The sequence below is a fragment of the Bittarella massiliensis (ex Durand et al. 2017) genome (assembly GCF_009876955.1).
Taxonomy (GTDB): Bacteria; Bacillota; Clostridia; order Oscillospirales; family Ruminococcaceae; genus Bittarella; species Bittarella massiliensis.
On the sequence record NZ_WWVY01000004.1, the window covers coordinates 111180 to 168850 of the forward strand.

Sequence of the window (57671 nt, forward strand, 5' to 3'; positions counted from 1 at the left end):
GCCAGCAACAGAGCCGTCAGGTCGTCGAGCCCCCCGTCGCTGTCGATGACCACCGGCACCCGCTCGGTGAGGGTGGTGTCGATGGGCGCGCCGGGGATGGCGCGGGCCACCCCCCACAAAAGACCCAGGCCCACCAGAGCGGCCACCGCCGCCAACAGACCCCGCCGCACTGCCTTTTTGCGCCAGAGCGCCCTGCCTCTCTCCCGCACAGCCGCCGCCCTCCTCTGCCGCCTGACGGCGGCCATCTCGCATTTTTCCTAAAATCATTTTAACATGATTGCTTTTCAGTAGCAATTTTCTAGCAAACTTGTAACCAATTGTAATCCTTTTTTAAACTTTGCTGTCTTTTGAAAAACCCCCGCTTTTCTTTTTGTTGAATAGTTATAAACTTTCCTATTTTTGAATATTTTTAGGGTTTTATACTGTATATACAGAGTAAAAACGATATTTTATACACAATTACCTCTTGCACCCTCCCACACAAAGAGGTATAATCATGCACATTGAATGAATAACTTGCAGATATCTGCAGCAGAAAGGCAGGCGGGCCAGACAGATGGCAGCTAACGGCATTCACAAGCTCTGGGGGGGCCGGTTCCGCGCGGGCGAAGAGGACCTGATGGAGCAGTTCAACAACAATTTCAAAGACACCCACTGGCTCTGCGACCCCGACATCGAGGGCAGCCTGGCCCACGTGGCCATGCAGGTCGAGTGCGGCCTCCTCACCGAGGGGGAGGGCGCCCAGCTCACCGAGGGGCTGCTGGGGATACAGGCCGACGTGCACAGCGGCGCCCTGCCCCTGGACGACCGCTACGAGGACGTGCACACCTTTGTCGAGGCCAACCTGATCGACCGGCTGGGGGAGGTGGGGAAAAAGCTCCACACCGCCCGCAGCCGCAACGACCAGGTCAACACCGACATGAAGCTCTACGTCAAGAGGGAGACCGCCCACGTCGTCGAGCTGGTGGAGGCGTTTTTGCAGACGCTGCGGAAAAAGGCGGACGAAAACCCCTACATCATGCCCGGCTACACCCACCTGCAGCGGGCCCAGGTGGTGACCTTTAAGTACCACCTCATGGCCTATCACGGGATGTTGCAGCGGGACCGGCACCGGCTGCAAAGCGCCCTGGAAAACATGGACCTCTCCCCCCTGGGGTGCGGCGCCCTGGCCGGGACCACCCACCCCATCGACCGGGCCTTCACCGCCGAAAAGCTGGGCTTTGCCGGGGTCTACGACAACTTTATGGACGGGGTCAGCGACCGCGACTACCAGCTGGAGGTCCTGGCCGCCTTCTCCATCTTGATGATGCACCTCTCCCGGCTGGCCGAGGAGATGATCCTCTGGGGCACCCAGGAATTTGGCTTTGTCACCCTGGACGACCGCTACACCACCGGCTCCAGCATCATGCCGCAGAAGAAAAACTCCGACGGGGCCGAGCTGATCCGGGGCAAGACCGGGCGGGTCTACGGCGACCTGCTGGCCCTCCTCACGGTGATGAAGGGGCTGCCCCTGGCCTACAACAAGGACATGCAGGAGGACAAGGATCTCTTTCACGACGGGCTGGAGACCGTCCTCCTCTCCCTCACCATGATGGAGCGGATGGTGGCCACCCTCACCGTCCACCCCGAAAAGATGCGCCGGGCGGTCTCCAAGGGCTTTCTCAACGCCACCGAGGTGGCGGACTACCTGGTGGCCAAGGGGGTCCCCTTCCGGGATGCCCACGGCATCGTCGGGCAGATCGTCCTCTACTGCGAGGACCGGCAGACGAGCATCGAGGAGCTGACCCTTTCAGAACTCAAGCAGTTCTGTCCCGCCATCGAAGAGGACATCTACCCCTATATCGACTACGAGAACATCCTGCACAAGGGCATCAAAAAGGAGATGCTCTAAAACCGCCGCCCTGGCGGAAAGGAGGAAGCGCAGGTGAAACTGAAATTCATCAACCCCGATTCGGGGATGAGCCGGGCCAAACTCGCCGCCCGCGAGGCCCTTCTCTCCCGGGCGGCGGGCCCGGACACCGCCATCTCGATGGACTGCCCCCAGCGCACCCAGGTCTGCATCGACTCCGACCTGGATGTGGCGGTGGCCGCGCCCGAGATCGTGCAGATGGCCCTGCAGGCGCAGGCCGACGGATTCGACGCCGTCTGCCTCTACTGCTTCTCCGACCCCGGCCTGTCGGCCTGTCGGGAGCTGCTGCAGATCCCGGTGGTGGGCGGGGCCCAGGCCTCCCTGGCCCTGGCGGCACAGCTGGGGCACCGCTTCTCGGTCCTCACCACCGCCGCCGGCCGCATCCCCCAAAAGGCCGCCTTCGTCCGCGCCCTGGGCTTTGGGAATGCGCTGGCCTCGGTGCGCAGCGCCGAGCACGGTCCCAACGAGGGGCGCAGCCCGGCCACCGACGGCGCCCTGGTCAAGAAGCTGGCCCAGACCTGCCGAAGATGCGCCGAGGAGGACGGGGCCGACACGGTGATCCTCGGCTGCCTGAGCTTTGCCGGGCTGGGGGCGCAGGTCTCCGCCCTGGCGGGGCTGCCGGTCATCGACCCGGCCTTCACCCTGGTGGGCATCGCGGAGCTGCTGGTGCGCCAGGGCCTCTGCCACAGCAAGCTGGCCTATCCCCTCCCACCCCGGGCAGTTCGCGCCTGGTCGGGCGGGACGATTGATTAAATAAAAAGAGAAAGAGAGAGGAAGCGACTATGAAACTGAAAAAAGTATTGGCTGTCGCCCTGGCGGGCGTCCTGACCCTGGGGGCCCTCAGCGGCTGCGGCACCGACAAGAGCGCTGGCGGCGACATCGGGAACGACACCAGCGGCAAACCCCTGGCGGGCAAACACTTCACCGTCGCCATGAGCGCCTCCTTCAAAAACTTCGAGACCGTCACCGTGGACGACAGCGGCAAGGAGGTCTACGAGGGGCTGGACATCGACTTCCTCGACCAGATGGCCGAGGACATGGGCTTCACCTACGAAATTTCCAACATGCAGTTTTCCGGCCTCATCGGCGCCCTTCAGTCCGGCCGGGCCGACTTCGTCCTCTCGGGGATGACCGCCACCGACGATCGCCGCGAAAATGTTGACTTCTCCATCGGCTACATCGAGAGCCGTGACGCCTTCCTGGTGAGCAAGGACTCGGGCATCAAGACGGTGGAGGATTTGAGTGGAAAGAAAGTCGCCTGCTCTGCCGGCACCTCTTACGAAATCACCGCCAATAAAGTCCCCGGCGCCATCGTCACCACCTTTGACGGGCAGCCCGCCGTGCTGGCCGAACTCAAGAGCGGCCGGGTGGACGCCATGTGCACCGACGGCTCCCTGCTGCAGGGCTTCATCAACGACAACCCCGACCTGGACGGCTTCATGATCCCCAAGGACAGCGAGATCAACAAGGACGTGGACAAGGAGTTCGCCATTGCCTTCCCCAAGGGCTCTGACCTGATCGAGGCCTTCAACACCGAGATCAAGGCCCTGCAGGACAGCGGCAAGATGGACGAGATCGTCACCAAGTGGCTGGGCGAGGCCTATATCGGCGAGTAGCCCCTTCCCTTCCCCCCTACACCAAAAAGGCAGACTACGGCGCCGGCCGCCGTGGTCTGCCTGCGCGAAAGGAGAATCCCCATGAATCTGGACTTCGGGATCATCCCCAAGTACCTGCCCATGTTTTTCCGCTCCATCGGCGTCACCATGCAGGTGACCCTGCTCTCGCTGCTGGTGGGTTTTGTGCTGGCCATCCCCCTCACCCTCTGCAAAATCTCCCGCAGCCGCATCCTCCGGGGTTTTGCCCAGTTTTACACCTCCATCTTCCGCGGGGTGCCCCAACTGGTGCAGGTCGCCATGGCCTACTTCGCCGCCCCCCAACTCTTTGCCTACAAAATCACCTCCCTGCAGGCGGCGGTGCTGGCCTTCGGGCTCAACTCGGCGGCCTTCCTCTCGGAAAACCTGCGGGGCGGCTTTGCCGGAGTGGATGTCGGCCAGAAGGAGGCCGCCCAGGCGCTGGGGGTCTCCTACCCGCGGATGATGTGGGACATCATCTTTCCCCAGGCCATCAAGAGCGTGCTGCCCAGCATCATCAATGAAATCATCAACCTCCTCAAGGGCACCTCACTGGTCTCCACCATCGGGATGGTGGACATCATGCGCACCGCCCAAATGGTGATGAGCGCCACCTTTCGCCAATTTGAGCCCCTCTTGGTGGCCGCCCTCATCTACTACGTCATCGTGACCATCCTCAACTTCATCGCCAAACGCATTGAAAGGAAGGTGCGCAAAAGTGATCAGCGTTAAGCATGTCAGCAAGGACTTCGGCGAGCTGGGGGTCCTCAAGGACGTCTCCCTGGACATCCAAAAGGGGGAGATCGTGGCCATCATCGGCCCCTCCGGCTCGGGCAAATCCACCCTGCTGCGGTGCATGAACCTGCTGGAAACCCCCACCTCCGGCCAGGTGTTCATCGACGGGGTGGACATCACCCAGAAAAAAGTCGACATCCTCTCGGTGCGGGAGAAGGTGGGGATGGTCTTTCAGCACTTCAACCTCTTTCCCCACATGACGGTGCTGGAAAACATGACCTACGCCCCCCGCAAGGTGAAAAAGGCGGACAAGAAGGCCGCCGAGAAAAAGGCGATGGAACTGCTGGAGCGGGTCGGCCTGGCCGACAAGGCGGGGGTCTACCCCGCCACCCTCTCGGGCGGGCAGAAACAGCGGGTGGCCATCGCCCGCGCCCTGGCCATGGACCCGGAGGCCATCCTCTTCGACGAGCCCACCTCCGCCCTCGACCCGGAGATGGTCAAAGAGGTGCTGGGGGTCATCAAGGGGCTGGCCGACACCGGCATCACCATGGTGCTGGTCACCCACGAGATGGGCTTTGCCCGGGAGCTGGCCGACCGCATCTGCTTTCTCGACGAGGGCCGCCTGATCGAGGACGCCCCGCCCGAGCGCTTCTTCTCCAGCCCCAAATCCCCCCGCGCCAAGGAATTTTTGGAGAAGGTGCTGTAAAAATCGCCGCACGAAAGGACGATCCATCTATGCAAATCAAATGGCCAAACGGCTGCAAAAGCGCCGCCATGTTCACCTTTGACCTGGACGGCGACATCATCTGGCAGAACATGTCCGCCGACGAGCCCCACGCCGACCAGCTCATCCGCGCCCGCTCCATCGGCCAGTACGGCCCCAACCGCTGCGTCGACATGATTTTGGACCTGCTGGACAAATACGGGGTCAAGGCCACCTTCTTTGTGCCCGGCTATGTGGCCGAACACAACCCGGCGGTCATCCAAAAAATCGCCGCGGCCGGGCACGAGATCGGCAACCACGGCTACACCCACGAGCGGTTTGTGGAGAAGAGCCGGGAGGAGCAGATCGAGATCATCGAAAAGACCCAGAAAATCATCAAAGAGATCACCGGCAAGGCCCCGGTGGGCTTTCGCACCCCCTCGGGCGACTGGGCGGTGGAGACCCCCTACCTGCTGGAGGAGCGGGGCTTCTCCTACTCCAGCTCGATGCGGGGGGACGACCGCCCCTACCACACCGTGCTCGACGGGCGGGTGACCGACTTCATCGAGATCCCCTCCAAGTGGGAGCTGGACGACTACGTGGCCCAGGCCTACAGCATCTACCCGGCCGAGCCCGCCGGTCTCGACCGCATCTCCTGCTACCGCAACGTGCAGGACACCTACCTGCGGGAATTCCGCGGCTACCACCGCTACGGCCTCTGCATCTCCTTTTTGATGCACCCGCAGATTTCCGGCGCCCCCGGCCGCAACCTGATCCTGGAGGAGATTTTGAAGGAAGTCACCTCCCACCCCGACGTCTGGATCGCCACCGGCGCAGAGATCGCCGACTGGTGGCGCGCCACCTACCCCACCGACCCACAATAGGAGGAATGGCAGATGTACACCGAGACAATGACCTGGCCCCAGGGCAAGCGCTGCGCCGCCCTCATCACCGTCAACCTGGACGCCGAGTACTTCTGGCTGCAGCTCGACCCGGCGGCCAAAGAGATGCCCAAGACCCTCTCCATGGGCCAGTACGGCATGCTGCGGGGGGTGGACCGGCTGCTGGACGTGCTGGCGCGCTACCAAATCAAAGCCACCTTCTTCTGCCCCGGCAAGGTGGCGGAGGAGTACCCCGACAAGCTGCGGCAGATCGCCGCGGCCGGCCACGAAATCGGCTGCCACGGGTACGAGCACGAAAACCTCTCCCTCTTCTCCGCCCAGGAGCAGCGCCGGCGGCTTGCGCGGGCGGTGGCCGCCATCGAGGCCGTCAGCGGCCGGCCCTGCCGGGGCTTTCGCGCCCCCGAGGGGGACCTGACCCTGGAGACCCTCGCCATCGCCAAGGAGTTGGGGATGGTCTATTCTAGCGACCTCTTTGACGACGACCGGCCCTACTACCTCCCCCTGGCCCAGCCGGGGGAGGAGATCCTCGAGATCCCCATGCAGTGGGCCAATTTCGACTTCCCCTATCTGGCCTTCAACTACCGGCCGGCCTTCCCCTTTGGGCAGGGGCGGGTGTCAAACTACACCAACATGCTCTCCAACTGGAAAGACGAGTTCCTCGGCCACTACAACCACGGTCTCTGCTACGTGATGCAGCTGGACCCGCAGACCATCGGCAACCCCGGCCGCACCGCCGTGCTGGAGGAGTTTTTCGACTACGCCACCGCCATGGAGGGGGTCTGGTTTGCCACCGGCAGCGAGCTGCACGCCTACTGCGAAGAGGCCCTCAAACAATAGAGCTCCCCCCAAAGAAAAGAGGGGCCGGGGAAGACATCTCTTCCCCGGTCCCTCTCTCGTTTTACCCCTTTACAGCTGTCCCTGAAAATAGGCGGCGATCTCCTCCATCCGGCTCTCCTGCTTGACGTGGAAGGGACAGCGGGCCTCGCAGTGACCGCAGCGCAGGCAGGCGTCGGCCTTCAGCGAGAGCTTTTGGTAGTGTCCCGCCGCCAGCACGTCCCCCGCCCGGGCCAGGTCGTAGTACTTGTTGATCAGCCCCACGTCGAGCCCCGCCGGACAGGGCTGGCAGTGGTTGCAGTAGACGCAGACCCCCTCGGCGTTCGGCGGGGCAAAGGCGCTGATGGCCGAGTAGTCCCGCTCCTGCGCGCCGGCGTCCAGGTAGGCCAGCACCGCCTGCAGGTCCTCCTCCCCCCGCACCCCGGGGAGGACGGTGAGCACCCCCGGCCGGTCCAGGGCGTACTGGATGCACTGGGTCTTGCTCAGGGCCCGGCGGAAGGGGGAGGTCCTCTCCCCCAGCAGCTGCCCGCCGCCAAAGGGCTTCATCACCGAGATGCCGACCCCCTCCCGCTCGCACTCCCGGTAGAGGCGGCTCCGGTTCTCGGCGCTGCCGATGCCGTAGGTGCCGGTGGAGTAGTCGTAGGCCGGGTTGATGCTGAACATCACCATGTCCACCAGCCCCGTCTCCAAAAAGCGGCGAACGATCTCGGGGTTGTGGGAGGAGAGGCCCAGGTGGCGGATCACGCCGGCTGCCTTGAGGGCTTTCATATAATCCCAGAGGCCGCCGCTCAGCACCTGGTCGCAGTCGTCCTCCTCGTCGATGCAGTGGACAAACCCCATGTCGGTGTAGTCGGTGCCCAACAGCCGCAGCTGTTCCCGAAAGCTCTCCTCAATTTTTGACTGCTCCCGGGTCCAGCCGTACCTGCCGCCCTCGTACACCGCGCCGAAATGCATCTGCAAGAGGAGCTTCTCCCTCCGCCCGGCAAAGGCGCGGGCATAGCAGGGGTATGGCTTCCCCTCCGAGGCGGCCATGTCAAAGTAGTTGATGCCCGCCTCGATGGCCCGGTCGACGGTGCGCTCGATCTCCTCCTCGCTGCCGGCGTGGATCGAGCCCATCCCCAGGCCGATGACGCTGATTTTTTCGCCGCCGTGAGGCAGCGCTCGGTACTGCATTGTTGCCATCTTCTGTTCCTCCCTGTGCAAAGGGCCTGTCAGGCCCGCACCTTTGCGGCGAAATCGGCCATCGCCTCAGAAATTTTGATTTGCTGGGGGCAGACCGCCTCGCAGCTCCTGCAGCCGATGCAGGCGCCCGGCTGCTTTTCCGCCGGCAGGGCCGACAGGGCCATGGGGGCCAAAAAGCCGCCCTCGGTAAAGCTGTGCTCGTTGTAGAGGGACAGCAGCGAGGGAATGTCCAGCCCCTGGGGGCAGTGGCTGGTGCAGTAGCGGCAGGCCGTGCAGGGCAGGACCTTGCGCTCGAGCAGGCCGTCGGCCACCTCCAGCAGGGCCTTCATCTCCCCCTCGTCCAGGGGCCGCTCCTGGGAGAAGGTGCGGATGTTCTCCTCCAGTTGGGCGGGGCTCGACATCCCCGACAGGGTCACCACCACCTCGGGGAGGGTCTGCAAAAAGCGAAAGGCCCAGGCCGGGACCCCCTCGTCGGGACGCAGGGCCCTCAGCCGCGCGGCGCTCTCCTCCGGCAGGGCGGCCAGCCGGCCGCCCCGCAGCGGCTCCATCACCCACACGGGGATCTGGTACTCCGCCAGCAGCGCCACCTTGCCCTTTGCATCCTGGAAGGTCCAGTCCAGGTAGTTGAGCTGAAGCTGGCAAAACTCCATCCCCTCACCGTAGGCCTCCAAAAAGCGGCGCATCACCGCGCTGCTGCCGTGGGCCGAAAAGCCCAGGTGCCGGATCCGCCCGGCGCGCTTCTGCGCCATCAGGTAGTCGTAGATGCCGTACTGCCGCTCCAGATAGGCGTCGATGTTCATCTCGCAGACGTTGTGGAAGAGGTAGAAGTCAAAGTACTCCACCCCGCACTTCTCCAGCTGCCGCTCGAAGATCTCCTCCACCCTGCCCATGTTGGCCAGGTCGTACCCGGGGAACTTGTCGGCCAGGTAGAAGCGCTCCCGGGGGTGCTTCTGCAGCGCCCGGCCCAGCGTGATCTCCGACTGGCCGTCGTGGTAGCCCCAGGCGGTGTCGTAGTAGTTGACCCCCTGTCCCATGGCAAAATCCACCATCTGGCCGGTCTGGGCCTCGTCGATTTTTCCGTCCTCCCCGCCGATGGTCGGCAGGCGCATGGCGCCCATCCCCAGCGCCGACAGTTGCAGGTCCCCAAATGCCTTGTAAATCATGGTCTCTCTCCTCTCAACAGGGCGGCCCGCCGCTGCCGGGCCGCTTTTTTTCACCTTACACCCTGGAGTCCACTCCAAGTCAAGGGGGGATCCCCCCTTTTTTTCCGCCGCGCCTTGACAGGCTGTCCCGGTGTGGGGTATGGTGAGAAAAAGCGCCCCTCTGGGCGCGAGAGGAGCAAACGAGATGCGCAAGACCGCCGTTTTGTTGATTGCCCTGCTCTGCCTGGCGCTGCCGGGCTGCACCAAGACCGCCAGCACCCAGGAGGAGATGGTGGCGCTGGCCCGCCCCCACCTCCCCATTGCCGAGAGCGAGGCCGCCACTCTGCGGGCGGTGGGGCAGGCCAACCGGGAGGGGATGTCCCTCCTGATCCTTGCTGTGGGGGAGGGGGAGGACACCGCCTACTTCCCCGTCAGTTTCAGCCGGAGCGGCAGCGGCTACGCCTTTTCCGCCCTGGAGGAGGGGGAGCTGACCCGGCGCGCCCCGGGCTGTTACAGCTACCGGTGGCAAAACGGGCTGGTGCTGCTGGTGGACAACCCCTCCTGCGTCCGCGTCGAGCAGACCGGAGGGACAAAGGGAACAAAGGTCTCCTCTACCGGCTTTGACACCACCCCCATGCTCATCTTCGACGCGGAGGCCTTCTCCGCCACCGACGGGGGCGGGAGCGAGCCCCCCTACCGCTGCCGCTTCCTTGACGCGCAGGGGAAGGAACTGCAGTGATTTTGTTCCACAGAGAAGGGCCCCACCGCAGTGGGGTCCTTCTCTCTCTTCTACTTTGCGGCGCCCTCGGCCGGCAGGAAGCCGCCCTTTTCCAGCCGCTGGCGGATGGGGTAGGCCACCAGGCAGGCGACGGCGATTCTTCCCGCATCTCCCGGCAGGAAGGGGACCACCCCTGCCGGCAGCGCCTGGCTAAAGAGGAGCTACATCTGCACCTCCCCCACGGTGGGGCCCTTCTCTCTTTTCTATTTTGCGGCGCCCTCGGCCGACAGGAAGCCGCCCTTTTCCAGCCGCTGGCGGATGGGGTAGGCCACCAGGCAGGCGACGACGATTTTTCCCGCGTCTCCCGGCAGGAAGGGGACCACCCCCGCCAGCAGCGCCTGGCCGAAGGAGAGGTGCATCTGCATCCCCAGCCAGAGACTGCCGAAGGCGTAACAGAGCAGGCTCCCCGCCACCATGGCCACCGGGTAGAGCCAGACCTTCCCCGGCGCCCGGTCCACCAGCCAGCCGGTGGCGGCGGCACAGAAGACAAAGCCGACGATGTAGCCCCCCGTGGGGCCGAAGAGCTTGTCCGCCCCGCCGGTGAACCCGGCAAAGACCGGCAGCCCCACCAGCCCCACGGCAATGTAGACCAGGGTGCCGACGGTCCCCCGCCAAAAGCCCAGGCAGGCCGAGCAGAGGACGACCGCAAAACTCGCCAGGGAGATGGGCACCGGGGTGAAGGGCAGGGGGACGGACAGGGGGGCCAGCAGGGAGATGACGGCTGCGGCCAGGGCGGTGAGCACCAGCTCTCTGGTCTTGGACGGTTGACGCATGGGAATTCCTCCTCAATGTAAACTTTATTTTGTATTTTAAGTATACATTGATTTTTCCCTCCGTTCCATCCGCAGATGAAACAGCCTTTCCCGCTCGCCTCTATTGTAAACTATTTATAGTATACAAAGTTTACATAAAGGATAAAAAGAGCGCCCCGCCGGGTTTGGCGGGGCGCTCTTCAGCTCAGGCGCCGTCAGGAAAAGAGTTTGTCCAGGTCAAAGGTCTGGCCAAAGGTGGGCAACAGCTTGGGGATCTCCCCGGTGTCCAGCAGCTCGGGGTGGTTGCCGTGCAGGGGGGCCACCAGCTTGGGGGAGGCCAGCTTCATCATCCGGGTGATCTCCCGGGGGATGGCGTGGCCAAAGGTGCCGTGAAAGTGGTAGCGCACCCCGAAGTCGTCCAGCCAGGCGTGCAGGATCTTGTCCCCCGCAAAGAGGGGGTTGCCGTCGGCGTGGAAGTAGTGGGAGGGGACGCCCTGCTCCCCGGTGCGCTCCAGCTCGGCCATGATGGGGGTCTTGGGGTAGATCAGGTAGAAGACGTAGTCCTTTTTGTGGTGGACGATCTCCCGCAGGCTGACCGTCTCGTAGGGCAGACCGCTGGGGTCCTCCCCCTCAAAGAGGCGGATGGCGCCGGTCTCCTCCAGCACCGGGTCCCCCTCCAGGTGGCTCAGCCCCTCGGTGGCGGCGGTGTGCCAGAGCAGGGCGGTGGCCCGGTCGAGCACCAGGGTTCGGCCGCACTCCTTGGTGACCTTGATAAAGTCCGCCACCCGCTCCACATTGCGGCAGAGGATGTTCAGATAGCACAGCCCCTGGGCCCCCTGCAACATCTCCCGGTAGAGGCCGGGCAGCTCCAACTCCTTCTGAGGCAGCTGCTTCTGCCAGAGGGTCTCCTCCTTGAGCTGGGTGGTCTCGGTGATGATCATGTCCAGGTGCTGGGCGGCCATGTCGGCAAAGAGCCGCTCCACATAGTCCCGGTGGCGGCCGTGGGTCCGCCAGTCGCCGGTGTAGAGGATCTTGTGCCCCCCGGCGGTGACCAGAAGGGCCGATGCGCCGGCGATGTCGTGGTCGGTCTCCCGCAGCTGGATGTGTAGCTGCTCGCCGATTTGGCGCTCCTCCCCGTCGGCCAGGCCGATGACGTTCGCCTTGGTGCCGTACCACTCGCCGCTGGCCACCACCCCGTCATAGACCGAGACCGAGTCCCTGTGCATGTACAGGTCCACCTGCTCCCCCAAAAAGGGGAGCAACTCCATGTGGTCTTGGTGGATGTGGCTGACAAAGGCCGACACCCGCTTGTAACGGGGGAACTGCATCCCGTCCCAGGCGTTTTGGATCACGTCCTCATAGGACAGATCCCCCAGGTAGTCCGGGTCGTAGAGTCCAAAGACCGGCGGGGCCTTGCGGGTCAGCAGGTGCTGGCGCAGCCCCCGGGGCAGCTCCATGTGCACCGCCGGGTTGAGCCAGTCGTAGTGGGCCGAGGGGCGGGCGCCGTAGTCAAAGAGGATGGCGTCCTCCCCACAGCCGATGAGGACGTGGGTGCCGCCAATGGTGTTGAGACCCGAGAAAAAGGTGATGGTGGGGCGCATGGCGTCTCTCCTTTCTGCCGCTTAGCGGGCCAGCTGGCGCAGGGTGTCGCAGAGCTGGTCGAGGGTGGTCAGCCGGGCGTCCCACTGCACGTTGTCGTGGATCTCATAGGGGGACATGCAGATGGTCTTTCCCCCGAACTTCTTGATGGGTGAGAGGTCGTTGAAGGTGTGGTCGCCGATGGAGAGCATCTCCTCCGGCCGCACGCCGGTCTCTTTTAATATCTGGGGCAGCAGGGTGTCCAGCCCGTAGGGCTTGTTGGTGCCGTACTTCACCTGGTACACTCTGTCCAAAAGCCCCAGCTTGCGAATAAAGCCCTCGGCCCCCACCTGCTGGGTGTTGGTGAAGATGTAGGTCTTTTTGCCGCTGGCGGTCACCTGGCCCACCGCCTCTTTGATGTCCTCGTGCAGGTGCATAGCAAAGGGGCCCTCCAGCATCTCCTCGCGCACCTTCAAAAAGCACTCGGTCCCCCGGGCGCGGGGGATCCCCATCCGCTCGCCGATGAAGAAGGTCACGCTCCAGGCGTCGCCCATGTAGGTAAAGTGCTTATTGTGGTCGAAAAACCGCTCCTCAAAGCCGTCGCTGCGCCGGTTTTCCACCGGGGTCACGGCAAACAGCTCCTCCACCGTCTCGCAGTGCAGGCTGGCGTCGGTCTCGTAAAAGTGCCCCAGTTTCAGGGGCAGCTGTCCCCGGATCAGTTCAAAGCACTTGGCGGTGATGTCGTCCTCCCGCCCCTGCCAGCGGGTCCCCTCGGCCAGATAGGCCACGTTGCGGGCGATAAAGCCCTCGTCCTGGTACAGGGTGCCGTCCATGTCCAGGATGACGACCTTGCAGTCCCCCAAAAAATCCATCTTCAAAGCGTACTCCTCCTCGCCGCCCCCGGCAGAAATCAAAGGAGCAGCCGCATCCGTCCCTCTAAAAGCCCCGTCTCCTCAGGCACAGGTCTCGCACATCTGCCGCTGCTCAGGTGAAACCACCAGGTGGTTTTGTATTGATTTGCCTTTATGATAAAACGTTTTTACAAGAAAAGCAAGGTCTCATTTGCACAAAGGCGATCCCCCTCTTTTGTCGATTTGGGGCAGCCGCGCCGCCCGCATATCTCCCCTGTGGGCGGGCCATACTCTCCCTGTAAATGAGCAAAAGGGGGAAATGGCCCGTGAAACGCAGCACCCGTCTTTTCTGGCAGAGTTTCAGCCTCACCTTCCTCGCCCTCATCGCGGTCTTTGCCCTGGCCTTTGGGCAGCTGGTGCAAAAGCCCGCCCTGGAGGAGCGGGAGAAGCAGGCCCAGGTGGTGGAGGCAAACTACGCCTCGGGCACCAATCTGCTGCTCTGCCTGCGGCCCGAGGAGCGCAGCCTGCCCGACGCCTTTTTGTTGGTGGGGATCAACGGGACCAAGCGGCAGTTGGCCCTGACCGTCCTCCCCCCCTGCTGGAAGGTGTCCTTTGCCAACCGGGAGGACAGCCTGCAGCAGTGCTACGGCTACGGCGGCGCCATGGAGTGCATCTCCTCCCTGCAGGCCCTTACCGGGCTGCGCATCGACTACTACGCCGACTTGACCGACCAGACCCTGGCCGCCATCCTCGACGAGGTCGGGGAGCTGCCCTACAGCGTGGCCGAGGACATCTACCGCTACGACGAGACAAGCGGCCTGCTCACCTTCAAGCTGCCCTACGGCCCCCAAGATCTCAGCGGCGATAAGCTCACCGGCTACCTGCGCTACACCAAATTGGAGGGGGACGAGAAGGAGACCCTGCGCCTAAACCTCTTCAAGGCCTATCTGGACCGCTATCTCACCGCCCAGTCGGTGGCGGGGATGTCCCAGTGGTTTGCCCGCTGGTCGGGCCAGTGCAAGACCAACATCACCTCGGTGGCTTGCCTGCAACTGCAAAAGGAGCTGACCGAGGCCCTCTCGGGCCAGCCCAAAACCATCACCGCCCCCCAGATCTTTTACAGCGGCGGGCGGGACTACGACCCCATCCAGGACGGGATGCTGCTGAAAAACTATTTCCGCTAGGCGGCTGGGAGAAGGGCCCGGACAGACATCTGTCCGGGCCCTTCTCCCCTGTGCGCTCACAGCAGATCGAGGCGGCCCACCACCGTTCCCAGGCAGCAAAACTGGCTGCCCTCCTCCACAGAGATATTGGGGAAAGCCCGGTTGAGCGCTGCCAGCCGCACCCCGCCGCGCACCTTCTGGTAGAGCCGGATATACCCCTCCCCGTTTAGGTTGAAAAGGCCGATCTCGTCCTGCCCGGCCGGGCGGTGGGAGAGCGCCAGCACCTCCCCGGCGTGGTAGGCGGGCTCCATGGCGCTGCCGTAGAGCACCACCGCAAAGTCGGCAGCCCGGGCCGTTTCGCTGTCTTTTACCGAGATGTGGCGGACGGCGATGGAGTTCACCGCCGTCTGCCCACCCTCTGCCCGGGTGGGGAGGTAGCAGGGCAACACCTGTCTTGCCGGGCTTCCGGGCCGGTGGAGGGCATCAAAGGTCTCCACCATGGTCAGGAGGATCCGCCGCTCCCTGCCGGTGATCCGCCGCAGGCTCCAAATCAGCTGGTACTCCTCCTCGGTGAGGAGGAGGGGCTGTTCCACCTCCTGCTCCAACAGGGCGGCGCGGCTCTGCCCGCTGGGGTAGACGTCGCAGAAATAGCGCATCGGCAGCCCGAAGAGCCGGGCCAGCCGCTCCACCGTCTTGAGGGAGGGGTCTTTGGTCGCCCCGCTGAGGATCTTGTTGAGGGTCCCCAGGGGAACGCCCGAGCAGTCCGCCAGCATCTGGGTGGTAAACCCCTCCCGCTCTTTCAGCAGCCGCAGCTTCTCCGAGAGCTCTCGGCCGCCGCCCTCTTCCCAAATATCCGCGCTCGGTAAATTTTCACCCATTTCCTGTAAAAAGCTCCTCCTTTTATTGACTTTGTCTCCCATCCTGATAGCATAGAGTACGCGGCATGTGGGTGCCGCAGAAGAAGGAATAAAAGGAGACATTGCGATGAGTAAGAACCACTATTTTGCGGTCATTTCCAACCCGGAAAAAAGCCGCTTTGGCATACAGGCGGAGGGCGGGATCGAGACGCCCCTCTTCTCCCCCGACCCCCTGCAGGTGGCCCGGCTGGCCTCCCTCTTCGAGCGGGAGGACCTGGACCCTGCCCACCTCTGCGACGTGGTGCGGGACATGTTCTGCGCCGCCGCCTTCCCCGACAGGGATTCCTACTTTCCCTCCCTCGAGTGGTGAACGGCTTTTTCATCCTTATTTTACCATTCCCAAAATTTCTTGAAAAGCACAGATTTTCGACAAAAACAGACACCCTTTTCAGATGTGAAAAGGGTGTCTGTTCTCTCTATTTGAGGGGTGGGTGCAGCTGCTGTGTCACAGCTCGCCTCGGTCGCGGCGGCGGGTGCGGCGGATCAGGTAGCTGCTGCCCAACAGCACCGCCCCGGCGAGGATCAGCAGCGCCGGGACGTCGAAACGACAGCCGGCAAAGACAAAGAGGGCCGCGCCCCCGCCCGCCACCAGGGTGAAAAAGAGAAAGTCACAGAGTTTCACGGTCTCGCCCCTCCTCTCGGTCCAACTGCCCCTTGCGAAAGAGGGTGTATCCGGCGACCAGCACCGCCAGCGCCAACAGCCCCCAGTGGATGCCGCAGGAACCGGTCTCCCGGCCCATCCCGCCGCCCAGCAGTCCGGTGCCCACATCCCCGGTGTTGGGCTGTCCACCGCCGGGCGCGGCAGTCTCCCCCTCAATCGACCCGCCGGCGGTCTTTTCCGCCAGCCGGTACTGCAAGAAGAGGGAGGTGCGGTTGCCGGAGGAGTCCTCCAGGGTGTAGGCGATGACGTATTCCCCGGGCTGGGTGGTGTCGATCCCCTCCACCGCCTTCCCATTTTGGGTCACGGCAAAGCGGATTTCCTTGAGGGCCCCGTCCGGCTGGGCCGAGGTGAACCGGTAGCGACCGGCAATCAAGTCGCGGATTTCTCCCTCGTCCAGCCAGCCGCCCGACAGGGGCGGGTCGGAGACCACCTGCACCAGCCGGTCCTTTACGGTGGCATACTTGGTGCCGTTCTGCCAGTCCTCCACCACCTCCGGGGCGTCGGGGCGGCTCCCCGGCTCCACCGTGGGGTCGCTGGGGTCGTACTCCACCACCGGCGGGGCCCCCTGGTCCACAAAGGTGTAGGTGAGATGGACGGTGGTCTGGTTGCCCTGGCTGTCGGTGACGGTTTGGGAGATGACACAGCTGCCGGGTTTGGCGGTGCCGAGGGGCACTTCCTTCCCCTCCACCGTCACGGTGACCGGGCCGTAGGTCAACACCCCGTCTCCCTGGGCGCTACCAAACTGGTAGCGGCCCTTCAGTATCTCCGCCGCCACCTGGGTGGTGAGTTTGCCGCCGTAGGCGGGGGATGTGCCCACCACCTCGGTGATGCTGTCGTAGAGGTGGGCGTGTTTCTTCCCGGTGGCCGGGTCATCCTTGACGGTCGGCTTGGGAAGGGGTTTCAGGGGGTCAAAGGAGGGGCCCACCGGCGGGTCGGGGTCCTCCCCCCAGTCCACTGTGGGCGGGGCCGAGCGGTCGATGAGGGTGTCGGTGAGGACCACTGTGGTGGTGTTGCCTTCGGCATCGGTGACCGCACAGGTGACGGTGAAAGCGCCGGGCTGGGTGGTGTCCACCCCTTCTCCGGTGACATCCTTGCCCCCCTGGGCGATGGTGTAGGCATAGGTGAGGTCGTTGCTTTCCGGCACATTGGAGGAAAAGCCGTAGCGGCCGTCAAAGAGGTCCTTGGCGTCCTCTGCCGTGAAGCGGCCGCCGTAGAGGGGGGCCTCCCGGTCGATGACCTCCTGCATGCTGTCCCGGATGGAGGTGTGGACCAGGCCGTTTTCATCGGTGGCCTTCTCCGAGTCGGAGGGGTTGACATCGGGGTCGCTGGGGTCGGCCGAGGGCGGGTCGTTGACGGTGACCGCCAAGGCAGGGGAGGCATTCCCCGCCGCGTCCACCGCCCGATACTTGCCGTTTTGGCTGGCGGTAAACGTCTGGCTGGCGGCGCCGTTGCCGTCGGTGAGGGAGAAGGCCTTGGCGCCGACCCAGCGGCCAGCCTTGACGTCATAGCGCTCGACCTTCCAGATGCCCGAGAGGCTGTCCGACAGGGTGAGGGCCTTCCCCGAGGCGCTGAGGGTGGGGGCGGTGGCGTCGATCTTCACCGCGTCCTCCACCGTGGTGGACAGCTCCCCCGTCTCGGTATGCTTTGCCTGGTAGGTCGTCTGGGTCCCCCCGGTCTCCTGGCTGTAACTGGTCTTGCGGTTGCCCTGGTCGAGGGTGGCGGTGACCGCCTCCCCCTCTTTGATGAGGAACTGGTTGAACTGGTCGGGGTAGAAGGTGATCTCCACCGGGCCGGCGTTCCAGCCGTTTTCATTGGCCGGGGTGCGGGTATAGTGGTAGTCCTTTCCCGCCGTCCCCTGCTCCTCCGCCGGTTTCTCCGGGTCGTAGGGCACCAGGGGCTTGGCGGGGATCAGTTCGTCCCCTGAATACTGTTTGGACTGAAAGAAGTCGTCCACCATCATCTGGCCGATGGTGACCGTCTTGCCCTCGGGGTTTGCCACCTTGGCCCGGTAGGTGATGACCGTTTCGGCGGGGGAGCAGTCAAAGGGGATGCCCCCTGTCGCCACATTGTCCCCCTGGGCAGTCACGTCCACGCCGTTCACGGTGATTTTTTGGCTCTTGCCATCCCCCCAGGCGGCGGGGTCAAAATGCAGCCCGGCGGTGGGGTACTCCTTGCTGTCCGACAGCTTTAGGCGGCTGGGGACGGTGCCCCCATTTTCCCAGTTGTTTTTGATTTTTGCCTGCACGGTGACGATGCTGCCGTCGGCGATCGGCGTCCCCGCAGGGATGGCCTGCCCGCTCTCGTCAAGCAATTTGGTCTCAAGAAAGGTGGGGCTGTAATCGGTATAGGCCATCCCCAAAAATGTTCCTTCCACCCGCCCCACAGCGGGGACGTCGCCCTTGTAGTCCATCAGGCCCCTGATTTGTACGGCCACCACGTCTTCGGTGAAGGGGTTGAGGTAGGTGATGCTCTTGCCGTTGTAAGACAGGGTAAAGGCATTGGCCGCCGCGTCAAAGGAGAGGCAGTAGGGCTTATCCTCCCCAAAGTCCGCCTCCGTCAGCGGCTGCTGCGGCTGCTCGTAGTCGTTTCCGTGGACGACGGTGAGCCGCTCGATGCCGCCCACCCGGCCGGCAGAAAACCGATAGTTGGTGGTGCTGCCGTAAAGGGCCACCTCCCCGTAATGGCAGTGTCCACTCCCGACAATGGTGAAGTTCGCCTCGAGTTTCCAGTTGGCTTTCAGCGAGATCTTCCCCTTGGAAAAAAGCGCCGTACTGCTCACGCCGTCCACCCAGTGGTCTTCATCCGCCAAGCGGACCCAGTTGCCGTCGACAAGGCCGACACCTGCGGTGGTGGTGCGTATGGCGAAAATTGTGTTCAGGTTTTTTTCCTCTACAAAGCTCCCTGCCGACTGCCCGGCGTGGACCGGCCGGTGGAGGGCGTTTGCGCCCCCCACCACCAGGGCGGCCGCCAGTCCCAGGGCTGTCAACCGCACCCCCATTTCCCGCCGCTTACCGTGCTTCATGGCGTTTTCCTCCCCTTCGTCAAGGGCGCATCTGCCCCTGTGCTTCAATCTGTTTCTAAATAGGTGTACGCCATCCTCAAAACGGCCAACCCCAAACGGCCAAACATCTTTAAAAATTTTCCAAACTCTCCAAATACATTGTTTTTCGCATGAAGATAGTGTACACTTTTCGACAGGATGCGGCAAGATTTGGAGGGGTGGAAAATGGAGGAAAAACGGACACACCGGCAGTTGGAAGCCCTTCTCCGGGCGGCCCGTCAGGGGGATGAGGAGGCTTTTGCCCAGCTCTACCGCGCCACCGCACCGGCCCAACTGGCCCAGGCAAAACTGCTCTTAAAAAGCGACGTCCTCGCCGAGGAGGCGGTGCAGGAGAGCTACCTCACCCTCTACCGAAAGATGGGCGACATCCGCGACCCCCGCTCCCTGGTGGCCTTTCTCAACAGATCCACCTTTCTCTCCTGCCAAAATATCCGCCGGGTGGAGAACCGGCGCGCGGGGAGCGGGGACGAGCTGCTGCCCGGCCTGCCCGACCGGGACCAGACAGGCCAACCCGAGCGCCGCGCCCTGCGCGAGGAGCGGGAGGCCGCCCTCCGCCGCGCCATCGCCGCCCTGCCGGAGCGCCGCCGGCAAGCGGTCGTCCTTCATTATTTTCAGGGCCACAAGGTGGGGGAGATTGCCGCCCTCCTCCACTGCTCTTCCGGCACCGTCAAGCGGGATTTGCAGTTGGCCCGGGCCCAGCTGCGGCGGGAGATGGACGGATTTCTCCCCGCCTTCCTCCCCGCCGGGCTGGCCCTCTCCGCGGCGGGGAGGCGGGCCGGGTTTCGCCCGCCGCCCCCGCACACCATTCCCCTTCCCGCGGCGGCCCTGGCGGGCATTGCCGCAGTGGGGGGATGCGCGGCCCTGGCGCTGCTGCCCGCCCCGCAGATCGACAGCGTGCAGAGCACCCCCGTGGGGGGCGGCGCCCAGGTGTCGATCCAGGCCGAGGGGGCCGGCCAGGTCTGGCTGGAACAGGGCGGTCGCACCCTCCCCTGTCGGCCCGGGGAGGGTGGCGTCTTCACCCTCTCCCCCGTGGCCCCCGGCCCCTACACGGCGGTGGCGGCCGGGGCCAACGGCCGCACCGTTCGGGTGGACTTTTCGGTGGGGGACGGCGACCTCTCCGCCCCTGTCCTGGCCGAAAGCTGGGGTGAAAACGGACTGGTGGCCCTGCGGCTGCAAGACCCCAGCGGGGTCGACTGGGGGACCCTCTCCCTCACCGGGGAGGACGGGACCACCCTCTCCCCCCGCCGGGTGGACGAGGCAGCGGAGGTGGCCTGGTTCGACGCCCCGGCCGGGCGCTACACCCTCTCGGTCTGTGACCGGCTGGGCAACCGGGGCAGCGGCCCCTTCTGGGTCGAACTGCCCCAGTGACAGACAACAAAAAAGGGGCCCTTCCCCGCGGGGAAGGGCCCCTCTCTTATTGTCAGCAAAACCACCGGCCCTGCCGGCAAGACCGTCCCGCAAAAAGCCCTCGCTGCAAGCGCCGGGCAAAAGTGGGTCGTCAACGGCAGGGGGACAGTCTAAGGGGATGTCTTAAACAGGCAAATTTGCCCGCTTTCAGGCCGGGCCGCAGCAAGGTGGACCGAAATTCCGCCGCGCCTTTGGCCGCCCGCGGGCACCAAGCCTTTATGGCCGCATCGCCCCCGACCCTGCCGGGGAACGCACCCCTATTTCAGCATCACCAGGGTGACCCCCAGGTTGTTTCGCCCCATGTCGCTGTCCCGGGTGACGAAGAAGTGGCGGCGCATCATCTGCTGGGTGTCCGGGTCAAAGAGGGAGAAGCGTTCCCCCGGCACCACCAGGGCCAGCTCCCCCCGCTCCCACTTTCGCTCCAGCTCCAGCCGCACCGCCCGGCGGATCTTTCCCCCCTTGCCGGAGGAGCCGTAGCCGTGGATGAACTTCACCACCTTGCAGCCGCCGCTCTTGGCCCGCCGCAGCGACTTTTCCAGGTGCTCCAGGGCCTCGTCCACATAGGGCATCCCCTCTTCAAGGTTGACGGTGTAGACCTCCACGCCGGACCCTCCTTCCCAGCCGCCCGTCAGGAAGCGGCCTTCTCAAAGTAGATTTGCAGGGTGAACTGGTCGGGGTTTTGGTAGTAGGAGTAGCGGTAGGCCACCGCCTCCCTCCCCAAGGTCTCGTTGACCCCGGAGATCAGCCGCCGCATCCCCCCGGTGCTCTCGGCCGCCGCCTGGATGGCCTGGGCATCCCCCAGCTGCATCTCCACCGAGTAGTCGCCCCGGCCGATGTTCTCCGCCGCCACGGCGATCACCCGCTCGGCGATCCCCCCGAAGTCGGCCCCCTGCAGCCCCTTCACCCGGTAGTAGTCCATCTCGGTGGAGTCGGCCGGGGGCAGGGGGTAGTTTTCGTCCCCGTAGATCTGGTGGTCGCGGGAGATGGCGGCGGTGGTGATGTTTTGGTAGCTGTGGTTGAGGATGACCTCGTCCTCCCCCATCCCCTCCACATAGAGGTCGTTCCAGGTGGGGTCCACGTGGTAGTAGCTTCCCCCCAGCTTTACCATCACCCAGCCGTGGCGCTCGCCCCGGCTCTCTCCCCGCACGTAGAGGCAGGGGTAGCCCAGCTTCTGGTAGAGCAGTTGGGCGGCCTTGGCGTACCCCTGACAGACGGCCCGCCCCTCCACCAGGGCGCCGTAGGCGGTGTAGGGGCTCTTCCCGCTCAAGTCGGTGTCGTAGCGCACCCGCCGGGCCAGCTCGTCGCTGACCCAGACGCTCTTTTCAAAGTCCCCGGGCAGGGCCGCGCCCTGGGCGGTCAGCTCCTCCACCCTCTGCTCCAGCTCCCCGTCCATCCGGGCAATCTCCTCCCGGGTGCCGATGTAGCGCAGCAGCACCTTCTGCACCCGGCCGCCAGGGCCGGTGACATAGCTGTACCCGTCCACCCAAAAGTGTTCGGGGCTGTCGGAGAAGTAGTAGCGGTAGACCGTCTCCAACTCCTCCACCGTGATGCGGCTGTCCACCTGGATGCTGTCCTCGGCCCGGGAGACGGCACAGTACAGGTCGTCGTAGAGCTCCCGCTGCAGCCCGTCGAGCTGGGAGCGGCCGTATTTCCCCTCCAGCTCCACCTGCTGCCGGGTGACCGGCTCCCCCCGGAACAGGTCGTTGCTCCCGGTGCGCAGCTCGTCCAATAGCGAGCAGCCGCAAAGGAGGGACAGGGTCAACGCGGCCCCCAGGGCCAGGGCGGCCCCGCGGCGAAATAGGCGGTGGATCTGCACAGGCGATCTCCTCTCTCTGGTCCGGGCCCGGCAGGGGCCCCAAAGTGCGGGCGGCCGTTTTTTCAAACCGCCTCAAAAAAGAAAAAACGGGACTTTCGCCCGTCTTTTCAGCGGGGGGCAGGTCTCCCCCCTTCGCGGCGCATTACGACGCCACGTATTTGATCTTTTTGGGGCTGAACTCCTTGACCGCCGCCTCGTTGTAGACGATCTCCAGCCCCTCTTCTGCGGCCTTGCTCTTTTCGGAGAACTCGCCCTCCTTCATCTCCACCAGCAGCGAGGTGCGGGCGGAGGTGAAGTCCGACTCGTTGGCGAGGGCGCTCTGGCGCTGGTAGACAAAGGTGTACTGGGCCGCCTCGTAGCGGTTGTAGTCCCCCACCCCGTCGGCCTTGATCTGGTTGATCATATTCATGGGGTAGGTGCTGTAATTCTCGGTGTCTTTGTTGATGAAGTCCTGCTGCACGAAGTCGGTCCCCTCGGCAAAGGAGTGGCCGCCCACCTCCAGCACCTGGGGCATGAACTCGTCGGCCACCTCTTTCATGGTGGCACCGTCTTTCAGCTTGGCGAGCATCTGCTCGGACAGGTCGTTGATGGTGGCGATCCCGTCGGAGGGGATGGCGTTTGACTCGCTGTTGAGTTTGGGCAGGGCCAGGAAGGAGATGTGCAGGTACTGGCTCTCAAAGTAGGCCTTGAGCTCGTCGTCCCCCACCGGGGTCAGCCCGTCGGCGCCGTAGTAGTGGTCGAAGAGTTTGCTGGACTTGAGGGCCGAGCGCACCAGGGTGCGGTAGGTGTCTTTGCCGATGCCGTTTTTCTCGAGGACCTTCTTCTGGCTGTCCCAGTTCTGGTTGACGTTGGCCTCGATCTGGGCCTCGTCCTCCTCGGTGACCTCCAGCCCCTCTTTGTCAAAGAGGTTTTCCATGGCCGCATAACTGATGCAGCGGGCCTTGGTCTGGTCTTTGATGTAGTCGGTGGCGCTCTGCTCGCCGATCTGCTCTTTCAAGACGGTCTTGACCTCTTTGGGGTTTTTCTGCGACTGCTCGGCCGCGTCCAGGTAGCTGGCGTACTGGTAGTAGAGGTAGAGGCCACTGGAGATCTCTACCTCGCCCACCTTGGCGGCGTAGTCAAAGCTCTTGCCCAGGGTGCAGCCGCTCAGCGAGGCCAGCACCCCCAAAGCGGCCAGGCCGGCCGCCAGCTTATGTTTAAAAGACATCGTCTTTCCTCCCATTTTCTTTTCGCGCCGCAGCGCATACAACTAGCTACGATTATAGCAATTTTTCGGGGGGCTGTCAAAAGGCAATTCCCCCTGGAAGGGGCGCTGGGCGCGGCGCTCCCCCTAGGCGTCGGACATGGCGTCGAGCACCGCCCGGATCCCGTCGATGGGGCGATGGGGATTTTCCAGCACCGCCGCCAGGAAGGGCTTCTCCCCGGCGTTGAAGAGGACGTTCTTGACCCCCTTCTTGCAGCCCACCGCCCGGGCCACCCGCTCCATTTCCAGGTGGACAAAGCGGATGTATACGGTGTCCTCCCGCTGGGTGATCTCCCCCACCCCCAAGTTGGCGGCCTGGTTGCGCAGCAGGGCCACGTCCACCAGCCCCACCACCGGCGCCGGCGGGTCGGAGAAGCGGTCGATGAGCTCGTCGAGGAGGTCGTCGGCCTCCTCCCGGGACTGGATGGCGGCGATCTTTTTGTAGGTGTCGATCCGGCTGGCCATGTCCTCGATATAGGCCTTGGGGATGTAGGCGTCCAGCTGGATGTCCACCAAGCACTCCTCGTTCTTGTAGGGCTTCTCCTCGCCCTTCTTCTCGCTCACCGCCTCGGAGAGCAGGCGCAGGTACATGTCGTACCCCACCGCCTCCATGTGGCCGTGCTGCTGGGCGCCGAGGATGTTCCCCGCCCCCCGGATCTCCAGGTCCCGCATGGCGATCTTGAAGCCCGAGCCGAAGCTGGTGAACTCCCGGATGGCCGTCAGCCGCTTGGAGGCCACCTCCGACAGGGCCTTGCCCCGCTTGAAGGTGAAGTAGGCGAAGGCCCGCTTGGCGCTGCGCCCCACCCGCCCCCGGATCTGGTAGAGCTGGGAGAGGCCCAGCCGGTCGGCGTCCTCGATGATGAGGGTGTTGCAGTTGGCCACGTCCACCCCAGTCTCGATGATGGTGGTGCACACCAGCACGTCGATGCTGCCCTCCAACAGTTGGGCCCAGACCGAGGAGAGCTCCCGCTCGCCCATCTTGCCGTGGGCCACCGCCACGTTGGCGTCGGGGGCCATCTGCCGCACCCGGGAGGCGCAGGCCTCGATGGACTCCACCCGGTTGTAGAGGTAGTAGACCTGCCCGCCCCGGCGCAGCTCTTTGCGGATGGCGTCCCCCACCACCAGGTCGCTGTGCTCGAGCACGTAGGTCTGGATGGGGTGGCGATCCTGGGGCGGCTCGTCGATGATGGAGATGTCGCGGATCCCGCTCATGGCCATGTTCAGGGTGCGGGGGATGGGGGTGGCCGAGAGGGTGAGCACGTCGATGCCCTTGAAGGCCTCTTTGAACTTCTCCTTGTGGGCCACCCCGAAGCGCTGCTCCTCGTCGATGACCACCAGCCCCAGGTCCTTGAACCTCACGTCCTTTTGCAGCAGCCGGTGGGTGCCCACCACGATGTCGGCCTGCCCGCTCCTGAGCCGGCGGATCGACTCGGCCTGCTGGGCCGGGGTGCGAAAGCGGGAGAGCAGCTCCACGTTCACCGGGAAGTTGCCCATCCGCTTGAGGATGGTCTGGTAGTGCTGCCAGGCGAGGATGGTGGTAGGCACCAGGATGGCGCACTGCTTGGAGTCGAGCACGCACTTGAAGGCCGCCCGCAGGGCCACCTCGGTCTTGCCGTAGCCCACGTCCCCGCAGAGCACCCGATCCATCGGCCGGGGGGACTGCATGTCGGCCTTGATCTCCTCGATGCAGCGCAGCTGGTCGTCGGTCTCGGTGTACTCAAAGCGCTCCTCGAATTCTCGCTGCCACTCGCTGTCCTCCGAAAAGGCAAAGCCCTTGGCCGCCGCCCGCTCGGCGTAGAGTTTGATGAGCTCGTCGGCCATGTCCTTGACCGAGGAGTAGACCCGCTGCTTGGTCCGCTGCCACTCGGTGGAGTGGAGCTTGTTGAGCTTGATCTTCCGGTCCTCCCGGGGGCCGATGTACTTACTCACCAGGTCCAGCTGGGTCACCGGCACAAAGAGGACGTCCTTGCCCGCGTACTGGATCTTCAGGTAGTCCTTCTTCACCCCCTGCAGGTCCAACTGGGTGATGCCGGTGAACTGGCCGATGCCGTGGGTCACGTGCACCACGTAGTCCCCGGGGGTCACGTCCTCCAGGGTGGTGATGGCGTCCTTCCCCCGCTTTTTCTTGGCTGTCCTGCGCTTTCCCTTCCCCTCTTGCAGGGTGTAGGAGATGACCCCCACCCGCAGTTCGGGGTACTCAAATCCGGCGGTGAGGGAGCCGGCCGCCACATAGACCTTTTTGGGGGAGAGGGTCTTGCCCGAGTCGGTGTACTGGGCGTTGTAGCCGTCTTTTTGCAGGTCGTAGGCCAAGGTCTTGGCCGCCTTCTCGGTCCCCGCCAGGACCAGGGTGCAGTAGTTTTGCTCCTGCTGGCTGGCAAGCTCCTCCAGCAGCAGGTTCATCTGCCCGCTCCAACTGGCGGTGGAGACGGCGGTGAAGTCCAGCAGCTCCTTTAAGGGGAATTCCAGCTGGCGGGAAAAGGTCTCCAAAAAGGCGGTGCGGCCCTTGCCCAGGCGGGCCAAAAAGGCCCCCTTCTCGTCGGCAAAGGCGGCCGCCTTTCCCGAGAGGAGCTTTTGCTCCAACAGCTCCTTTACATCCTCCCCCAACTGCCAGAGAAAGCCCTCCAGCTCCTGGGTCATCTCCTGCAGCTCGCTGGTGAAGACAAAGGCGTCCTCCAGGTAGTCAAAGAGGGTGGCCCGCTCGGGCAGGCAGAGGCTCAGGTAGCGGTCGAGCCCCGCCACCTCGGCCCCGGTCTCCAGCCGCTCGGCGTCAGCCAGCAGGGCCTCGGGCCCGTTTTTCCCCAGTTTGCGCAGCTTGGCGGCCAGGGCCGCCGGGTCGGCCACCAGCACCTCCCTGGCCGGGGTGATCTCCACCGCCTCCACCCCGTCGCCCCGGCGCTGGGTGAGCAGGTCGAAGGCGGCGATGGTGTCCACCTCGTCCCCCCAGAACTCCAGCCGCAAGGGGGCGGCCGCCTGGGGCGGGTAGAGGTCGACGATCCCCCCCCGCACCGAAAACTGGCCCGGCCCGTCCACCTGGGGGCGGCGGACATACCCGGCCTCCACCAGCCGGCGGGCCAGTTGATCGGTGGGACAGGCGTCCCCCGGGCGCAGCACAAAGGTGGCCTCCCGGTAGCGCTGGGGGGGCAGGGTGTACTGGCAGGCGGCGGGGGCGGTGGCCACGGCGATGGGGCAGCTGCCGTCGAGCACCCGGCCCAGCACCGACAGCCGCCCGTACTCAAACTCGCGGGAGGCCCCCTCCACCGGGTGGAAGACGTAGTCCTTCTGCCGGTAGAGGGCGGCCGCCTCCCCGCCGATCATGGTGTTGAGGTTGCGCACCATCCGCTCCCCGGCCCGCTCGTCGGGCACCAGCACCAGCATCTGGCGGCCGGTCTCGGCGTAGAGGGCGGCGATCAAGTTGGCTTTGTGCACGGTGGAGAGGCCGTAGCAGGCCAGGGGGACGCGGCCCTCTTCCAGGCTGCGGCGCAGGGTCTCGAAGGCGGGCACCCCCTGCCAGATGCGGGTAAAAAACTCCATCCTCACACACTCCTCTGCCCCCGGCGCGGGGGCGCTCTAGTTGTAGCGGTTCATGGCCTCGTTCAAGTTGTCCTCCAGCAGCAGCCGCAGGGTGTCCAGGCAGGGGCCGGCCAGGTCCCGCACCGTCTCCCACTCCTTGGGGGAGAGGGCGCCCAGCACCCAGTCGGCCAGGTCGTAGTCGGGGTGGGGCTTCTTCCCCACCCCGATCTTGATGCGGGGGTAGTTCTCGCTGTCCAGCGAGAGGGCGATGTCCCGCAGGCCGTTGTGCCCCCCGTGGGAGCCCTTGCGGCGGATGCGCATCCTCCCCACGTCCAGGGAGACGTCGTCGCAGATCACCAGCACCCGCTCGGGGGGGAGGCGGTAGTAGCTGGCCACCTCGTGCACGCAGAGTCCCGAGCGGTTCATAAAGGTCTGGGGTTTGACAAACAGCACCTTTTTGCCGTCCACGAGCCCCTGCCCGCAGGTCCCCTGATGCTTGAGCCGGCTGACCGACACCCCCAGCTCCCGGGCGATCTCGTCGACGAGCACAAAGCCCACGTTGTGGCGGGTGCGCTCGTACTTCTTGCCGGGGTTGCCCAGCCCCACCACGCAGAGGTCGATATTGGGTTTGGAAAACAGCATGTTCTCTCTCCTGGTCCGGGGCGGGCGCGGGCCCGTCCCCCTTTTTTTGCAAAATGGGCGCAACAGGTCGGGGCGGACCGGTGTCAGCCACCGCCCCGCTCAAACTGCCGCCCGCGCACTGCAAGCGCCTTTCATTATAGCCCATCGCGCCGCCCGGTTCAACACCTTCGGGGCGGTTTTCCCCCCTTCGGCCCGCTTCGACATTTGGCACAGGGAAAGGGGGGCTTTTTCTCCGTTTCGCAAATTGTTCTCCCCCGCCGTCCTGTGGTATCCTGTTAGGGAACGCCATACGCCCAAATGAGAAAGGGGGCCCCTCCCTTGCGAACCGTCCTCTCCTACCTGCGCCCCAGCGCCAAAAAGATGGCCTGGGGGCTGACCATCAAGTTCCTCGGCACCGTCATGGACCTGCTCCTCCCCTGGATACTGGCCTTTGTCATCGACACGGTGGTCCCCCGCCGCTCCCTCGCCCAGATCGCCCTCTGGGGCGGGGTGATGCTGCTGTGCTCGGTGCTGGCGGTGGTGGGCAACATCGCCGCCAACCGCTCGGCCGCCCGCATCGCCAGGGACGCCAGCGAGCGCATCCGCCATGACCTCTTCTCCAAGATCGCCCACCTCTCCTGCCGGCAGATCGACGGCTTCACCGTCCCCTCGCTGGAGGCGCGGCTCACCACCGACACCTACAACGTCCACCAGATGCTCAACATGATGCAGCGGGTGGGGGTCAGGGCCCCCATCCTCCTGCTGGGGGGCGTGGCGGTCACCCTGACGCTGGAGCCGGTCTTGACCCTGGTGCTCCTCTCGGTGCTGCCGCTGATCGCCCTGGTGGTCTTTTTCGTCTCCCGCAAGGGGGTGGGGCTCTTCTCCGCCATGCAGCGCTCGGTGGACGCCCTGGTGCGCACCGTCCGCGAGGACGTCACCGGCATCCGCATCATCAAGGCCCTCTCCCGCACCGAGGGGGAGAAGACCCGCTTTGACGGGGTCAACCGGGCGGTCTCCCGCCGGGAGACCGCCGCCTCCACCACCATGGCCCTCTCCAACCCGGCCATCAACTTCTTCCTGGGCGCCGGGCTCACCGGGGTCATTTTGGTGGGCGCTTTCCGGGTCGACAGCGGGCTCACCCAGCCGGGCACCATCCTCGCCTTCCTCTCCTATTTCACCATCATCCTGGGCGCCATGCTCTCCATCACCCGGGTCTTTGTCATGTACTCCAAGGGCGCGGCCTCCGCCGCCCGCATCCAGGAGGTGCTGGCCGCCGAGGGCGAGCCCGAGACCCTCGCCGCCGCGGCGTCCGACCGGGGGGCGGCCCGCCTCTCCTTCGAGGGGGTCACCTTCTCCTACGGTGGGGGGGAGCCGGCGGTGGAGGACATCTCATTTTCTGTGGGGCCGGGGCAGACCCTCGGGATCATCGGCGCCACCGGCAGCGGCAAGAGCACCCTCTGCAACCTGATGCTGCGCTTTTACACCCCCGACAAGGGGGTCATCCGCCTCGACGGGCGGGACATCCGCGCCATCCCCCTAAAGGAGCTGCGCAGCCGCTTTGGGGTGGTCTTTCAAAACGACCTCCTCTTCGGCCGCACCGTCGCCGAAAACATCGACTTTGACCGGGGGATCGCCCCCGACCGGGCCGAGGCGGCCGCCGGCTGGGCCCAGGCCGACTTTGTCGCCGGGCTGGAGGGGGGCTTTGCCCACCCGCTGGCCGCCCGGGGGACCGACCTCTCCGGCGGGCAGCGGCAGCGGCTGCTGGTGGCCAGGGCCCTGGCCGGCGACCCCGACATCCTCATCCTCGACGACGCCTCCTCCGCCCTGGACTACCAGACCGACGCTAAGCTGCGCCAGGCGGTGCGGACACACTGCGCCGACGCCACCTGTGTGGTGGTGGCCCAGCGGGTCAGCTCGGTGATGGGGGCCGACCTCATCCTGGTGCTCGACGAGGGGCGGCTGCTGGGCTGCGGCAGCCACGGCCAGCTGCTGGAGAGCTGCCCGCCCTACCGGGAACTCTACGCCCTGCAGATGGGAGAGGGGGCGGCGCAGTGAAGGGCTCTTACAACATGCAGACCCCCGGCGGCCACCGCCGCCCCTCGGGCAGCCAGGAGCGGCCCCGGGACACCCGCTACACCCTGCGGCGGCTCTGGGGTTACCTCTGCCGTCACCGCTGGATGCTGCTGGCCGCGGCGGCCCTCGCCCTGGCCAGCAACCTCCTGGCCCTGCTGGGGCCGATGCTCTCCGGCCTCGCCATCGACGCCATCGGCACCGTCCCCGGCCAGGTGGACTTTCCCCGGGTCTTTTTCTACGCCGGGTGGATGCTGGCCTTCTACCTCCTCTCGGCCCTGCTGGGCTACCTCTTCTCGCTGCTGATGATCCGCTTGAGCCAGCGGGTGGTGCGGCAGATGCGGGGGGACCTCTTCTCCCACCTGATGGACCTGCCGGTGCGCTACTTCGACAGCCACCAGACCGGCGACATCGTCAGCCGCATCTCCTACGACATCGACACGGTCAACACCTCCCTCTCCAGCGACCTGTTGCAGATCGGGACCAGCGCCATCACGGTGGTGGGCTCCTTTGGGATGATGCTGGCCATCTCCCCGGCGCTGCTGGCGGTCTTTGCCGTCACGGTGCCCCTCTCCATCCTCTGGACCCGCTACATGACCCGCAAGGTGCGCCCCCTCTTCTCCCGCCGCTCGGCCGAACTGGGGGCCCTGGGCGGCCTGTCGGAGGAGGCGGTCTCGGGGCTGCGCACCGTCAAGGCCTACTCGGGGGAGGAGGCGGTGACCGCCCGCTTTGACGCCCAGGACAAGCGGGCCCTGGACGCCCAGTACGCCGCCGACTACTACGGCACCATGACCGGCCCCTCGGTCAACTTCATCAACAACCTCTCCCTCACCCTGGTGAGCGTGCTGGGGGCCACCCTCTTCCTCTTTGGCAAGATCACTTTGGGCAACCTCTCCTCCTTTGTCCTCTACTCCCGCAAGTTCTCCGGCCCCATCAACGAGATCGCCAACATCGCCAGCGACCTGCAGTCGGCCTTTGCCGCCGCCGAGCGGGTCTTCCGCCTCATCGACGAGCTGCCCGAGCCCGCCGACGCCCCCGACGCCCTGCCTGCCGGGGCGGTGCGGGGCGAGGTGGAGCTGGACCGGGTGAGCTTCGGCTACGACCCGACCGCCCCCGTCCTCAAGGACTTCAGCCTGCGGGCGCCGCCGGGCAGCCTGGTGGCCATCGTCGGTCCCACCGGCGCGGGAAAGACCACCGTCATCAACCTGCTGATGCGCTTTTACGACCCCCAGTCCGGCGAGATCCGCCTGGACGGGCGGGAGACCCGCCGCATCACCCGCGACAGCCTGCGCCGCTGCTACACCCTGGTGCTGCAGGACACCTGGCTCTTCTCCGGCACCATTGCCGAGAACATCGCCTACGCCCGCCCCGACGCCACCCGAGAGGAGGTCGTGGCCGCCGCCAAGGCCGCCCACATCCACCGCTTCATCTCCCAACTGCCGCAGGGCTACGACACCCCCCTCACCGGGGACGAGGCGGCCATCTCCCGGGGGCAAAAGCAGATGCTGACCATCGCCCGGGCCATGCTCTTGCAGTCCAACATGCTCATTTTGGACGAGGCCACCTCCAACGTGGACACCCGCACCGAGCGCCGCATCCAGGGGGCCATGCGCCAGCTGATGGAAGGGCGCACCTGTTTTGTCATCGCCCACCGGCTCTCCACCATCCAAAACGCCGACGTCATCCTGGTGGTGAAGGACGGCCGGGTGGTGGAGCAGGGCGACCACGCCTCCCTGCTGCAGCGGGGTGGGGCCTACGCCGAACTCTACTGGGCCCAGTTTCAGTGAGGGGGCTGCCGGCAGACAAAAAAGGAGGCAGCCCCGAGCGGCCGCCCCACAAGGCGGGGCACCGCGTCTTTGCGAGAAAGGGGCGCAGCGTCCCGACGGCGGCACCGGCGCCCGCCCCGGCTGCCCGGCAGGGCCCTGCTCCCCCGCAACCGCCAGAGGGGGGTCAAAAAGCAAAACACTCTGTGGAGATGCGCCGTTTCATCTCCACAGAGTGTTTTTATATCGCCCTTCCCCTCGCGCAAACCGCTCGCCCGGCGATAGGTCCTCCCCCTCCAGGCCCCGTCCTCACGGCCTCTCCGGGGCCACCACCCGGTTTTTCCCCGCCGCCTTGCCCCGGTACATCTGCCGGTCGGCCAGCAGGATCATCTCCCGGGCGGTGAGCCCCTCTGCGCCGGTGCTGAAGCCGACGGTCAGGGTGATGTGCAGCCGCGCCTCCCCCCAGCGAAAGGGGTGGCCGGAGACGGCGGCGCACAGCCCCTGCAGCCGCTCCATCACCTCGCTTTGGACGAGGCCGCGAAAGAGGAAGATGAACTCCTCCCCGCCCCAGCGGCAGATCTCCACTCCGTCTCCCAGCTGCCGCCGCATGAGCTGGGCCAGTTCGGCCAGCACCGCGTCGCCGCAGGGGTGTCCCCAGGTGTCGTTGACGGCCTTGAAGTTGTCGACGTCGCCCAAGGCCACCGCCGCCAGGCCGCTGCCGTCCTCCACTTTGGCCAAAAAGGCCCGGCGGCTGAGCAGCCCGGTGAGGTCGTCGAAGTTGGCCAGAGCCTCCAGGCTGCGGTTTTCCGCCCGCAGCTCCTGCCGGCTGACCGCCGCCGAGACCTTGGCGGAGATCGCGGCAAAGAGGATGACGGTGAAGCAGGCGCAGGCGTTGTAGAGGTAGAGCCACAGCTCCCCCCTCCCCCGCAGCACCGGGGTGGCGATCCCGGCGGGGGCCGCGCACCTCAGGGCGAGAAAGAGCAGTATCTCCAACGCGGCGAAGAGGTAGACCACCCCTTTGTGCCGGAAGGGGCGAAAATAGGTCACCGAGAGCATCGCCACCAGGTAGAGGGCAAAGCCCGACCCCCACCCCAAGACCAGGGTGCTCACCGCGGCAAAAAGGCAGACTTCCAGGTGGACGCAGGTCACAGCCAGGCGGTAGCGGCCCCGCTCCACCACCAACAGCATGGCGCCGTAGAAGAGGGTGCTGCCCGCGTTGTAAAGGGAGAGGGAGAGTGGCCCCAACAGCCCGAAGAGCACCGCGTAGGAGAGGTGCGCGGCCGCGGCCAGCCCCACGATCTGGCGGTAGGCGCGCTTCACGTGGCCGCCTTCCCCGCGCAGGGCGTCTGTGCGCCCCGACCCCGCCCTCACCGCTCTGCCACCGGCCAGTACTTCTCCTCAAAGGCCTCTCTGGCAATGGGCCGGGAGACGTAGTACCCCTGCACGCTGTCGGCGTTCAAGGTCTGCACCGTCTTCAGTTCGTCGAGCTGTTCGACCCCCCTCGACACAGACCGAGATGCCCACGCTGTGGCAGAGTTGGATCACCGCGGCGATGAAGGCGCGGTTGAACTCGTGCGTCTGGTCGTTGATGAGGGAGATGAAGAGCCGGTCGATCTTCACAATGTCCGCCGGCATCTGGGTGAGCATCCCCAGGGAGGAGTAGCCTGTCCCAAAATCGTCCATGGCGATCTGGATGTGGGAGCCCCGCAGTCCCTGAAAGGCCTCTCTCAGGGCGGGCATGTCGGTGACAAAGCAGCTCTCGGTCAGCTCCAGCACCAGGTGCCGGGGGGCCAGCTCATACCGCTCGAGCAGGTCCAGCACAAAGGGGACAAAGGCCTTGTCCGCCAACTGCAGATAGGAGACGTTGACGTTCATGACAAAGTCTGGGCAGAGATCCAGCCAGCGCTTGCAGGTGGCCACCGCCTCCTCCAGCACCCACCGCCCCAGTTGGATGATGAGACCGCTGGATTCCAGCAGGGGGATAAACTCCACCGGCGACACCGGGCCAAAGGGCTCGCAGGACCAGCGCAACAGGGCCTCGGCGCCGATGAGCCGCAGGCCGCCGCCCTCCTCAAAGCGGACAAAGGGCTGGTAGACCAGTGAGAAGTGCTCCATCCCGCTGCGGACGCTCTGCTGCAGGCAGCTGGTCAGCTCCATCTTGCGGATGCGCTGCTTCAGCAGGTCGGGGGTGAAGGCGGTGCAGCGGTTCTTGCCGCCGTCCTTCGATGCCTCGAGGGCGCTCTCGGCGTATTTGAGCAGGTCCAGGTAGTTGTCCGCGTCCCGGCCGATCTGGGCGGTGCCGCCGGAGATGGTGCAGAAATAGGGGGTGCCGTCCACCTCCCGCTCCCGGTTGGCGCAGAGGTGGATGGTCCGGTAGAGCTGCTCCATCTCCTCCGGCGAGGCCCCCGGGCAGACGACGGCGAACTCGTCCCCGTCAAAGCGGTACGCCTCCGCCCGCGGGGGGAGCAGCCGCTGCAGGTCCTGGGCGATCTGGCGCAGCACCGAATCGCCGAAGATATGGTTTTTCAGGTTGTTGATCCGCTTGAAGTCGTCCAGCCCCAGCAGCAAGATGCCCCCCGGCGCCTCCGCCTGCTCCAGCAGGCGCTCGACCCGCTTGCGGCACTCGCCCTGGGTGAAGAGGCCGGTGGTGGGGTCGATCTTCCCCTTGTTGGCGATGGGGGCCACCACCCCCGCAAAGGTGACCGGCCGGCCCACCTCGTCCCGGTTGAGCAGGCCCCGGCAGACCACCCAGACATATTCGCCCCCGCGGTTTTTGACCTGGTATTCCACGTTGTGCTCGTCGGTGCGGCCCGCCAGCATCTCGTCGATGGAGTCAAAGTAGCGCTTTTGGTCCCGGGGGTGGACCAGTTCCCCCCAGAGGGGCACCAGCCCGGGCACAAGCCGCCCCGGCAGCGCAAAATCCTGCGCCATGTTTTCCGAGACCAGGGCGAGATCGGCGGACATATCCACAATGTAGATATAGTCCTCCGTGCTGTTGACAATTGCCTTGTAGAGCACCTGCGCGTCGATGGGAAACGACTGGATCGCGTGGGAGCTGATGTGCGGAGTCTCCATTGGTGGCCTCCTCGCCAGAGATCCCGGCGCCCTTTCAAGCGGGTGCTGAAAGTCTCTCTTTTTGTTTCCTTTTTATAAAGCAAACCTGCACAGTCAACTGTATTATAGCACGCCATCGCGCCGCCGGGCAATTATCCCTTTGATTTGCAATAAAATCCGCTTTTTCAAAATTCACTTAGGCGGCCTCGCCCCGGGGCGCGCGGGGGAAGGCCAGGGCCAGCAGGCAGAGCAGGGCCATCAGCCCGCCGGCGGCCCCGAAGAGCACCGGGTAGCTGCCCCCGGCCAGGGGCGCCACCAGGTAGGTGGGCAGGAGAAAGCCCCCCAGCATCTGCAGGGTGGCGATGATCCCCCCCGCCGCCCCGGCGTAGCGGGGGCCGATCTCGGGCAGGGTGGCGGGCAGGGAGAGCAGCAGGGGGAAAAACATCCCCAGGGCCACCCCGGTGACAAAGAGGACCGCCCCCATGACAAGGCCCTGGGGCAACATCCAGCCAAAGGCCGACCCCAGGCCAAAGACCGCCCCGGCCCCCACCAGGCAGCCCTTGAGGCTGCCGGTCTTTTGCAGCAAAACCGGCCCCAGCAACGCCCCGAAGATGTTGCCGACCGTCACCGCCGAAGCGGCCACCCCGGCGGCGGCCGCGGTCATCCCCCGCACCTGTTGCAGGGCGCTGGGCAAAAAGGCGTTGAGGAGGACGCAGGCCCCCATCAGGCAGGCCATACAGCCCCCCGCCAGCCAGACCGAACGGCTGCGGGCGGCCACCGCCACGCTCTCCTTTGCCGAGGGGGGCGCGGCCTCCTCTTCGGCGGGCGCGTCCGACGCCCCCTCCGGCCGCTCGCGCATCAGCAGCAGCCAGAGCAAGGCAGCTGCCGCGCAGACGGCAAAGGCCACCCAGTAGGCCGCCTTGGCGCTGGGGAGCAGGGCGGTGGTGGCCAGGGCCGCCGTCATCCCCACCGGGGAGGAGGTGAGCACCGCCCCCGCCACCGTTCCCGCCCGCTGCGGGGGGTACCAGTTCCCCACCACCTTGGCAGTGTTGGCGTTCAAAAAGGCCATCCCCACCCCCAGCAGCACCATGCTCCCCATCAGCCCCAGGTAGCTGCCGCAGAGGGGGCGCAGGGCGGTGCCCAGGGCGCTGACGGCCAGCCCCACCCCCGCCACCCGGCGCACCCCCCAGCGGTCGGAGAGGGCCCCGGCAAAGAAGGAGAGGAGGAAGGCCGGGATCATCGGCGCCGAGAAGGCGCTGGAAAACTGGGCGGCGTTCAGCCCCAGGGCGGCGGTGATCTCCGGCCCCAGGGGGGAGAGTTGGTACTGGGCGTAGTTGACCGCCAACAGCCCGAAAAAAAAGACCGCCATGGTGGCCGCGCCACGGCCGCCTGGCCGCTTGTTCTGTCTGTGCAAAAAAAATCGTCCCCTCTCTGGCACGCCAGCCGCGGGCAGGGCCCGCGATTGGCCGATAGCTGCATTGTATCACAGCCGCTTTGCCGGGTGATACCGGCAAAAGCACAGAAGAAAGGGACGAAATCCCGGCATTTTGCCGGAACCGGCCCTCCGGCGGCGAAAACGCGGGATGGCGCCCGGTCCAAAATCGTGCTAAAATAGGCAAAGATCGGCAGATTTCGGTCGCTTTTGGACCGTTTTGGACCATATCGTCCCGCGGCGGGACCTGCCAAAAAAGGAGGACGGACCTTTGCAGTCAAATCCCTCGCTCGCCCGGCGGATGACCGCCCAGTACGCCAGCTTACAGGGCGCTTACTGGATGGTCTTCTGCGCCGTTATGAGCTTTGCCTCGGCCTTTTTGCTCTCCCGCGATTTCGACAACACCCAGATCGGAGTGGTGCTGGCCCTCTCCAACGTGTTCGGGGCGCTGCTCCAGCCCGCGGCCGCCTCCCTGGCCGACCGGGCGCGCCGGTTCTCCCTGCGGCAGATCACCGCCGCCATCGCCTTTGCAGCGGCCGCCCTCTCGGGGGTGCTACTGGCCATCCCCCACTCCTTCTGGCTGACGGCCGTCCTCTTCTGCCTGGTGGCCACCGCCATGCTCACCGTTCAGCCCCTGATCAACGCCCTGGGGTTTGTCTACGAGCGGTGGGGGCTGCCCATCGATTTCGGCCTGGCGCGGGGGATCGGCTCCCTCTGCTATGCGGCGGTCTCGTTTTTGCTGGGGCTGCTGTTGGAGCGGTGGGGGGCCGACGTGCTGCCGGTGGGGTTTGTGCTGCTCTACCTCCTCATTGCCCTGCTGGCCTTGACCTTTCGCGCCAAGGGGCTGGCCGACGCCCCCGCCGCCAAGGCCGCTGAAGAGGGGGCGGGAGAGGGGGAGCGCCCCTCCTCCCTGCTGGAGTTCTTCCGGCAAAACCCCCGCTTCACCCTCTTTCTGGCGGGGGCGACCTGCGTCTTTGTCTTTCACACCATGCTCAACAACTTCCTGATGCAGATCGTGGTGCACGCCGGGGGGCAGAGCGCCGACTTCGGGGCCGCCCTCACGGTGGCCTTGGCCCTGGAACTGCCCACCATGGCCCTCTTTTCCCGGCTGGTGCGCAGGGTCCGCTGCGAGACCCTGCTGAAAATCTCGCTGGGGTTCTTCCTCGTCAAGGCGGTGCTGCTGTTTGTGGCCCGCGACCCGGGGGGCGTCTACCTGAGCCAGGTCTTTCAGGTGGGGGGCTTCGCCCTCTTCACCCCGGCAGCCGTCCACCACGCCAACGCCGTCATCGCCGGGGCCGACCGGGTGAAGGGGCAAGCCATGCTGGCGGTGACCAACACCCTGGGCGGGGTCTTCGGCTCGCTGCTGGGGGGCTGGCTCATCGACCGGGCGGGCATCCCCGCCATGCTGCTGTTCGGGGTGGGGATCACCGCCCTGGGCGGCGCGGTGGCCTGGCTGGCCCTGGGGCGCGCCCCGGCCCAAAAGGGCTGACCCGGCTCTTTTTTGGGACGGGTCCTGTGGCTTGGCGACGGGGATGGGTATCGGCGCCAGTGACCGGGGGGCAGCGGGGCAGACGGGCGGCAGGGAGGGATGTGCGCGGCAACCGGCATTCAGGTGCGCCCCTTTGACCCGCCGGGTGACGCCCTGCGCCGGAAAAATACCGCGGCGGCAGAGAAATTTCTGTGCTTGCCGGGTGGACGCCCCCGATGGATGGGGTTCTTTGCCTCGGGGGAGGGGATTTCCTGTGAGCGGGCCTTTACCGAGGAGGGCTGCCCGGACATCGCTCGGGGGGTGGGCGGAGATGGCCCGTTTCCTGGCCCGGCAGGTCGCCTCCCCCTGCCCAACCGCCCGCCTCTCGGTCTGCTCTGCTCCGAGCCACCTGATTGCCGAGACCGCCCCTCTGCGGCACCGACCATCGGGATGACCTGGCCCCCCCTGCGGCGGCCACATCCTCCCCACCTTTTGGGCCGGGGAAAGGACCGTCTGCGGTGCGGCCATCCGTCCAGAGAACTGGTGGGGATGGGCCCCGCCCTCCCCGGCCCTGGCGGGAGGGTGGAGAGGATACGCGATGGAGAGGCATTTTGTTCGCAGGCCCTACGGCCCGGCCGACGGCACCCTGCGGCGGAAAACTCCGCGGGCGGTCATCGGCCGCATGACCGCCGCCGGGAAGGACCTACTCACCCGCTGGAAGCTCTTTGCGCCCTCGGACGAGGTCGCCCAGGCACTGGATGTTGCCGCCCCACGGGGACCGGCCGTCAACCGGGGCATAAGCTATGCCCGCCGGACCAACGGGCCCTGCGGGCGGGATTTCCCGGCCGGTCGTTTCAAAGCCCGGCGGTGCGGCTGACCGGCGGCCCCACACCATCTTTGTGGAGGTGGACGGGGCCATTCCCCCTCTTAAGCCTGGGGCGGAGGAACGGGCCCCAGCCAGCAACTCGGCGCACCCGTTGCGCCGCTCCATCCGCAGAGGGGGAAAGGGGCTACACTGTGACGAGTTCGTGGACCCCATCGGCGAACTGTTCGAGTGGGGTGCCAGACGCCCAAAAGAGAGGGGGCCGTCCTGCGGGACGGCCCCCTCTCTTTTGGCTGGTGGCTAGAGCTCTTTGAGGAAGCAGACGATCCTCCCCACCTCTCGAAAGCCGGCGCGGCGGTGAAAGCTCTGGCTGGCGGCGTTGCCGAAATCGCAGTCGCTGGCGAACTGGCGGCAGCCCCGACCCCTGGCCCAGGCCTCGCACCGCTCCAACAGCCTGCGGGAGAGGCCCTGGCCACGGCAGTCCGGCTCCAGGTAGATGCCCTCCAGATACCCCACCGGGCCGGGGCGCGCCCCCTCGACGTAGTCGCGGCGCAACTGGCACTGGGCGTACCCCACCGGTCGCCCCGCCTGCCAGGCCAGAAAGATGGCCCCGTCGGGGCCGAAGAAGCAGGGGGCCAGGTCCTCCGCCAGCTCTTCCGCCCCGCTTCCCGGCCAGAGTTTGCCCGCCAGGGCGAGGGCGGCGGCCCGGTCGGCAGGACCCGCCTGCCGCACCTCGGCCCCCTCCTGGAGGCGACACTTTTCGGTGAGTCGGCGGCAGAGGTCGCAGGGGGTGTAGAGCCCCTCTTCCCCCACCTCGATCCCCCGTTCCCCGGCGTAGGCCCGGTAACCCGCCACCCCGCCCTGGAGGAGGGCGGCGATGTCGGGGCGGGCAAAGGGATCGTAGCCGTCGACGATCTCGTCGATCCCCTGGGAGCGCAGGTCGCCGATGGAGAAGGCGCAGAGGGCGACGGTCCCGTCGGGCAGGACCGAGAGGGTCTCGCCCCGGTCCAGGGGGGTGGTGTAGGGGGCCTGCCCGCAGCGAAAGGAGTCGTCGAGGGCGGCAGGGCGGGAGAAGTACCGCCCCAGGTGGCGGGCGGCGCTGCCCGCCGGGGCGATCTGGTTGCCGCTGCTGACCGCAAAGCCCTCGGCCACAAAGGTGGCCAGCACCCGGCGGGTCTCTTCGTCCCACTCGTTTTGCCCCTGCGGGCCCTGGAGCCAGGCCGGGTGGATGCGGAGCCGGCAGCGGCCGTCGGCGGCCAGACGGCGGGCAAAGTCCAACGCCGCGGAGAGGGGGATGCGCCGCTGGTGGAAGGCGTCGGCCGAGAGGAGCACCTCGGCCCCCACCTCCCCCAGCCAGCCGACCACCTGGGCCACCCGGGCGGGGTCGCGGGAGAAGTAGCCGTTGGTGATGACCTGCCGCCGGGGGATGCCGGCGGCCCTGGCCTCCCGCAGGAGGGCGACGGTGTCCTCCGGCCAGAGGAGGGGCTCGCCCCCAAAGCACATCGCCGAGCGCAGGGGGAAGCGCTGTGCCAGCCGGGTGAGCACCCCCTCGCAGAGGGCGTAGGGGAGGTGGCCGGGCGGGTGGTCGGACATCTCCCCCTGGGAGCAGTGGGCACAGCGGCCGGTGCAGTGGTAGGTCATGGTGAACTCGACCCGATCGAGGTTTAGATACATCTCTCTTCTCCCCCGTTGCGACAGTTTTTCCCATCATAGCACAGACGGGGAAAAAGAAAAAGCGGGGCGGCAGAGAGCCGCCCCGCCTGATTTTGCGGGCAGGGATCAGACAAAGAGGGTGGAGACCGACTTGTCGGAGTAGATGCGGGCGATGGCCTCGGCAAAGACGGGGGCCACCGGGAGGATGCGGAACTTGTCGAGCATCTTCTCGGGGGGGATGGGGATGGTGTCGAGGAAGACCAGCTCTTTGATGGGGGACTCCTTGATGCGCTCGATGGCGGGGCCGGAGAGGACCGCGTGGGTGGCGCAGGCGTAAACCTCTTTGGCGCCCTTGCCCATGAGGGCCTTGGCGGCGTTGCAGAGGGTGCCGGCGGTGTCGATCATGTCGTCGGCGAGGATGACGGTCTTGTCCTTCACGTCGCCGATGATGTTCATCACCTCGGAGACATTGGCCTTCTGGCGGCGCTTGTCGACGATGGCGATGGGCACGTCGAGCTTTTGGGCGAAGGAGCGCACCCGGGTGACCGACCCCAGATCGGGGGAGACCACCACCAGATTTTCCTTCTTGCCGGCGAACTTCTTCTCGTAGTAGGGCTCCAGCAGGGGGACGCCCAGCAGGTGGTCCACCGGGATGTCGAAGAAGCCGGTGAGCTGGGCGGCGTGCAGGTCCATGGTCAGGACCCGGTCGGCCCCGGCGGCGGTGATCAGGTCGGCCACCAGCTTGGCGGAGATGGGGTCGCGGGCCTTGCTCTTGCGGTCCTGGCGGGCATAGCCGTAATACGGGATGACGGCGGTGATGCGGCCGGCCGAGGCGCGCTTGAAGGCGTCGATCATGATGAGCAGCTCCATCAGGTGCCGGTTGACCGGCGCGCAGGTGGACTGAACCACGAAGACGTCGGAGCCGCGGACGGTCTCGTGGATGGAGACCGAGATCTCCCCGTCGGAGAACATCCCCACGTCCGATTTGCCCAGAGGCAGGCCCAGGTATTCGGCGATCTCCTCGGCCACCTTCTTGTTGGAGTTGGCGGAAAAAATCTTAATGTCCTTGCCGTGTACGTTCATAGCTTTTTAACTCCCCTATTTATCTGGCTGCCCCGCACCGGTGCGACGGCAGCGTTTTGCACCCTGCGGCGCTACCGTTCCTCTTCTTTTTTCTTTTTGGCCTTGGCGATGCGGCCGGCCAGCTTTTTGCCGGCCCAGTTCTCGATGGTCTTTTGGTACCCGCGCTCGATGGCCAGGGCGCCGTCGGGCACGTCCTCGGTGATGGTGGAGCCGGCGGCAGTGTAGGCCCCCTCCCCCACGGTGACCGGGGCCACCAGGTTGGTGTTGCAGCCGATGAAGGCGTTGTCGCCGATGACGGTGCGGTACTTCTGGCTGCCGTCGTAGTTGACGGTGACGCAGCCGCAGCCGAAGTTGACCCCCGAGCCCACGTCGCTGTCCCCCACGTAGGTGAGGTGGGCGACGCTGGTGCCCTCCCCCACGGTGGAGTTTTTGATCTCGACGAAGTTGCCCACCTTGGCGCCGTCTTGCACCCGGGAGCCGGGCCGCACCTGGACGAAGGGCCCCATCCGCACCCCGGAGCCGATCTCCGAATCGGTCACCTGGGAGGCGTTGAGCACGGTGCCGTCGCCCACCACCGCGTCGGTGAGCAGGGAGTTGGGGCCGATGGTGCAGCCGCAGCCCACCACGGTGTGCCCCTTGATGATGGTGCCCGGGAGGATGGTGGTGTCCGCCCCGATCTCGCAGTCGGGGGAGAGGACGATGCCGTCGAGGGTGACGAACTCGACCCCTTGGCGCATCTGCTTTTCAATGACCCGGCGGCGGGCAATCTCCCCCAGCTTGTAGAGGGAGAGGCGGTCGTTGGCCCCCAGCACCACATCCTCGCTCTGGGCGGTGTAGGTGCCGGCGCCCCTGCCGGCGCGCAGCAGGAGGGAGACGGTGTCGGTCAGGTAGTACTCGCCCTGGGCGTTGTCGTTTTGCAGCTGGTGGAGCACCTCCAGCAGGGCGGCGGTCTCAAACCAGTAGGCGCCGGAGTTGACCTCGCGGATGGCCCGCTCGGCCTCGGTGGCGTCTTTCTGCTCGACGATCTTGGCGATCTGCCCGCCGTCTTTGACGATGCGGCCGTAGCCGGTGGGATCGTCGAGTTCGGCGGTGATGACGGTGACGGCGTTGCCCGACTGGAGGTGGCTCTCCAGCGAGCGGCGGATGGTGTCCTCGTCGACAAAGGGGGCGTCGCCGCATAAAATAAGGGTATGCCCGTCCCGGTGGGAGTTGAGAAATGCCTCCCCCTGCAGCACGGCGTGGCCCGTTCCCAGCCGTTTGGTCTGCATGGCGACGGTAAACCGATCCCCCAGGACCTGGCATACCTCTTCACTGCCGTGGCCCACCACGACACAGATGTCCTCGATGCCCGCCCGCTCCAGCGCGTCGGTCACCCAGGAGATCATCGGCTTGAAGAGGACCTCGCAGAGCACCTTGGGTTTGCGCGAGCGCATGCGGGTCCCCTCGCCCGCCGCCAGGACGACGGCGTTGATGGCTGCTTCCATGTACTTGCCTCCTGTTTCCAGTTGTGTTCGGCATGGGGGAAGGCGCGCGGCCCCGCCCCGGCATATAAGCTACCTCGTTTTTGCACAGTGCCCTCCAGGCGCAAGAAAGCCCCTTTTCCCATGGGGGAAGCGGGGTCTTTTTGACGAATCGGCACACTGTTCTTTATATAATTATTACAACTTCCCGTCCCTTTTGCAAGCCCTTTTTCCGGCTCTGGGGAAAATCTATTGAAAATCACCAATAAAACGCAAAAAAAGCAAATTGGGTATAGCAAATACAGTCTCGATTTGCTATAATGGGCGCATAGACGGTGCGTCTGAACAGATTGGGGATGAGAGGACTATGTGGGCTCTTTCCGGCGAGGGGGGAGCGCGCATAGTCTTTGTGGTGTCCAAATCTGTTTACAAAAAACAGGAGGTAGATACCCGTGAGCACGAAATACGTGTACAAGTTTTCCGAAGGCAACGGAACCATGCGGGAGCTGTTGGGCGGCAAAGGCGCCAACCTGGCCGAGATGACCAACCTCGGCATGCCGGTTCCCCAGGGCTTCACCGTTACCACCGAGGCCTGCACCAAGTACTACGAGGACGGCAAGCAGATCAACGAGGACATCCAGAAGGAGATCTTCGAGAATCTGGCCGAGTTCGAGAAGCTGGTCGGCAAAAAGTTCGGCGACCCCGAGAACCCGCTGCTGGTGTCGGTCCGCTCCGGCGCCCGCGCCTCTATGCCCGGCATGATGGACACCATCCTCAACCTGGGCCTCAACGACGAAGTGGTGGAGGGCTTTGCCAAATTCACCAACAACCCCCGGTTTGCCTACGACTCCTACCGCCGGTTCATCCAGATGTTCTCCGACGTGGTGATGGAGCTGCCCAAACCCGAGTTTGAGAAGATCATCGACGCCAAGAAGGAAGAGCGCGGCGTGACCCAGGACGTGGAGCTGGACGCCGACGACATGAAGGACCTGGTGGTCCGCTTCAAGGCTTTCTACAAAGAGAAAAAGGGCACCGACTTCCCCGCTGACCCGAAGGTCCAGCTGATGGAGGCCGTCAAGGCCGTGTTCCGCTCTTGGGACAACCCCCGCGCCAACGTCTACCGCCGCATGAACGAGATCCCCTACGACTGGGGCACCGCCGTCAACGTGCAGATGATGGTCTTTGGCAACTCGGGCGACCGCTCCGGCACCGGCGTTGCCTTCACCCGCAACCCCGCCACCGGCGAGAAGGCCCTCTTCGGCGAGTACCTGATCAACGCCCAGGGCGAGGACGTGGTGGCCGGCGTGCGCACCCCCTCCCCCATCTCCCACCTGCACGAGGACATGCCCGAGGTCTACAACCAGTTCGCCGAGATCGCCAACCGGTTGGAGCAGCACTACCGCGACATGCAGGACATGGAGTTCACCATTGAAAACGGGCAGCTGTTCATGCTGCAGACCCGCAACGGCAAGCGCACCGCCGCCGCCGCCCTGAAGATCGCCGTCGACCTGGTCGACGAGGGGATGATCACCGAGGACGAGGCCGTTCTGCGCGTCGAGCCCAAGCAGCTGGACTCCCTGCTGCACCCCCAGTTCAACGCCGACGAGATGAAGAAGGCCGAGTGCATCGGCAAGGGCCTGGCCGCCTCCCCCGGCGCCGCCTGCGGCAAGGTGGTCTTCACCGCCGAGGACGCCAAGGAGTGGGCCGAGAAGGGCGAGAAGATCGTCCTGGTCCGCCGCGAGACCTCCCCTGAGGACATCGAGGGGATGAACGTGGCCGAGGGCATCCTGACCGTGCGCGGCGGCATGACCTCCCACGCGGCCGTCGTGGCCCGCGGCATGGGCACCTGCTGTGTCTCCGGCTGCGGCGAGATCGTCATCGACGAAGAGGCCAAAGAGTTCTCCCTGGGCGGCAAGACCCTGCACGAGGGCGACTTCCTCTCCATCGACGGCTCCACCGGCAACATCTACTACGGCGCCATCCCCACCAGCCCCGCCGCCATCTCCGGCGACTTCGGCCGGTTCATGGGATGGGCCGACAAGGTCCGCAAGCTGAAGGTCCTGACCAACGCCGACACCCCCCGCGACGCCAAACAGGGCCGCGAGTTCGGCGCCCAGGGCATCGGCCTGTGCCGCACCGAGCACATGTTCTTCGAGGAGAGCCGCATCAAAGCCATGCGGGAGATGATCGTGGCCGAGAACACCGAGGACCGCAAAAAGGCCCTGGCCAAGATCGAGCCCTATCAGCAGGGCGACTTTGAGGCCCTGTACGAGGCCATGGAGGGCGACCCTGTCACCATCCGCTTCCTCGACCCGCCGCTGCACGAGTTCCTCCCCACCAAGGAAGAGGACATCAAGGAGATCGCCGACGAGCTGGGCATCACCGTTGCCAAGCTCAAAGAGGTCATCGCCTCCCTGCACGAGTTCAACCCGATGATGGGTCACCGCGGCTGCCGTCTGGCTGTCTCCTACCCGGAGATCGCCGAGATGCAGACCACCGCCGTCATCAAGGCTGCCATCAACGTGACCAAGAAGGGCAACTTTGCTGTGAAGCCCCAGATCATGATCCCGCTGGTCGGCGAAGTCAAAGAGCTGAAGTTTGTCAAGGACGTGGTGGTCGCCACCGCCGACAAGCTGATCGCTGAGTCCGGCATCGACCTGGAGTACGAAGTCGGCACCATGATCGAGATCCCCCGCGCGGCCCTGACCGCCGACGAGATCGCCACCGAGGCCGAGTTCTTCAGCTTCGGCACCAACGACCTGACCCAGATGACCTTTGGGTTCAGCCGCGACGACGCCGGGAAGTTCCTCGATTACTACTACGACAACAAGATCTACGAGTCCGATCCCTTCGCCCACCTGGACCAGAAGGGTGTTGGCAAGCTGGTTGAGATGGCCGCCAAGCTGGGCCGCCAGACCAGACCCGACATCCACCTGGGCATCTGCGGCGAGCACGGCGGCGACCCGACCTCGGTCGAGTTCTGCCACCGCGTCGGCCTGGACTATGTCTCCTGCTCCCCCTTCCGGGTGCCCATCGCCCGGCTGGCTGCTGCGCAGGCCGCTCTGAAAGACAAATAAGCCATTTGAGAGCTGATGAGAGCCCCGTCGAGGCGCGAAAGCGCCCGGCGGGGCTCTCTTTTTGGATTTTTCTGGGAAGGGGGAGTTGTTTGGTGGGAGGAGGTCAGCAGGGCGAAAGGGCTTTCGGCGAGAGAGAGACTCGGGGGGAAGGCGGTCCGGTGGAGAGGGAGGTCTTCGGAGAGAGAGCTCGATGAGGAGGGGGTTCGGTAGGAAGGGATGCCTCCGGCGAGGGGGGGTCTTTGGCAAGAAGGGGCGGTCTGGCAAAAGGGGACCTCGGCAGGGAGGAGCTCCGCCCCGATAAGGGGAAAGCCCGGTGGAGGGAGACTCGGTGAAGAGGGCGCTCTGGTAAAGAGGAGGCCCAGTAGAGGAGGGGGCCTGGTGAAGCTCGACAGAAAAGGGGCCTTGGTGGAGAGGAGCCCTGGCAGGAAAGGGTCTCGGCGAGGGGCAATTCGGTGGAGAGGGACTTTGACAAGGCAGGAGCTCCGGCGGGGGAGAAGGCCCCGGCGAGGAGGGGGCACGGTGAAAAGAACGCCTCAGTGAAGAAGGGGTTCGGCGGAGAGAGGCTCCCAGTGAAGAGAGGGCCTTCAGCAAGAGGAGGAGGCCTGGCTGCGAGGGGCCTCGACAGAGAGTGTCTCTGATGAAAGAGGAGCCCTGGCGAGGAAGGGGGCCAGTGGGAAGAAGGTCTTGGCGAGGAGGGGGCCCGGTGAAGAGGAGGGCCTCGGCAGGGAGAGGGTCCTGGCGAGGAAGGGCCCCGGCAGAGAGGGGCCGTTCATCTGTCTGTCACAAAAAAGCAGTATACTATTATTTTACTGCGGGCCGGTGGAAAGCCGGCCCAGCTCCCCACCGGAAAGGATGCTTGCCATGTTTTCGCTCTCTCCCCACGGCCGACAGCCCCGACGGCTCGGCCGCAGTCCCGGACGCTGGAAAAAGGTCACTGCCCTCTCCCTCGCCCTTCTCCTCGCCTTTGGCGGAGGGGTGGCGCTGGAAGGGGCGCTGGGCCTCTTCTCCCCCTTTGGCGCACAGGGATACCGCAAACTCACCGCCAGCTATCGGGCCCTGCGGGACCGGTGGTACTTTGGCGGCGAGGTGGAGGATCTGTCCGGCCGGCTGACCGACCAGGCCCTGGCGGGGATGGCGCAGAGCGAGTTGGACAGCCACACCGGCTACCTTCCCCCCGCCCTGCGCACCCGGAGCGAGAAGAGCCTGGCCGGGGCGTCGGTCGGGATCGGCGTGGTCTACCAGCAGGCGGACGGCGGCTTTTTGGTGGTGCAGGTGGTGGACGGCTCACCGGCCGCCGAGGCGGGCATCCTGCCCGGAGACCTGTTGGTGGCGGTGAACGGTGTCCCCTTCTCCCAGCTGGAGGATCCGGCGGCGGAGATCGCCGGGGAGGAGGGCACCGCCGTGCGGGTGACCGCGGCGCGAAACGGGGTGGAGACCGAGTACGCCCTGGAGCGGCGAACAGTGGACAACTCGGCCAGCGGGCGGGTGGTCGACGGAGTGGGGGTGCTGACCATCCGCTCCTTCACCAGCACCCTGGGCGCGCGCACCGGCGAGGTGTTGACCCAGTTGCAGGAGGCCGGCTGCACCGAACTGATCATCGACCTGCGGGGCAACGGCGGCGGCTATGTGGACGCCGCGGTGGAGGTGGCCAGCTACTTTCTGCCCGAGGGGGCGGTGGTCTACAAGGAGGAGAACAAGGCCGGCAAGGTGCGCGAAATCACCGCCGACCGCGAGACCGAGCGCCGCTCCTTTGGGCGGATCGCCGTGCTGGTGGACGGGGACACGGCCAGCGCCTCTGAGATCCTCACCGCCGCCCTGAAGGAGCAGCTGGGGGCGACGGTGGTGGGGACTGCCACCTACGGCAAGGGGACGGTGCAGTCCACCCTCCTCTTCGGCGATGGGAGCGGGCTCAAGTACACCCGCTACCGCTGGCTGACCCCCGGCGGCGGGTGGGTCAACGGCCAGGGGATCGCCCCCGACCTGGAGGTTTCACAGCCCGGCGCGCTGGAGACCCCCGCCCCGCAGATGGCGGAGGGGGAGACCACCTCCCCCGACCAGGTGGGAGAGGCGGCCGGCCCGGTGCAGACTTACCTGGCCTTTTTGGGCTACCCGGTCGCCCGCCAGGACGGCTACTACGCCCCGGGCTCCGCCGCCGCCGTGCGGGCCTTTCGGGCCGACGCGGGGCTGCCCGAGGGGGAGGCGATCGACAGGGACCTCTGCCGCGCCCTCACCCAGGCGGTGACGCTGAAGTGGTACACCCAGCAGAGCGAGCTGGATGTCCAGCTCGAGCGGGCGGTAGAGGCGATGAAATAGTAAATATTTCACAATGATGTACAGAAAGCTTTGAGCCATATTTTCTAGTCGCTCTCCTGGCTCTGCTGGGCGGGGCGGCAGTTCTGACGCTGCGCAAGAAAGCGCAGTAATTCCCGTCAAATAGCCATTCAAAAAGAGCGCCCCTTGCAAAGATGCAAGGGGCGCTCTTTCATGGGGCGACAGATTGTGGCGGGGGGCTCTATCCAAAAGCCGCAGGGAAAAATCAGCCCGCCCCCTTATGGCTGTGCCCTGTGGAGCGGTAGAGTAGCTCCCCTCCCTTCAGGGGAGAGGTGGCATAAGAGACGCTCTGCCGGAGCTCGGCATTTTGTTCCTTTTGCCGGCGGCGGGCCAACAGGCAGACGGTGGCGGCAAAGACCGCCGCCCCGAAGAGGGCGCTGTAAAGGACGTGACGGCGGTGACGCCACGAAATGGGGTGGTAGCGGCCCTTATCACTTGCCAACTGCAGTTGGGCCGTCAAATCGTCGATCATCGCAAACGCCAGCTCATCATAGGTAAAGGCGGTCCCGTCACCGGGGGAAAAGGAGTCAAACTGCCCCCAAACACCCAGTTCACAGGTGCCCTTCCTGGCATTGATGAACATCACCGCGGCATCGATACGCTTGTAGGAACTGTATCCGTAGCGCTGCCTCAACACCTCCTCCAAGTGGTGGTCCAAATCAGGAGGGGCGTAGGTGCTGTTGTCATATTGACTGATGATTATCAGGTCGAACTCGAACTCGTCAAACAGGGCGGCACAGCGCTTCTCCAGCGCCGAGGGGTCCTCTAAGCACTGGGCCGAATCGAATACGTGGGCTCCCCCTTTGGTGTCCTCCCAGGGGTCGGCGCCAAGCGCCAAAGCACTGGTGCCTACAAGGGAGAAAAGACAGCAGGCCAGCAGGGCGGCCATCCACTTCCAGCGGTTCTTTACCATATCAGCACCCCCAAAAAGGTCGCCAGCCCACCGGCAATCAGTCCCAGCACCCAGGGGGCGGGGGTGAGCATGCTGGAGAAAAAGCCCGCTTTAACGGAACCGGCGGTCCTGCCGCTGACCCCGTCCACCCAGACGACGCTGCCCTTTCCCCTGCCGGACAGGCTGCACTTCCAGATGGGATAGAGGACACAGTCGGCGCTACAGCTGAGGAGGGAGGCCTTGTACTGCACCTTTTGCCCCTCTTTGCAGTGATTTTCCTGAAAGAGGGCGCTGTACAGCCGGTCTTTTGCCTCGCTGCCGGCGAGGAGGGCCGACCGCTTCAAATCGGAGGGGCAGCGCTCCACCTTGACCGGGTCCCCCTCCTTTGCCCGGTCGAGGGGAAAGGGGGCAAACCGCTGCCAGAGCAGTCGCTCCTCCATCCCCTGCAGGTCGGCGAACTGTTTTCCCAAGAGGGCCAGTTCCCCCCGGTGGATCTCCGCGCTGAGGCCGGTGGAGGAAACGGCGGCAATCGCTCCGGTGGCGGTGGCGTCGGCGCACCAGACGGGGAACCAAACCTGCTCCAGGTGGGGGAGGAGGCCCTGTGGCCGGCGTGTCCAGAGGGGGGAGCCCTTGACCCGCTTACAGTAGTCGCAAACAGCCTGGGCCGCCTCCTCCTGGGGGATGGAACAGGGGACCTTTTTGCTCACCCGCAGGGGGTCGGTGGGGGGGAAGATGGTCACCTCTCTGTCCGCCCGCTGAAAGTCGGCCAGCCAGTCCTTGCGTGGGTCCACCGTCGGTTTGGGCGGCACAAAGGGCGCCGGCGGCCGCTTTTTGGCATCCTGGACGGGGGACTCCGTCTCCTCCCAGTGCAAAACGGTGTCGCAAAAGGGACAGGTGTATCCCCCGCCGCCCGGCATGGGGGTCAGCGGTGCCCCACAGCTGGGGCAATTGCGCTTTTTTAGCTCTCTCACAATCTCTCTCCCCTCTCTGTCGGGTCAAGTGGACTCATCTCTTCTCGGCCGGCTGGCGGTCGCTCTGCTGAAACGTCCATTCAAACGCCGCCGTGCAGAGGGGGCCTCCCCGCATCGTCATCTCGCAGAGGCGGCTTTGCCGCCACCGCCCCTCCTCCGCCTGCGGCCCAAGGGGAGGATTGCCATCTACCCAGCCGGTGCAGCCATTGACCAGCAGCCGGTAGGGTCTCCCCTCCCACGCCCCTTCCAGGCACCAATAAGGGGCGAGGTAGAGATGGGCCACCGCTTCGGTGATGGAGAGGGCGATGCTGTGCCAAACGCCATTTTCAAAACGCCCCCCACCGAGCGGGCGGGGAAGGCATTTTTGCAGCTGCCATTTGGCCTGTTCCCGCCAGCGCTCATCTCCGGGGAGGGCGGTGTCCCCCAAAATCTCCCACCTGCCCTGCTCTTCCAAATCGCAGACAGCAGCTTGTTGCAGGTCACTGCGCAAAAAGACGGGGGAGGCCAGAGGAGAGTAGAGCAGCTCCTCGGCAGAGAAGAGACAGCTCTGGGCCACCCGGTACCCAGCGGTGGGGGGAAGGTGCGGTCTCTCCGCCCAAATCCCCTCCATGGCGGCAATGCCCCGGCAGGCAATTCGCCACAGGGGCAGGCGCACCTCTCTCACCGCCTGGAGGGCAGAGAGAGAAAAACAGGCTTTGACCGCGCCCTTTGGGGCTGCCTGCCGGAGGATGGAGATGGCCTGTGAGCGGTCAAAGCGCATCGGCACAGCGCGCACCGCCGTATTGCCCGCGCACAGAGGGACATCCTTCCCCTGCGCGCAGGCGAGGATCTCCGCCCCCCGATAGGGCGCCTCGGCCCGGCTGTCGGGGGGTGGGTCCCCCTGCCGGTCAGCGGGCGGTGACGGCGGTTTTTCCGCCCCATTTTCGCGGTAGGCCCCGCCACAGAAGGGACAGTACCAGTCCGCCCCCCTGCGGCTGAGGGGTGCGCTGCAATTGGGACACTTCATCTCCTCGATGGTCATCCCCTCACTCCCCTTCCTTTAAAAGCTGCGGCCGCCGCCCCCGTGGGACACCCCGCTGGAGCCCGAGTGGGTGGAGGAGCCGCCGCCCCCGCCGCCGCTGCTGGAGCTCTTGGGGATGGCGGTGCGGGAGGTGTGGGTGGTGACAAAGTTGTCCTCCTTGCGGGAGAGGCGCACCCCGTTGGTGCCGGTGTAGGCCCGGGCCAGCTGGGCGGGATTGGGCAGCTTGTTGTGGCTGCCCGCCAAGCAGCCCGCCACGATCCCCCCCACCAGGAGGGAGCCGCCCAGGGCGATGGCAGTGTAGAGGACCGGGTGGCCGAGGAAGGGGCCCTCTCCCCCGTCGTACTTGATGTAGCGGGAGGCCCGGTCGAGAAAGGCCTGGGCGGCGCCGTAGTAGTCGCCCTTTTCCATGTGGGGCATGACCTCATCGTCGAGAAGGGTGTCGATGTGGTCATCGGTAAAAAGGTCGATGGCCTTCCCGGTGGTGGTGATCCAGACCTTGCGGTTGTCCATGTCGATGAGCAGCAGCAGGCCGTCGTTTTTCTCCCCGCAGCCGATGCCGTTGTAGTCGTAGAAGTCGTCGGCATAGGACATGGCCGACTTGCCCCCGGCGTCGTCGGTGGTGACCACGGCGATGTCCATGTGGTAGGTGGTGGCGGTCTCGGTGGCCTTTTTGGTGAGGGTGTCCCGCTCCTGCTGGGTGAAGAGGCCCGCCTGGTCAAACACCTTGGTCAGGCTGCCGGTGGCGGTGCCCGCCAGGGCGCAGAGGGGGGCGGCGCACAGCAGGAGGGCGGCCAACGCCAGGGCGGCCCACCCCTTTTTTCGGGTCCTGTTTGTATGTTTGCTCACTTGATCAGCCCTCCGATCAACATCGACACGGCAAAGAGGATGCCGCTCACCCCGCCGAACCAGGCGGCCAGCCGCCCTTTGCTCATGGGCAGGCGGCCCACCATCTTGCCGGTCTGGCCGTTCATGGCCAGGTGGTAGGTCTCCCCCTTGTACTTGGTGTTGAGGAGCCAGACCGGCAGCATGGCGTAGTCGGCCCGCTCGCTGCGCATCGACACCGAGCAGTTGCCCGGGCTGACGTTGGTGTAGCCGGCCACCGTGTCCCGCAGCAGCATCCGGCTGGTGCTCTCGATGCGCTGGTGGACCCGGGCGGCCAGGTCGCGGGCGCTCTCGTCGTAGCGCTCGGCCAGGTAGCCCGAGAGGTAGGCCATGGAAAAGGGCTTGATCTGGCCGAAATTGAAGGGTTCCAGCGCCTGCATCATGCTGTCGTCCAGCCCCTTGGAGCCGTCGGCCGGCAGGTGGCTGAAGGAGATCTCCCCCGCCCGCTCGATCTGGTAGACGTCGGTCTTGGTGTAGCGGTAGCTGGAGTCGCTCCAGCTGGTGATCCGCTCGGCCCGGGCCGAGAGGGAGGCGTCCACCTGGCAGTCAAAGAGCCAGAAGGGGGCGTAGAGGCCGCTGAGCTTTTCGATGTGGTGGGTGGAGGTGAAGTCCCGGGGCAGCAGCGGCTTTTTCTTGCAAAGCCCCTCCAGCGCCTGGAGGGCGTGCTCCTTTTTGAGCACAAAGGGGAGCACGTAGGCCGGGCGAAACGCCCCCTCCAACCGGCCGGCGATGACGGCGGGGTTGTGGCAGAAGACGCAGAAGGTGGCGGTGGTGTTCTGGTCGGTGAGGATCTGGGCACCGCAGCTGGGGCAGGTGTAGACGGTGACCTCTTCGGCGTGGTCCTCCCCCGCCCCCTCGCACTGCTCCAGGGGGTCGTCGACCTGGGCGGCCTGCTGCTGCCGCAGGATCTCCTCCATCTCCTCGGCGGTGAAGGAGCCGTTGCAGAAGGCGCAGTCCCACTTTTGGCTGTCGCTGTTAAACGAGAGGGCGGCGCCGCAGCGGGGACAGTCGTAGGTGAGGGTGGTCTGGGTCTCTGGCATGGCGTGTCTCATCCCTTTCTCCATTTGGGTGGTGGCCACAGGGCCGGGCCCCTGCAGAGCGAGGCGCGTCCGCAGGGGCCCAATATCCCCCTCCCCCCCTCTGCCAAGGCGGCAGGGGGGAAAATCAGGGGGCAATTACTTGAGTTTTTCGCCGCAGGACGGGCAGAAGTTGGCGCCGGGCTCCACCTCTTTGCCGCACTTGGGGCAGACAGAGGGGGCGGCCGGGCGGGGTTTGCCGCAGTTTGAACAGAAGTTGCCGCCGTTTTCCTGGCCGCACTCGCAGGTCCAGGTCTCCGCCGGGGCGGGCTGGGGCTTGCCGCAGTTTTGGCAGAACTTGCCGGTGTTTTGCTGCCCGCACTCGCAGGTCCAGGCGCCGGCAGCCGCCGCGGCCGCGGCCTGGGCCGCCGCATCTTCCTTGGCAGCCTGCTTTTCGGCCGCCTGCTGCTGCATCTGGTTTTGGTTAGTGGCGCTGAAGGCGCCCATGGGCCCGCCCGAGGCCTGCATGCCGATGCCCATCCCCATAAAGGCCTGGGCGGCCCCGGCCGAGTTGGAGCCGGCGGCCTTGATGCCCTCGGCCACCGAGCCCTGGACGTAGCCCTCGCGGACGGTGGCGTCCGAGAGCATGGCGCCCTTGTTGCGCAGGTTGATGAGGTTCTTGGAGTCCTCGTCGTAGGAGATGCTGTTGATCCCCACCGACTCGATCACCATGCCGCGGCGGTCGTTCCAGTCGTCGTCGAGGACGGTGGACATGTACTGGGCCAGCTTCTGGCTCTGGGAGGCGACGTAGGAGATGCGCTCGTGGTCGGCCGACATCTGGTTGATGGCCGCCTGGAAGGCGGTGAGGAACTCGGACAGGTAGAGCTTGTGGATGTCCTCCACATTGACGTGCTGGGCGTCGCGGGGGATGGCCTCGCGGTAGAACTTGATGGGGTCGGTGATGCGGATGGAGAAGTAGCCGTGGGCCCGCAGATAGAGCTCGGCGTTGTAGAACTCGTCAAAGTAGTTGACCGGGTTGACGGTGCCAAAGGCGATGTTCTTGATCTCCTGCATGTTGATGAAGTAGATCTTCTGCTGCAGGGGGGTGGAGCCGGAGAACTTGAAGCGCTCCCAGGTCTCCTTGACCGCGTCGCCCAGCTGGCCGTTGAAGACCGACGGGGCCGTGGAGTTGTCGACGGTGTAGTAGCCCGGCTCGGCGGTGTAGCTGACGATCTTGCCGCCGTCGACGAGGAGCATGCACTGGTTTTCGTTGACGATGATCTTCGAGCCGTTGGAGACCACCTGGGCGGTGCCCTTGTAGTTGCTGTCCCGCCGGTCGCCCCGGCGGAGTTTGACGCCGGGGGCCATGACCGTGGTGTCGCCCATGTCGCCGGCCTCAAACGCCTCCAGCCACTGGTCTGCCAGGGCGCCGCCGATGGCGCCGGTTGCCGCTTTGATAAGACCCATATTCATTCCCTCCGCTTATTTTCCCGGCGGCCCGCCCGTGGCGGGACGCCTGATTTGTAGGTAAACTGATACATCCTGCCGGCGCGGCGGACGGCCACGGGTGGGCAAAGGATGTCCGCCCATCCGCCCGGCCGGCCCGATCGGGCGCCCGCTCCGCGACGGACCGCACTGCTTCTACCGCAAGCGCTGCGCGCGCAGCGGGATCTGGCCGTGGGGCGGGGAGCAAATGGCGTTTGTACACTCCCCCAGCCAGGCCCGGTATCGCCGCCGTTTCGTGCCTATTATACCACAAATTTCGACAACCGCCCACCGCCGACACCCCTCTTTTCCCCCTGCAAGGGGGCAAATTTTTGAGCCGTCCTTTGGGCATTTCGCCGACGGACGGCCGTTCATTTGTGGCGATTTTGATTCTATGCCGGAGGAGGGGGCCTATGGTATACTACCATTGTATGTGCAACCACCCCCGGCCAACCCCTTTGTGGGGGAAGGGCCGGGGCAGAGAGGAGGATGCGGGCGATGCAACGGGAGGACAAACTGCTGGGCTGCCTGGCCGGAGCCGCCATCGGCGACAGCATGGGCGGCCCCACCGAGGAGCGGAGCACCGAGATGATTTTGGAGGACTTCGGCGGCTACGTGACCGATTTTCGCGACGCCCCCCTGGACACCTGGGCCTACGGGGCCAAGGCAGGGATGGTGACCGACGACTTCTCCCTGGCCTATTTCACCCTGGAGGCCGCAGTGGAGGCGGGGGGACAGGTCACCCGGGCGGTGGCCGAACAGGCCCTGCTCAAATGGGCCCAGTACCCGGCCTACTTCGACTACAACGTGGGCCCCACCACCAAGGCGGCGGTGCGGGCCCTGCGGGGCGAGCCGGCCCCCCCGCGGGACATCCCGGTGCAGGTGGTCTGCGAGAACGGGCGCGCCTCCAACGGGGCGGCCATGAAAATCGGGCCGGTGGCCCTGCTCTCGGGGGGAGATGTGGACCGGGCCATCGCCGACGCGGTGGAGGCCTGCCTGCCCACCCACCCCTACGACATCCCCCTGGCGGGGGCTTGCGCGGTGGCGGCGGCGGTGGCCAAGGCGATGCAGCCGGGCGCGGCCCTGGACGATCTGCGGGACGCCGGTCTCTACGGCGCCCGGGAGGGGATGCGGCTGGGCGCCCTGCGCGGGCGCCGGCTGGCCGGGCCCTCGGTGGAGCGGCGGATCGCCTTGGCCTGGGAGATCGGCCGGCGGCACGCCGGCGACTGGCGGGCGGGGATGGCGGAGATCCGCGATCTCATCGGCAACGGGCTGGCCACGGTGGAGGCGGTGCCCGCCGCCTTCGGCCTGCTGGCCGCCGCCCAGGGCCGGGTGATGGAGACGGTCTACGGCGGGGTGAACATCGGCGGGGACACCGACACCATCGCCACCATCGCCGGGGCCATGGCGGGCGCCTTTGCCGGGGCCGGGGAGATCCCCCCGGCGCACATCGACCTCATCGAGAGACAAAACCAATTCGACCTGCGGGGACTGGCCCAAAAAGTCGCCCGCTGCCTGGCCGGGGAGCGGTGAGCGCCCGGCCCATCACAACGGATAACGGAAAGGGGAACCAAACCATGAACGAGGCAATCGTCAATCCCGAGCGCTATGTGGTCGCCGTGGGGGACGGCGGCGTGGACCACTACTACGCCCTCTCCCGCTGGCCCGACCTGGGGGAGCAGATCCTCTGCCGGCCTATGGGGGACTATGTGGGGGGGATGATCTCCAACGCCAGCTCCACCCTGGCCGGATACGGCCGCCACACCTACCTCATCGGCACCACCACCCACTCGCCCGAGGGGGATTTCATCCTCAAGACCCTGGGGGAGGCGGGGGTGGACCTGAGCCACCACAACTACGACGACGACTACACCATTGTGGTCTGCAACATCTACCTGACTGACAGCGGGGAGCGGACCATCTTTGTGGGGCTGGACGAGGGCTGCACCTTCCGCTTCACCCCCGAGCAGCAGAAGCTGCTCAACGGGGCGGCCTTTATCTACACCACCATGAATAAGATCGAGCTCTACGAAAACGGCTACGAGGCCATTGCCGAGGCCCGCGAACACGGGGCCCTGGTGACCTATGACCTGGAGAGCTATGAGGACGACGAGCGCCACCAGAAATACCTGGGGCTCTGCGACATCATCTTCGTCAACGACCACGACTTTGCCCACATGGCCCACGGCAAGGAGGAGGCAGTCTACTGCAAGACCCTGCTGGAAAACGGGGCCAAGATGGTGGTCATCACCAAGGGGGGCGAGGGCTGCTCGGTCTACTCCAAGGAGATGATCGTCAACCAGCCCGCCTGCCCGGTCAAGCCGGTGGACACCACCGGCGCCGGGGACACCTTCAACTCCTCCTTTGTCTACGGGCTGACCCAGGGCTGGTGCCTGCCCAAGGTGACCGCCTTCGCCACCGCGGCCGCCGCCCGCTGCGTCACCATGGTGGGCAGCCGCAGCGGCATCGCCACCCTGGAGGAGGTGGAGGCCTTTGTCAAGGAGCACCCACTGCCGCCCCAGCGGTGACGGCCGCGCCGCGGCAAGGGGGACAGCGGTGACAAACCGGGCGAGGCGGGGGGCCGCCCTCCTCCTGGCGGCGGCCCTCCTCCTGGGCGGCTGCTCCGCCGAAAGGGAGGCGGGGACGGCCGCCTGCCCGACCGCCCCCGCGGCGGTGGCGGAAGTCGAGAGGGAGGGGCCCCCCGACGGAGGGGGGACCGCCCCGGAAGAGCCCCTCGCCCCAGAGGGGGAGAGCGCTGTTGCGGGCCCGAGCGCCCCGGCGCAGACCGGCGGCGCGGCGGAGAAGACCTCGCCGGAGACCGACACCCCCTCCCAGGCGCAAAAGGTCCCCTCCCAGGGGGGGAGTTCCGCCGGCCAGCCGACACCCGCGCCCCAGCCGGAGCCGGGACCCACCCCCGCCCCGGAGCCAGCGCCCGAGCCCGAACCCGAGCCCGAGCCGGTCAAGTCCTACGACATCGACTACTTTGTGGCCTACGCCAAGGAGTACGGCCAGCGCATCGGATTGGAGCTGGACCCGGACGGGAACCCGGACAACCGCTCCTGGGACACCCCCATCACCGCCACCTTCCCCATCACCGAGCAGTGGAAGGTGGACTACAAGAAGCAGGACATCGAGGGGTACTGCCAGCACATCAAGCGGGAGGGAAACACCTCCTACTGGGTCTACGCCCAGAAGCTGACGGGCGGGCGGTACCGGCTCTACATCGGATATTGACCCCCTGCCCCACCGGGCGGGGAAGGGAACCAAAAGCGAGGAGGACATTGCAGATGACCCTGAACGAACGCATTTTGGGCGGCCTGGTATTGGCCGCCGCCGGAGACGCCATCGGCGCCGCCACCGAGACCCGCTCCACGGCGCTGATCGAGGAGCGCTTTGGCGGCCCGGTGCGGGACTTTATCGACGCGCCCGAGGACACCTTTGCCCGCGGGGCCAAGGCCGGCACCGTCACCGACGACTTCTCCCTGGCCTGGTGCACCGCTATGGCCATTGCCGAGCGCGGAGGGGTCATCGACAAGGCCTGCGCCAAGGATGCCCTGGTGCGCTGGCACGGCCTGGGGGACTACTTCGAGCGGTACGCCGGCCCCACCACCCGCGCCGCGGTGATGGCCATGCTGGGCACCCCCATGGAGGCCCCCCTCTCCTTTCTGGCCTGCGACAACTCCAAGGCCTCCAACGGCGGGGCCATGAAGATCGAGGCGGTGGGCTATGTCAACCCCGGCGACTGGGACCGGGCGGTGGAGGACGCCATCACCATCTGCCTGCCGACCCACCCC

General features: G+C 65.7%; 47 protein-coding genes (2 of these 47 cut by a window edge). 21 read left to right on the forward strand and 26 right to left on the reverse strand.

From position 1 onward, the window contains the following. Nucleotides 1-209, reverse strand: partial view of a nucleoside hydrolase gene (locus GT748_RS06540; protein WP_052537578.1) — the start only. Its footprint begins 1018 nt before the window's first position; the window shows 209 of its 1227 coding nt (coding positions 1-209); its start codon is at nucleotides 207-209; the stop codon falls past the left edge of the window. 347 nt (nucleotides 210-556) lie between these two features. Here GT748_RS06540 and argH point away from each other — a divergent pair, with 347 nt between their 5' ends. The 7 genes from argH (at nucleotide 557) to GT748_RS06575 (ending at nucleotide 6717) form a co-directional block, all read left to right on the forward strand. Then, a complete protein-coding gene (gene argH / locus GT748_RS06545; protein WP_021658125.1) occupies nucleotides 557-1891 on the forward strand; it encodes an argininosuccinate lyase in 1335 nt (444 codons plus the stop codon). A gap of 33 nt (nucleotides 1892-1924) precedes the next feature. Beyond that, nucleotides 1925-2662 carry an aspartate/glutamate racemase family protein gene (locus tag GT748_RS06550; protein ID WP_161213555.1) on the forward strand — a complete coding sequence of 246 codons (738 nt, stop codon included), beginning with the start codon at nucleotides 1925-1927 and terminating at the stop codon, nucleotides 2660-2662. Between the two features lie 29 nt (nucleotides 2663-2691). Continuing rightward, nucleotides 2692-3525: a transporter substrate-binding domain-containing protein gene (locus GT748_RS06555; RefSeq protein WP_021658127.1), complete on the forward strand. Its 834-nt coding sequence runs from the start codon at nucleotides 2692-2694 to the stop codon at nucleotides 3523-3525. Nucleotides 3526-3606: 81 nt separating this feature from the next. Beyond that, entirely contained in the window at nucleotides 3607-4272 is a 666-nt protein-coding gene (locus GT748_RS06560) for an amino acid ABC transporter permease (RefSeq protein WP_021658128.1), read from the forward strand. Continuing rightward, nucleotides 4259-4981 carry an amino acid ABC transporter ATP-binding protein gene (locus GT748_RS06565; RefSeq protein ID WP_021658129.1) on the forward strand — a complete coding sequence of 241 codons (723 nt, stop codon included), beginning with the start codon at nucleotides 4259-4261 and terminating at the stop codon, nucleotides 4979-4981. Before GT748_RS06560 ends, GT748_RS06565 begins: the two co-directional genes overlap by 14 nt. A 29-nt stretch (nucleotides 4982-5010) precedes the next feature. Next, nucleotides 5011-5862, forward strand: coding sequence for a polysaccharide deacetylase family protein (locus GT748_RS06570; RefSeq protein ID WP_021658130.1), 852 nt, complete (start codon nucleotides 5011-5013; stop codon nucleotides 5860-5862). Nucleotides 5863-5874: 12 nt separating this feature from the next. Then, on the forward strand, nucleotides 5875-6717 hold the full coding sequence (locus GT748_RS06575; RefSeq protein ID WP_021658131.1) for a polysaccharide deacetylase family protein: 843 nt from the start codon (nucleotides 5875-5877) through the stop codon (nucleotides 6715-6717). A gap of 69 nt (nucleotides 6718-6786) precedes the next feature. Here the strand turns inward: GT748_RS06575 and GT748_RS06580 are convergent, their stop codons facing one another. Continuing rightward, nucleotides 6787-7896, reverse strand: a complete 1110-nt coding sequence (locus tag GT748_RS06580; protein WP_243148128.1) for an aldo/keto reductase — start codon at nucleotides 7894-7896, stop codon at nucleotides 6787-6789. A 29-nt stretch (nucleotides 7897-7925) separates the two neighbouring features. Further along, nucleotides 7926-9059 (reverse strand): aldo/keto reductase, encoded by a 1134-nt coding sequence (locus GT748_RS06585; protein ID WP_161213554.1) that lies wholly within the window; start codon nucleotides 9057-9059, stop codon nucleotides 7926-7928. Between the two features lie 184 nt (nucleotides 9060-9243). Here GT748_RS06585 and GT748_RS06590 point away from each other — a divergent pair, with 184 nt between their 5' ends. Beyond that, on the forward strand, nucleotides 9244-9777 hold the full coding sequence (locus GT748_RS06590) for a hypothetical protein (RefSeq protein ID WP_044991764.1): 534 nt from the start codon (nucleotides 9244-9246) through the stop codon (nucleotides 9775-9777). A gap of 242 nt (nucleotides 9778-10019) precedes the next feature. On the opposite strand, the gene GT748_RS06595 is transcribed toward GT748_RS06590, so the two are convergent. The 3 genes from GT748_RS06595 to GT748_RS06605 all read right to left on the reverse strand — a co-directional run bounded on the left by GT748_RS06595 (nucleotide 10020) and on the right by GT748_RS06605 (nucleotide 13018). Further along, nucleotides 10020-10589, reverse strand: coding sequence for a biotin transporter BioY (locus GT748_RS06595; RefSeq protein ID WP_021658136.1), 570 nt, complete (start codon nucleotides 10587-10589; stop codon nucleotides 10020-10022). Nucleotides 10590-10783: 194 nt separating this feature from the next. Continuing rightward, nucleotides 10784-12169, reverse strand: coding sequence for a hypothetical protein (locus GT748_RS06600; protein WP_021658137.1), 1386 nt, complete (start codon nucleotides 12167-12169; stop codon nucleotides 10784-10786). Between the two features lie 21 nt (nucleotides 12170-12190). After that, nucleotides 12191-13018 (reverse strand): HAD family hydrolase, encoded by an 828-nt coding sequence (locus tag GT748_RS06605; RefSeq protein WP_242861739.1) that lies wholly within the window; start codon nucleotides 13016-13018, stop codon nucleotides 12191-12193. Nucleotides 13019-13323: 305 nt separating this feature from the next. Between GT748_RS06605 and GT748_RS06610 the strand changes: the two genes are divergently transcribed. Next, nucleotides 13324-14181 carry an LCP family glycopolymer transferase gene (locus GT748_RS06610; RefSeq protein ID WP_044991768.1) on the forward strand — a complete coding sequence of 286 codons (858 nt, stop codon included), beginning with the start codon at nucleotides 13324-13326 and terminating at the stop codon, nucleotides 14179-14181. Between the two features lie 56 nt (nucleotides 14182-14237). Here GT748_RS06610 and GT748_RS06615 read toward each other — a convergent pair whose 3' ends face one another. After that, the gene (locus GT748_RS06615) at nucleotides 14238-15038 is read right to left on the reverse strand and encodes an XRE family transcriptional regulator (RefSeq protein WP_052537579.1); all 801 of its coding nucleotides are present in this window, start codon (nucleotides 15036-15038) and stop codon (nucleotides 14238-14240) included. Nucleotides 15039-15144: 106 nt separating this feature from the next. Between GT748_RS06615 and GT748_RS06620 the strand changes: the two genes are divergently transcribed. Further along, the gene (locus GT748_RS06620; RefSeq protein ID WP_021658142.1) at nucleotides 15145-15387 is read left to right on the forward strand and encodes a hypothetical protein; all 243 of its coding nucleotides are present in this window, start codon (nucleotides 15145-15147) and stop codon (nucleotides 15385-15387) included. A 135-nt stretch (nucleotides 15388-15522) separates the two neighbouring features. Here GT748_RS06620 and GT748_RS06625 read toward each other — a convergent pair whose 3' ends face one another. Together GT748_RS06625 and GT748_RS06630 are read right to left on the reverse strand one after the other, a co-directional pair. After that, a complete protein-coding gene (locus tag GT748_RS06625) occupies nucleotides 15523-15699 on the reverse strand; it encodes a hypothetical protein (protein ID WP_021658143.1) in 177 nt (58 codons plus the stop codon). After that, nucleotides 15686-18760 (reverse strand): hypothetical protein, encoded by a 3075-nt coding sequence (locus GT748_RS06630; RefSeq protein WP_161213553.1) that lies wholly within the window; start codon nucleotides 18758-18760, stop codon nucleotides 15686-15688. Before GT748_RS06630 ends, GT748_RS06625 begins: the two co-directional genes overlap by 14 nt. A 204-nt stretch (nucleotides 18761-18964) precedes the next feature. On the opposite strand from GT748_RS06630, the gene GT748_RS06635 reads away from it, so the two are divergent. Next, complete coding sequence (locus GT748_RS06635; RefSeq protein WP_073261194.1) at nucleotides 18965-20167, forward strand: RNA polymerase sigma factor; 1203 nt, start codon at nucleotides 18965-18967, stop codon at nucleotides 20165-20167. A 296-nt stretch (nucleotides 20168-20463) separates the two neighbouring features. Here the strand turns inward: GT748_RS06635 and GT748_RS06640 are convergent, their stop codons facing one another. The 5 genes from GT748_RS06640 to pth form a co-directional block, all read right to left on the reverse strand. Continuing rightward, nucleotides 20464-20808 (reverse strand): Smr/MutS family protein, encoded by a 345-nt coding sequence (locus GT748_RS06640; protein ID WP_021659481.1) that lies wholly within the window; start codon nucleotides 20806-20808, stop codon nucleotides 20464-20466. A gap of 26 nt (nucleotides 20809-20834) precedes the next feature. After that, complete coding sequence (locus GT748_RS15960; RefSeq protein ID WP_021659482.1) at nucleotides 20835-22022, reverse strand: transglutaminase domain-containing protein; 1188 nt, start codon at nucleotides 22020-22022, stop codon at nucleotides 20835-20837. 142 nt (nucleotides 22023-22164) lie between these two features. After that, on the reverse strand, nucleotides 22165-23229 hold the full coding sequence (locus GT748_RS06650; protein WP_044992589.1) for a hypothetical protein: 1065 nt from the start codon (nucleotides 23227-23229) through the stop codon (nucleotides 22165-22167). 123 nt (nucleotides 23230-23352) lie between these two features. After that, complete coding sequence (gene mfd, locus GT748_RS06655; RefSeq protein WP_021659484.1) at nucleotides 23353-26796, reverse strand: transcription-repair coupling factor; 3444 nt, start codon at nucleotides 26794-26796, stop codon at nucleotides 23353-23355. Between the two features lie 36 nt (nucleotides 26797-26832). After that, on the reverse strand, nucleotides 26833-27417 hold the full coding sequence (gene pth / locus GT748_RS06660) for an aminoacyl-tRNA hydrolase (RefSeq protein ID WP_021659485.1): 585 nt from the start codon (nucleotides 27415-27417) through the stop codon (nucleotides 26833-26835). Between the two features lie 318 nt (nucleotides 27418-27735). Here pth and GT748_RS06665 point away from each other — a divergent pair, with 318 nt between their 5' ends. Both GT748_RS06665 and GT748_RS06670 read left to right on the forward strand, forming a co-directional pair. Beyond that, nucleotides 27736-29451, forward strand: coding sequence for an ABC transporter ATP-binding protein (locus tag GT748_RS06665; RefSeq protein ID WP_205301330.1), 1716 nt, complete (start codon nucleotides 27736-27738; stop codon nucleotides 29449-29451). Beyond that, nucleotides 29448-31253: an ABC transporter ATP-binding protein gene (locus tag GT748_RS06670; protein ID WP_021659488.1), complete on the forward strand. Its 1806-nt coding sequence runs from the start codon at nucleotides 29448-29450 to the stop codon at nucleotides 31251-31253. The genes GT748_RS06665 and GT748_RS06670 overlap by 4 nt, the downstream gene beginning before the upstream one ends. 285 nt (nucleotides 31254-31538) lie before the next feature. Here the strand turns inward: GT748_RS06670 and GT748_RS06675 are convergent, their stop codons facing one another. From GT748_RS06675 to GT748_RS06685, 3 genes are all read right to left on the reverse strand, one after another. Then, entirely contained in the window at nucleotides 31539-32549 is a 1011-nt protein-coding gene (locus tag GT748_RS06675) for a GGDEF domain-containing protein (protein WP_244273535.1), read from the reverse strand. 78 nt (nucleotides 32550-32627) lie between these two features. Beyond that, nucleotides 32628-34304 carry a bifunctional diguanylate cyclase/phosphodiesterase gene (locus GT748_RS06680; protein WP_021659491.1) on the reverse strand — a complete coding sequence of 559 codons (1677 nt, stop codon included), beginning with the start codon at nucleotides 34302-34304 and terminating at the stop codon, nucleotides 32628-32630. A gap of 175 nt (nucleotides 34305-34479) precedes the next feature. After that, nucleotides 34480-35697 (reverse strand): MFS transporter, encoded by a 1218-nt coding sequence (locus tag GT748_RS06685; RefSeq protein WP_073261192.1) that lies wholly within the window; start codon nucleotides 35695-35697, stop codon nucleotides 34480-34482. A 289-nt stretch (nucleotides 35698-35986) separates the two neighbouring features. Here GT748_RS06685 and GT748_RS06690 point away from each other — a divergent pair, with 289 nt between their 5' ends. Both GT748_RS06690 and GT748_RS06695 read left to right on the forward strand, forming a co-directional pair. Beyond that, complete coding sequence (locus tag GT748_RS06690; RefSeq protein WP_052537599.1) at nucleotides 35987-37204, forward strand: MFS transporter; 1218 nt, start codon at nucleotides 35987-35989, stop codon at nucleotides 37202-37204. Between the two features lie 577 nt (nucleotides 37205-37781). Then, nucleotides 37782-38060, forward strand: a complete 279-nt coding sequence (locus GT748_RS06695; protein ID WP_044992020.1) for a hypothetical protein — start codon at nucleotides 37782-37784, stop codon at nucleotides 38058-38060. Between the two features lie 246 nt (nucleotides 38061-38306). On the opposite strand, the gene aac(6') is transcribed toward GT748_RS06695, so the two are convergent. From aac(6') to glmU, 3 genes are all read right to left on the reverse strand, one after another. Further along, nucleotides 38307-39680, reverse strand: coding sequence for an aminoglycoside 6'-N-acetyltransferase (aac(6'), locus tag GT748_RS06700; RefSeq protein WP_021658497.1), 1374 nt, complete (start codon nucleotides 39678-39680; stop codon nucleotides 38307-38309). 105 nt (nucleotides 39681-39785) lie between these two features. Then, nucleotides 39786-40742, reverse strand: coding sequence for a ribose-phosphate pyrophosphokinase (locus GT748_RS06705; protein ID WP_021658498.1), 957 nt, complete (start codon nucleotides 40740-40742; stop codon nucleotides 39786-39788). A gap of 71 nt (nucleotides 40743-40813) precedes the next feature. Next, a complete protein-coding gene (glmU, locus tag GT748_RS06710) occupies nucleotides 40814-42226 on the reverse strand; it encodes a bifunctional UDP-N-acetylglucosamine diphosphorylase/glucosamine-1-phosphate N-acetyltransferase GlmU (protein ID WP_021658499.1) in 1413 nt (470 codons plus the stop codon). A gap of 428 nt (nucleotides 42227-42654) precedes the next feature. Here glmU and ppdK point away from each other — a divergent pair, with 428 nt between their 5' ends. Both ppdK and GT748_RS06720 read left to right on the forward strand, forming a co-directional pair. Then, on the forward strand, nucleotides 42655-45279 hold the full coding sequence (gene ppdK / locus GT748_RS06715) for a pyruvate, phosphate dikinase (RefSeq protein WP_021658502.1): 2625 nt from the start codon (nucleotides 42655-42657) through the stop codon (nucleotides 45277-45279). Between the two features lie 861 nt (nucleotides 45280-46140). Beyond that, nucleotides 46141-47592: a S41 family peptidase gene (locus GT748_RS06720; protein ID WP_044992021.1), complete on the forward strand. Its 1452-nt coding sequence runs from the start codon at nucleotides 46141-46143 to the stop codon at nucleotides 47590-47592. Between the two features lie 223 nt (nucleotides 47593-47815). On the opposite strand, the gene GT748_RS06725 is transcribed toward GT748_RS06720, so the two are convergent. The 6 genes from GT748_RS06725 to GT748_RS06750 all read right to left on the reverse strand — a co-directional run bounded on the left by GT748_RS06725 (nucleotide 47816) and on the right by GT748_RS06750 (nucleotide 53859). Further along, a complete protein-coding gene (locus tag GT748_RS06725) occupies nucleotides 47816-48523 on the reverse strand; it encodes a hypothetical protein (RefSeq protein ID WP_021658505.1) in 708 nt (235 codons plus the stop codon). Continuing rightward, on the reverse strand, nucleotides 48517-49473 hold the full coding sequence (locus tag GT748_RS06730; RefSeq protein ID WP_044992023.1) for a hypothetical protein: 957 nt from the start codon (nucleotides 49471-49473) through the stop codon (nucleotides 48517-48519). Before GT748_RS06730 ends, GT748_RS06725 begins: the two co-directional genes overlap by 7 nt. 34 nt (nucleotides 49474-49507) lie before the next feature. Next, the gene (locus GT748_RS06735; protein ID WP_021658507.1) at nucleotides 49508-50494 is read right to left on the reverse strand and encodes a hypothetical protein; all 987 of its coding nucleotides are present in this window, start codon (nucleotides 50492-50494) and stop codon (nucleotides 49508-49510) included. 18 nt (nucleotides 50495-50512) lie between these two features. Beyond that, the gene (locus GT748_RS06740) at nucleotides 50513-51340 is read right to left on the reverse strand and encodes a TPM domain-containing protein (RefSeq protein WP_021658508.1); all 828 of its coding nucleotides are present in this window, start codon (nucleotides 51338-51340) and stop codon (nucleotides 50513-50515) included. Then, nucleotides 51337-52416 carry a hypothetical protein gene (locus GT748_RS06745; RefSeq protein WP_044992027.1) on the reverse strand — a complete coding sequence of 360 codons (1080 nt, stop codon included), beginning with the start codon at nucleotides 52414-52416 and terminating at the stop codon, nucleotides 51337-51339. Before GT748_RS06745 ends, GT748_RS06740 begins: the two co-directional genes overlap by 4 nt. A 135-nt stretch (nucleotides 52417-52551) precedes the next feature. Beyond that, nucleotides 52552-53859 carry an SPFH domain-containing protein gene (locus GT748_RS06750; RefSeq protein ID WP_161213552.1) on the reverse strand — a complete coding sequence of 436 codons (1308 nt, stop codon included), beginning with the start codon at nucleotides 53857-53859 and terminating at the stop codon, nucleotides 52552-52554. Nucleotides 53860-54375: 516 nt separating this feature from the next. On the opposite strand from GT748_RS06750, the gene GT748_RS06755 reads away from it, so the two are divergent. The 4 genes in view from GT748_RS06755 to GT748_RS06770 are tightly spaced (at most 53 nt apart) and all read left to right on the forward strand, a layout consistent with a single transcriptional unit that may run on beyond the window. Continuing rightward, complete coding sequence (locus GT748_RS06755; RefSeq protein ID WP_161213551.1) at nucleotides 54376-55410, forward strand: ADP-ribosylglycohydrolase family protein; 1035 nt, start codon at nucleotides 54376-54378, stop codon at nucleotides 55408-55410. A gap of 44 nt (nucleotides 55411-55454) precedes the next feature. Next, entirely contained in the window at nucleotides 55455-56405 is a 951-nt protein-coding gene (locus GT748_RS06760; RefSeq protein WP_021659445.1) for a carbohydrate kinase family protein, read from the forward strand. Then, nucleotides 56371-57111: a hypothetical protein gene (locus GT748_RS15170; RefSeq protein WP_186336287.1), complete on the forward strand. Its 741-nt coding sequence runs from the start codon at nucleotides 56371-56373 to the stop codon at nucleotides 57109-57111. The genes GT748_RS06760 and GT748_RS15170 overlap by 35 nt, the downstream gene beginning before the upstream one ends. Nucleotides 57112-57164: 53 nt before the next feature. Continuing rightward, nucleotides 57165-57671 carry the 5' end (the start) of an ADP-ribosylglycohydrolase family protein gene (locus GT748_RS06770; RefSeq protein WP_021658725.1) on the forward strand. It continues 516 nt past the right edge of the window, so the window shows 507 of its 1023 coding nt (coding positions 1-507); the start codon lies at nucleotides 57165-57167; its stop codon lies off the right edge, out of view.

Excerpts from the sequence above, each read along its gene's own strand:
- argH (WP_021658125.1), top strand. The coding sequence starts at position 557 with ATGGCAGCTAACGGCATTCACAAGCTCTGGGGGGGCCGGTTCCGCGCG.
- GT748_RS06555 (WP_021658127.1), top strand. The coding sequence starts at position 2,692 with ATGAAACTGAAAAAAGTATTGGCTGTCGCCCTGGCGGGCGTCCTGACC.
- GT748_RS06560 (WP_021658128.1), top strand. The coding sequence starts at position 3,607 with ATGAATCTGGACTTCGGGATCATCCCCAAGTACCTGCCCATGTTTTTC.
- GT748_RS06570 (WP_021658130.1), top strand. The coding sequence starts at position 5,011 with ATGCAAATCAAATGGCCAAACGGCTGCAAAAGCGCCGCCATGTTCACC.
- GT748_RS06575 (WP_021658131.1), top strand. The coding sequence starts at position 5,875 with ATGTACACCGAGACAATGACCTGGCCCCAGGGCAAGCGCTGCGCCGCC.
- GT748_RS06580 (WP_243148128.1), bottom strand. The coding sequence starts at position 7,896 with ATGGCAACAATGCAGTACCGAGCGCTGCCTCACGGCGGCGAAAAAATC.
- GT748_RS06585 (WP_161213554.1), bottom strand. The coding sequence starts at position 9,059 with ATGATTTACAAGGCATTTGGGGACCTGCAACTGTCGGCGCTGGGGATG.
- GT748_RS06590 (WP_044991764.1), top strand. The coding sequence starts at position 9,244 with ATGCGCAAGACCGCCGTTTTGTTGATTGCCCTGCTCTGCCTGGCGCTG.
- GT748_RS06595 (WP_021658136.1), bottom strand. The coding sequence starts at position 10,589 with ATGCGTCAACCGTCCAAGACCAGAGAGCTGGTGCTCACCGCCCTGGCC.
- GT748_RS06600 (WP_021658137.1), bottom strand. The coding sequence starts at position 12,169 with ATGCGCCCCACCATCACCTTTTTCTCGGGTCTCAACACCATTGGCGGC.
- GT748_RS06605 (WP_242861739.1), bottom strand. The coding sequence starts at position 13,018 with ATGGATTTTTTGGGGGACTGCAAGGTCGTCATCCTGGACATGGACGGC.
- GT748_RS06615 (WP_052537579.1), bottom strand. The coding sequence starts at position 15,038 with ATGGGTGAAAATTTACCGAGCGCGGATATTTGGGAAGAGGGCGGCGGC.
- GT748_RS06620 (WP_021658142.1), top strand. The coding sequence starts at position 15,145 with ATGAGTAAGAACCACTATTTTGCGGTCATTTCCAACCCGGAAAAAAGC.
- GT748_RS06630 (WP_161213553.1), bottom strand. The coding sequence starts at position 18,760 with ATGAAGCACGGTAAGCGGCGGGAAATGGGGGTGCGGTTGACAGCCCTG.
- GT748_RS06635 (WP_073261194.1), top strand. The coding sequence starts at position 18,965 with ATGGAGGAAAAACGGACACACCGGCAGTTGGAAGCCCTTCTCCGGGCG.
- GT748_RS06650 (WP_044992589.1), bottom strand. The coding sequence starts at position 23,229 with ATGTCTTTTAAACATAAGCTGGCGGCCGGCCTGGCCGCTTTGGGGGTG.
- mfd (WP_021659484.1), bottom strand. The coding sequence starts at position 26,796 with ATGGAGTTTTTTACCCGCATCTGGCAGGGGGTGCCCGCCTTCGAGACC.
- pth (WP_021659485.1), bottom strand. The coding sequence starts at position 27,417 with ATGCTGTTTTCCAAACCCAATATCGACCTCTGCGTGGTGGGGCTGGGC.
- GT748_RS06680 (WP_021659491.1), bottom strand. The coding sequence starts at position 34,304 with ATGGAGACTCCGCACATCAGCTCCCACGCGATCCAGTCGTTTCCCATC.
- GT748_RS06695 (WP_044992020.1), top strand. The coding sequence starts at position 37,782 with ATGGAGAGGCATTTTGTTCGCAGGCCCTACGGCCCGGCCGACGGCACC.
- GT748_RS06705 (WP_021658498.1), bottom strand. The coding sequence starts at position 40,742 with ATGAACGTACACGGCAAGGACATTAAGATTTTTTCCGCCAACTCCAAC.
- glmU (WP_021658499.1), bottom strand. The coding sequence starts at position 42,226 with ATGGAAGCAGCCATCAACGCCGTCGTCCTGGCGGCGGGCGAGGGGACC.
- GT748_RS06720 (WP_044992021.1), top strand. The coding sequence starts at position 46,141 with ATGTTTTCGCTCTCTCCCCACGGCCGACAGCCCCGACGGCTCGGCCGC.
- GT748_RS06725 (WP_021658505.1), bottom strand. The coding sequence starts at position 48,523 with ATGGTAAAGAACCGCTGGAAGTGGATGGCCGCCCTGCTGGCCTGCTGT.
- GT748_RS06735 (WP_021658507.1), bottom strand. The coding sequence starts at position 50,494 with ATGACCATCGAGGAGATGAAGTGTCCCAATTGCAGCGCACCCCTCAGC.
- GT748_RS06745 (WP_044992027.1), bottom strand. The coding sequence starts at position 52,416 with ATGCCAGAGACCCAGACCACCCTCACCTACGACTGTCCCCGCTGCGGC.
- GT748_RS06750 (WP_161213552.1), bottom strand. The coding sequence starts at position 53,859 with ATGGGTCTTATCAAAGCGGCAACCGGCGCCATCGGCGGCGCCCTGGCA.
- GT748_RS06755 (WP_161213551.1), top strand. The coding sequence starts at position 54,376 with ATGCAACGGGAGGACAAACTGCTGGGCTGCCTGGCCGGAGCCGCCATC.
- GT748_RS06760 (WP_021659445.1), top strand. The coding sequence starts at position 55,455 with ATGAACGAGGCAATCGTCAATCCCGAGCGCTATGTGGTCGCCGTGGGG.